49 protein-coding genes (1 of these 49 running past the window's edge) are annotated in these 57,671 nt (G+C 73.4%); 30 read left to right on the top strand and 19 right to left on the bottom strand.

Features of this window, described 5'->3' with window-relative positions; genetic code table 11:
- The 6 genes from AB0I29_RS17310 to AB0I29_RS17285 all read right to left on the bottom strand — a co-directional run.
- Positions 1-2,206 carry the 5' portion of a hypothetical protein gene (locus tag AB0I29_RS17310; protein WP_357483600.1) on the bottom strand. 2,195 nt of this gene lie to the left of the window's left edge, so 2,206 of the gene's 4,401 nt are visible here — the first part of the coding sequence; it begins with the start codon at positions 2,204-2,206; the stop codon falls past the left edge of the window.
- A 127-nt stretch (positions 2,207-2,333) separates the two neighbouring features.
- Positions 2,334-3,281, bottom strand: coding sequence for an alpha/beta hydrolase (locus AB0I29_RS17305; protein ID WP_357483597.1), 948 nt, complete (start codon positions 3,279-3,281; stop codon positions 2,334-2,336).
- Complete coding sequence (locus AB0I29_RS17300; protein WP_357483594.1) at positions 3,278-4,663, bottom strand: MFS transporter; 1,386 nt, start codon at positions 4,661-4,663, stop codon at positions 3,278-3,280. Before AB0I29_RS17300 ends, AB0I29_RS17305 begins: the two co-directional genes overlap by 4 nt.
- Positions 4,660-5,304, bottom strand: coding sequence for a helix-turn-helix domain-containing protein (locus AB0I29_RS17295; protein WP_357483591.1), 645 nt, complete (start codon positions 5,302-5,304; stop codon positions 4,660-4,662). The genes AB0I29_RS17300 and AB0I29_RS17295 overlap by 4 nt, the downstream gene beginning before the upstream one ends.
- Positions 5,305-5,376: 72 nt before the next feature.
- Positions 5,377-6,138 (bottom strand): sulfite exporter TauE/SafE family protein, encoded by a 762-nt coding sequence (locus tag AB0I29_RS17290; protein ID WP_285101834.1) that lies wholly within the window; start codon positions 6,136-6,138, stop codon positions 5,377-5,379.
- Entirely contained in the window at positions 6,135-6,848 is a 714-nt protein-coding gene (locus tag AB0I29_RS17285) for an FCD domain-containing protein (protein ID WP_285101835.1), read from the bottom strand. The genes AB0I29_RS17290 and AB0I29_RS17285 overlap by 4 nt, the downstream gene beginning before the upstream one ends.
- A gap of 108 nt (positions 6,849-6,956) precedes the next feature.
- On the opposite strand from AB0I29_RS17285, the gene AB0I29_RS17280 reads away from it, so the two are divergent.
- The 3 genes from AB0I29_RS17280 to AB0I29_RS17270 are packed head-to-tail and all read left to right on the top strand — an operon-like array spanning position 6,957 to position 10,965.
- Positions 6,957-8,279, top strand: coding sequence for an SLC13 family permease (locus AB0I29_RS17280; RefSeq protein WP_285101836.1), 1,323 nt, complete (start codon positions 6,957-6,959; stop codon positions 8,277-8,279).
- Between the two features lie 5 nt (positions 8,280-8,284).
- Entirely contained in the window at positions 8,285-9,541 is a 1,257-nt protein-coding gene (locus AB0I29_RS17275) for a CoA transferase (protein WP_357483586.1), read from the top strand.
- Positions 9,538-10,965 (top strand): carboxyl transferase domain-containing protein, encoded by a 1,428-nt coding sequence (locus tag AB0I29_RS17270; protein ID WP_357483583.1) that lies wholly within the window; start codon positions 9,538-9,540, stop codon positions 10,963-10,965. Before AB0I29_RS17275 ends, AB0I29_RS17270 begins: the two co-directional genes overlap by 4 nt.
- Here AB0I29_RS17270 and AB0I29_RS17265 read toward each other — a convergent pair.
- Positions 10,962-11,756 (bottom strand): sulfite exporter TauE/SafE family protein, encoded by a 795-nt coding sequence (locus AB0I29_RS17265; RefSeq protein WP_357483580.1) that lies wholly within the window; start codon positions 11,754-11,756, stop codon positions 10,962-10,964. The two genes, AB0I29_RS17270 and AB0I29_RS17265, sit on opposite strands and share 4 nt — an antisense overlap.
- On the bottom strand, positions 11,740-12,297 hold the full coding sequence (gene cpt / locus AB0I29_RS17260; RefSeq protein ID WP_357483577.1) for a chloramphenicol phosphotransferase CPT: 558 nt from the start codon (positions 12,295-12,297) through the stop codon (positions 11,740-11,742). The genes AB0I29_RS17265 and cpt overlap by 17 nt, the downstream gene beginning before the upstream one ends.
- 127 nt (positions 12,298-12,424) lie before the next feature.
- Between cpt and clpB the strand changes: the two genes are divergently transcribed.
- Together clpB and AB0I29_RS17250 are read left to right on the top strand one after the other, a co-directional pair.
- A complete protein-coding gene (clpB, locus tag AB0I29_RS17255; protein WP_357483574.1) occupies positions 12,425-15,052 on the top strand; it encodes an ATP-dependent chaperone ClpB in 2,628 nt (875 codons plus the stop codon).
- A 246-nt stretch (positions 15,053-15,298) separates the two neighbouring features.
- Positions 15,299-16,339 carry a winged helix-turn-helix domain-containing protein gene (locus AB0I29_RS17250; protein WP_357483571.1) on the top strand — a complete coding sequence of 347 codons (1,041 nt, stop codon included), beginning with the start codon at positions 15,299-15,301 and terminating at the stop codon, positions 16,337-16,339.
- On the opposite strand, the gene AB0I29_RS17245 is transcribed toward AB0I29_RS17250, so the two are convergent.
- Both AB0I29_RS17245 and AB0I29_RS17240 read right to left on the bottom strand, forming a co-directional pair.
- Entirely contained in the window at positions 16,317-18,194 is a 1,878-nt protein-coding gene (locus AB0I29_RS17245; RefSeq protein WP_357483568.1) for a septum formation family protein, read from the bottom strand. The two genes, AB0I29_RS17250 and AB0I29_RS17245, sit on opposite strands and share 23 nt — an antisense overlap.
- 144 nt (positions 18,195-18,338) lie before the next feature.
- Positions 18,339-19,163 carry an exodeoxyribonuclease III gene (locus tag AB0I29_RS17240; protein ID WP_357483565.1) on the bottom strand — a complete coding sequence of 275 codons (825 nt, stop codon included), beginning with the start codon at positions 19,161-19,163 and terminating at the stop codon, positions 18,339-18,341.
- A gap of 120 nt (positions 19,164-19,283) precedes the next feature.
- Here AB0I29_RS17240 and AB0I29_RS17235 point away from each other — a divergent pair, with 120 nt between their 5' ends.
- From AB0I29_RS17235 to AB0I29_RS17205, 7 genes are all read left to right on the top strand, one after another.
- On the top strand, positions 19,284-20,807 hold the full coding sequence (locus tag AB0I29_RS17235; protein ID WP_285101845.1) for an ABC transporter substrate-binding protein: 1,524 nt from the start codon (positions 19,284-19,286) through the stop codon (positions 20,805-20,807).
- A 24-nt stretch (positions 20,808-20,831) separates the two neighbouring features.
- Positions 20,832-21,779, top strand: coding sequence for an ABC transporter permease (locus AB0I29_RS17230; protein ID WP_285101846.1), 948 nt, complete (start codon positions 20,832-20,834; stop codon positions 21,777-21,779).
- Complete coding sequence (locus AB0I29_RS17225; protein WP_357483560.1) at positions 21,776-24,391, top strand: dipeptide ABC transporter ATP-binding protein; 2,616 nt, start codon at positions 21,776-21,778, stop codon at positions 24,389-24,391. Before AB0I29_RS17230 ends, AB0I29_RS17225 begins: the two co-directional genes overlap by 4 nt.
- Before the next feature lie 149 nt (positions 24,392-24,540).
- Complete coding sequence (locus tag AB0I29_RS17220; protein ID WP_357483557.1) at positions 24,541-27,957, top strand: S8 family serine peptidase; 3,417 nt, start codon at positions 24,541-24,543, stop codon at positions 27,955-27,957.
- A 127-nt stretch (positions 27,958-28,084) separates the two neighbouring features.
- The gene (locus tag AB0I29_RS17215) at positions 28,085-28,765 is read left to right on the top strand and encodes a hypothetical protein (RefSeq protein WP_357483554.1); all 681 of its coding nucleotides are present in this window, start codon (positions 28,085-28,087) and stop codon (positions 28,763-28,765) included.
- Positions 28,766-29,052: 287 nt separating this feature from the next.
- A complete protein-coding gene (locus AB0I29_RS17210; RefSeq protein WP_357483551.1) occupies positions 29,053-30,057 on the top strand; it encodes a 2-oxoglutarate and iron-dependent oxygenase domain-containing protein in 1,005 nt (334 codons plus the stop codon).
- A 171-nt stretch (positions 30,058-30,228) separates the two neighbouring features.
- Entirely contained in the window at positions 30,229-30,648 is a 420-nt protein-coding gene (locus tag AB0I29_RS17205) for a rhodanese-like domain-containing protein (RefSeq protein ID WP_357483548.1), read from the top strand.
- Between the two features lie 62 nt (positions 30,649-30,710).
- On the opposite strand, the gene AB0I29_RS17200 is transcribed toward AB0I29_RS17205, so the two are convergent.
- Positions 30,711-31,424, bottom strand: a complete 714-nt coding sequence (locus tag AB0I29_RS17200) for a response regulator (RefSeq protein ID WP_357483545.1) — start codon at positions 31,422-31,424, stop codon at positions 30,711-30,713.
- Positions 31,421-32,782 carry an ATP-binding protein gene (locus AB0I29_RS17195; RefSeq protein ID WP_357483542.1) on the bottom strand — a complete coding sequence of 454 codons (1,362 nt, stop codon included), beginning with the start codon at positions 32,780-32,782 and terminating at the stop codon, positions 31,421-31,423. The genes AB0I29_RS17200 and AB0I29_RS17195 overlap by 4 nt, the downstream gene beginning before the upstream one ends.
- A 191-nt stretch (positions 32,783-32,973) precedes the next feature.
- Here AB0I29_RS17195 and AB0I29_RS17190 point away from each other — a divergent pair, with 191 nt between their 5' ends.
- Genes AB0I29_RS17190 through AB0I29_RS17175 form a run of 4 tightly spaced genes read left to right on the top strand, consistent with a single transcriptional unit; the run spans position 32,974 to position 36,861 of the window.
- Positions 32,974-33,975, top strand: a complete 1,002-nt coding sequence (locus tag AB0I29_RS17190; RefSeq protein WP_285101857.1) for a tripartite tricarboxylate transporter substrate-binding protein — start codon at positions 32,974-32,976, stop codon at positions 33,973-33,975.
- Positions 33,972-34,577 carry a tripartite tricarboxylate transporter TctB family protein gene (locus AB0I29_RS17185; RefSeq protein ID WP_357483537.1) on the top strand — a complete coding sequence of 202 codons (606 nt, stop codon included), beginning with the start codon at positions 33,972-33,974 and terminating at the stop codon, positions 34,575-34,577. The genes AB0I29_RS17190 and AB0I29_RS17185 overlap by 4 nt, the downstream gene beginning before the upstream one ends.
- A complete protein-coding gene (locus AB0I29_RS17180; RefSeq protein WP_357483534.1) occupies positions 34,570-36,072 on the top strand; it encodes a tripartite tricarboxylate transporter permease in 1,503 nt (500 codons plus the stop codon). Before AB0I29_RS17185 ends, AB0I29_RS17180 begins: the two co-directional genes overlap by 8 nt.
- A gap of 9 nt (positions 36,073-36,081) precedes the next feature.
- The gene (locus AB0I29_RS17175) at positions 36,082-36,861 is read left to right on the top strand and encodes an SDR family oxidoreductase (protein WP_285101861.1); all 780 of its coding nucleotides are present in this window, start codon (positions 36,082-36,084) and stop codon (positions 36,859-36,861) included.
- Positions 36,862-36,894: 33 nt separating this feature from the next.
- Here AB0I29_RS17175 and AB0I29_RS17170 read toward each other — a convergent pair whose 3' ends face one another.
- Positions 36,895-37,989, bottom strand: coding sequence for a magnesium and cobalt transport protein CorA (locus AB0I29_RS17170; protein ID WP_357483530.1), 1,095 nt, complete (start codon positions 37,987-37,989; stop codon positions 36,895-36,897).
- 111 nt (positions 37,990-38,100) lie between these two features.
- Between AB0I29_RS17170 and pyrE the strand changes: the two genes are divergently transcribed.
- Positions 38,101-38,676, top strand: coding sequence for an orotate phosphoribosyltransferase (gene pyrE, locus AB0I29_RS17165; RefSeq protein WP_182620223.1), 576 nt, complete (start codon positions 38,101-38,103; stop codon positions 38,674-38,676).
- 68 nt (positions 38,677-38,744) lie between these two features.
- Positions 38,745-39,470: a hypothetical protein gene (locus tag AB0I29_RS17160; protein ID WP_285101864.1), complete on the top strand. Its 726-nt coding sequence runs from the start codon at positions 38,745-38,747 to the stop codon at positions 39,468-39,470.
- 10 nt (positions 39,471-39,480) lie between these two features.
- On the opposite strand, the gene AB0I29_RS17155 is transcribed toward AB0I29_RS17160, so the two are convergent.
- Both AB0I29_RS17155 and AB0I29_RS17150 read right to left on the bottom strand, forming a co-directional pair.
- On the bottom strand, positions 39,481-40,257 hold the full coding sequence (locus AB0I29_RS17155) for an HAD-IIA family hydrolase (protein WP_285101866.1): 777 nt from the start codon (positions 40,255-40,257) through the stop codon (positions 39,481-39,483).
- Positions 40,258-40,436: 179 nt separating this feature from the next.
- Positions 40,437-41,210, bottom strand: a complete 774-nt coding sequence (locus AB0I29_RS17150) for a VTT domain-containing protein (RefSeq protein WP_285101867.1) — start codon at positions 41,208-41,210, stop codon at positions 40,437-40,439.
- Between the two features lie 31 nt (positions 41,211-41,241).
- Between AB0I29_RS17150 and AB0I29_RS17145 the strand changes: the two genes are divergently transcribed.
- The 4 genes from AB0I29_RS17145 (at position 41,242) to fbaA (ending at position 45,140) form a co-directional block, all read left to right on the top strand.
- The gene (locus AB0I29_RS17145) at positions 41,242-41,868 is read left to right on the top strand and encodes a TrmH family RNA methyltransferase (protein WP_357483524.1); all 627 of its coding nucleotides are present in this window, start codon (positions 41,242-41,244) and stop codon (positions 41,866-41,868) included.
- 79 nt (positions 41,869-41,947) lie between these two features.
- On the top strand, positions 41,948-42,607 hold the full coding sequence (locus AB0I29_RS17140) for a hypothetical protein (protein ID WP_357483521.1): 660 nt from the start codon (positions 41,948-41,950) through the stop codon (positions 42,605-42,607).
- Between the two features lie 71 nt (positions 42,608-42,678).
- Complete coding sequence (locus AB0I29_RS17135) at positions 42,679-43,929, top strand: MFS transporter (protein ID WP_357483518.1); 1,251 nt, start codon at positions 42,679-42,681, stop codon at positions 43,927-43,929.
- Positions 43,930-44,120: 191 nt separating this feature from the next.
- Positions 44,121-45,140, top strand: coding sequence for a class II fructose-bisphosphate aldolase (gene fbaA / locus AB0I29_RS17130; RefSeq protein ID WP_020015710.1), 1,020 nt, complete (start codon positions 44,121-44,123; stop codon positions 45,138-45,140).
- A gap of 100 nt (positions 45,141-45,240) precedes the next feature.
- Here fbaA and AB0I29_RS17125 read toward each other — a convergent pair whose 3' ends face one another.
- Positions 45,241-45,720, bottom strand: a complete 480-nt coding sequence (locus AB0I29_RS17125) for an STAS domain-containing protein (RefSeq protein WP_285101871.1) — start codon at positions 45,718-45,720, stop codon at positions 45,241-45,243.
- Between the two features lie 333 nt (positions 45,721-46,053).
- Here AB0I29_RS17125 and AB0I29_RS17120 point away from each other — a divergent pair, with 333 nt between their 5' ends.
- Positions 46,054-48,429 (top strand): SpoIIE family protein phosphatase, encoded by a 2,376-nt coding sequence (locus AB0I29_RS17120; protein WP_357483513.1) that lies wholly within the window; start codon positions 46,054-46,056, stop codon positions 48,427-48,429.
- 81 nt (positions 48,430-48,510) lie between these two features.
- Here AB0I29_RS17120 and AB0I29_RS17115 read toward each other — a convergent pair whose 3' ends face one another.
- Positions 48,511-48,915: an STAS domain-containing protein gene (locus AB0I29_RS17115; protein ID WP_285101873.1), complete on the bottom strand. Its 405-nt coding sequence runs from the start codon at positions 48,913-48,915 to the stop codon at positions 48,511-48,513.
- Between the two features lie 161 nt (positions 48,916-49,076).
- Between AB0I29_RS17115 and AB0I29_RS17110 the strand changes: the two genes are divergently transcribed.
- From AB0I29_RS17110 to AB0I29_RS17095, 4 genes are all read left to right on the top strand, one after another.
- Positions 49,077-49,520 (top strand): DUF3151 domain-containing protein, encoded by a 444-nt coding sequence (locus tag AB0I29_RS17110; protein WP_357483509.1) that lies wholly within the window; start codon positions 49,077-49,079, stop codon positions 49,518-49,520.
- Positions 49,521-49,595: 75 nt separating this feature from the next.
- Entirely contained in the window at positions 49,596-50,888 is a 1,293-nt protein-coding gene (locus AB0I29_RS17105; RefSeq protein WP_357483506.1) for an adenylosuccinate synthase, read from the top strand.
- Positions 50,889-50,905: 17 nt separating this feature from the next.
- Complete coding sequence (purD, locus tag AB0I29_RS17100; protein ID WP_357483503.1) at positions 50,906-52,195, top strand: phosphoribosylamine--glycine ligase; 1,290 nt, start codon at positions 50,906-50,908, stop codon at positions 52,193-52,195.
- 222 nt (positions 52,196-52,417) lie between these two features.
- The gene (locus tag AB0I29_RS17095) at positions 52,418-53,182 is read left to right on the top strand and encodes an alpha/beta hydrolase (protein WP_285101878.1); all 765 of its coding nucleotides are present in this window, start codon (positions 52,418-52,420) and stop codon (positions 53,180-53,182) included.
- A 12-nt stretch (positions 53,183-53,194) separates the two neighbouring features.
- Here AB0I29_RS17095 and AB0I29_RS17090 read toward each other — a convergent pair whose 3' ends face one another.
- Complete coding sequence (locus AB0I29_RS17090; protein WP_357483499.1) at positions 53,195-53,896, bottom strand: hypothetical protein; 702 nt, start codon at positions 53,894-53,896, stop codon at positions 53,195-53,197.
- A 218-nt stretch (positions 53,897-54,114) separates the two neighbouring features.
- Here AB0I29_RS17090 and purS point away from each other — a divergent pair, with 218 nt between their 5' ends.
- The 3 genes from purS to AB0I29_RS17075 are packed head-to-tail and all read left to right on the top strand — an operon-like array spanning position 54,115 to position 56,339.
- Positions 54,115-54,402 (top strand): phosphoribosylformylglycinamidine synthase subunit PurS, encoded by a 288-nt coding sequence (purS, locus tag AB0I29_RS17085; RefSeq protein WP_285101882.1) that lies wholly within the window; start codon positions 54,115-54,117, stop codon positions 54,400-54,402.
- Complete coding sequence (gene purQ / locus AB0I29_RS17080; protein ID WP_357483495.1) at positions 54,402-55,151, top strand: phosphoribosylformylglycinamidine synthase subunit PurQ; 750 nt, start codon at positions 54,402-54,404, stop codon at positions 55,149-55,151. Before purS ends, purQ begins: the two co-directional genes overlap by 1 nt.
- A gap of 27 nt (positions 55,152-55,178) precedes the next feature.
- Positions 55,179-56,339, top strand: coding sequence for a GNAT family N-acetyltransferase (locus AB0I29_RS17075; protein WP_357483492.1), 1,161 nt, complete (start codon positions 55,179-55,181; stop codon positions 56,337-56,339).
- A gap of 237 nt (positions 56,340-56,576) precedes the next feature.
- Here the strand turns inward: AB0I29_RS17075 and AB0I29_RS17070 are convergent, their stop codons facing one another.
- A complete protein-coding gene (locus AB0I29_RS17070; protein ID WP_357483914.1) occupies positions 56,577-57,389 on the bottom strand; it encodes an MBL fold metallo-hydrolase in 813 nt (270 codons plus the stop codon).
- Between the last annotated feature and the right edge of the window lie 282 nt (positions 57,390-57,671).

The following is a 57,671-nucleotide window of genomic DNA, read 5'->3' as shown; positions in this document are numbered from 1 at the left end:
CCCGCACGGCGGTGACGACGGCGCGCAGCCCGCGCCAGGAGCGCGCCGGCTCGGCCGTTGCCGCCAGCAGCACGGCGGCGAGGACCGCCAGCAGCGCGAGCGACGTCACCGCGGCCAGCCGGGCGTGCAGCGCGGCGGTGACGCCGAGACCCACCGTCGCCCACGGCGCGAGGCCCCGGGCGGTCCGCACCAGGGGGGCCGCCGGGCGGTCTGGCCGACCCGCCGCGACGCCCAGCCGGGAGGCGGCCAGCACCAGAGCGGCCAGCACGAGCACGCCGAGCACGCTCAGCCCGCGGACGTCAGCCGGCAGGAACGGGCCACCGAGCGGAGCCTCGCCCGGCGTCCGCGCGGGGGCGACGCCGAGGGGACCCGTCAGCACCTCCAGCACGCGCAGCGCGGACAGCCACAGGGCCGGGACGGCCGAGAGCACCGCGACGAGCCACGCCGCGAGCAGCAGGTCGGCGCGCGTGCGGGCGGCGGGCACGAGCCCCCGCACACCCGCCGCGACCAGCGCGGTCAGCGCCACGGCGAGCACCGCCCACGCGACGCCCGCCGCCGCGGGCAGCACCCACAGGAACTCGATGCCCGCCCACTCGGTGAGGAACAGGGCGGCGACCGCGCCGAGCGCTCCGGCGGTGAAGGTCCACCAGCGGCGGTGCGTGCCGCGCCGCAGCACGGCGGCGACGACGGCGACGACCGCCAGCACGGCCGCCGTCCCGGCGTCCCCCGGGAGGCCGTCGAGGAACCCGGCAGGCGGCACCAGGAACGCGGTGCAGACGGCCAGCCCCACCCCCAGCGCCTGGGCCACCTCCAGCAGCCGGAGCTCGACCCGCAGCTCCGAGCCGACGCGCGGGCCCGAGACCCGGGCGACCGGCGGCCCCGCCAGCGCGGCCAGGGCGACCAGCAGCGCGCCCGCGCAGACGGCCCACGGCAGCGTGCCGTCGTCGTCCGAGAGGGCGAGCGCCGCCGGGAACGCCGCGAAGGGCGCCGCGACCAGGCCGGTCGTGACCCAGGCCCGCACCCGCAGGGCGTGCCCGGCGGCGACGGCGCCGACCGCGACGACCGCCCACCAGGCGGCGAAGGGCAGCGGGGCGACGTCGGGCAGCGTGAACGTCGTGACCAGGGCCGCGGGCACTGCGCCGGTGCGGACCACGCCCAGCACCCGCGACTCCCACCGGAGGGTGGCGTCGAGCCGTTCGCCGGCCCGGAGCAGGGCGCCGCTCGCGCCGTGCGCCACGAGACCCGTCGCGACCAGGGCGAGGATCCAGACCCAGCGAGGCAGGCCGACGTCGGACAGGCCCGCCGCGAGCAGCAGCGGGACCAGCGGTGCGGCGACGGCTCCGGCGGCGACCCAGGACCGCACCCGCAGCCGGCTGCCGAGCAGCACGAGCGCCGGGGCGAGCAGCGTGAGCAGGGCCGCGCGCGCGAGGAACGGCGCGACGCCGCCGAGCAGCCCGGCCTCCAGACCGAGCTCCGCGCACACCCAGCCCAGCGCGACGGCCAGGGTCGCGACGGCCTCCGCCGACGACCGCAGCCCGGCCCGGCGCATCAGCGCCGCCGCCACCACGGAGGCGACCGTGACCGCGAGCGTCGCGACGGTGCGCAGCACGAGCTGGTCGGCGAGCGTGAAGAACACGAAGACCACCGCGGCGACGGCGACCAGCGCGGCGCCGACCCCGGCGAGGATCGGCTGGAGGGCCACGGTGCTGGGCTGCCGGGCGGGGCTGGCGACCGGGTGGGCGACGGGGCCGGCCGGCGAGGCCGCGGCACCCGATCCGGCCGCCCCGCCCGCGCCGGCGGAGGTCCTGGGCTTCGCGCCGGACGCGCCGGACGCGCCGGACGCGCCGGCCGACGTCGGGGCGGCCGTAACCGCCGTCGTCGGGCGCGTGGCCGCCGAGGCGGCCTTGCCGACCCCAGCACCCACGAGCCCGGCCGCCGCACCGGCTGAGCCGCCCGCGACGGCCACCCGTCGGGCGTACGCGGCCGCGGCGGGCTGCTCGGCGCGCATCTCGTCGAGGATCCGCTGTCGCTCACGGATGGCCCGCTCGACGGCGAGCGAGGCCTCGTGCACGTCGATCCCGCGCCGGCCGCCGAGGTCGAGCGCGCAGGTGCCGCAGACGGTGTCGTGGAGGGCCGCGCCGCAGGCAGGGCAGGACACGGTGTCGGGCAGACGCCGCAGCGCATGACGTACCCACGTCTCTTCCATGGGCGGAAGCCTGGCGGAGGCAGGTGGTATCCGGGTCCGCGGCACGCCAGGGATCGGTCACAGTTTCATGCCGAATGTGCGTTTCGCCCGTCAGGGTGTGGCACCCGGCCGTCGGACCCGCCCAGCCTTAGACCTTGGCGTCCAGCCAGTCCAGCACCGTGGTCAGGTACTTCTCCCGGGCCGGCTTCGGGGACAGCGCCAGGTCGTGGGCGCCGCCCTCGATCACCGCGATCTCCACGGTCGTCCCCAGCCTCGGCGCCCGCGCGTGCATGTGCGCGACGTCGAGCACCACGTCCGTGCCGAGCTGCTCGGCGACCTCCCCGGCGTCGGACCCGGTCCGGCCGCTGGTGCACACGAGCACCGGGCACTGCACGGACAGCCCGCGTCCGACGGCGCGGTGCCCGCGGCGGATCGCCGCCAGCCACCCGGCCCGCACCGGGAACCCCGCGTACGGCTTCCACCGCAGGTCGTACTCCCACTCGCCGCCGGAGGTGACGTGCAGGGCCCGGCCGTAGCCCTCGCCGAGCCGGGACACGACCAGCCGGGGCGAGACCCGGCCGAGCACGTAGACGGCCTGGGTGACCAGGGTGCGGTCGGACCAGCTGCCCTTGAGGTCGAACCAGGGGCTGTTCAGCACCAGGGCCGACACCCGGTCGGGGCGCGCGTTCGCGTACATCGAGGTGATGAGGCCGCCCGTCGAGTGCCCCAGGAGCACCAGCCCGGTGTGGCCGTCCGCGGCGATCACGGCGGCGGCGGCGTCGAGGTCCTGCGCGTAGAGCTCCAGGCGGTTGATCATGTTGGCGTCGCGGCCCAGCGCCGTCCACGCGTCCATGGAGCGACCGTGACCGCGCAGGTCGACGGCGTAGAACGGGTAGCCCCGCCCGGCGACGGCCTCGGCCAGGTGCCGCTGGAAGAAGTAGTCGGTGAACCCGTGGACGTACAGCACCGGCGTGCGTCCGACCACCGGCCCGCCCTCGGGCGTGTAGCGGATCAGGGTGGCCTCGGCGCCGCCCGGGAGGTGGAGCGTCCGCGCGTCGAAGCCCGCGCCCAGCACGTCCTCGGTCCAGTCGTTCACCCGGCCAGTGTGCCCGACGTGCGCCGCGTGCGGCCAGACAACATGCGCTCCTGGCGCAACGCGGGAAGGAAGCACAGGGCGCCCAGCGTGCTGAACACCCCGCCGACGACCATGGCCGCCTGGGTGGACAGCAGGCCCGCCGCCCAGCCGAGAGCGGGGGCGGCCAGCGAATAGGCGGCGAACCCGAGCATCGACGCCATCGACAGCACCGTGGTGCGGTTGCGGGACTCGGCCTCGCGGTGCAGCAGCGCCTGGTAGGCGGGCCCGCCCGCGCCGTGCAGCCCGTAGGTCACGAGGTACGCGGCGATCAGGCCGACCGGACCGAGCGCGAGTCCCATCCACACCGTCCCGAGCCCGTTGAGCACACGCGCGATGATCGCCGTCCGGGCCACGCCGAGCCGGGGCGTGGCCAGGCCCGTCAGGGCTGCCCCGCCCGCGAAGACCGCCCAGCCGGCGGCGGCCGCCGGCCCGGAGACCGCGGCCCCGGCCTGGGTGCCGCCCAGGAGCTCGGACAGCCGGATCGGCTGGAACGTCTCGAACACCACCATCCCCACGCTCCAGAACACCTCGACGATCAGCAGCCAGCGCAGCACCCGGTTGTCCCGCGCGAGGCGCAGGCCGTCGCGGACCACCCCGGGCGCCTGCCGCGCGGAGTCCAGCACCCGCGCGGTCACCTTCCGCTCGTCCGACGACGGCGACGGCGGCAGGGCCGGTGTCGCCCCGGGGCCGGCCACCCCGGCGTCGGCCGCGGCGTCCGCCGTGCCCGCTCCGGCGAGGTGCGCCGTCGTGCGCGGCGCCTCGCGGACCAGCACGACCACGGCGACCAGGTGCACGATCGAGAGCACCCCGTAGATCGCGTAGGGCAGCACGAGCGCGGACCACGCGCCCAGCGGGTGCCACCAGACCAGCCCGCCGGAGACGAGGGCGCCGGCGGCGATCGAGACGCCGAGCACGGTGCTTTGCGCGGCGAGCGGGCGGTCGACGTCGGCCCCCGGTTCGGTGGCGTGCACCGTGTCGACGAACCAGGCCTCCAGCGGGCCGGAGTCGAGCGCCCGGAAGATGCCGGTGACCGCGGCGGCGAGGGCGAAGGCCCAGAAGGACTGCGCGGTGAGGAACAGGGCGGCGGCCGCCACCTGCAGCACGGCGGCGGCGACCAGCATCGGGCGCCGTCCGAGGGAGTCGGCGAGGCCGCTGGTGGGCAGCTCCAGCGCGAACACGACGAAGCCGGCGACGGACAGCGCCGTGAGCGCCTGCGGCACCGACAGCCCGCGCTCGATCGGCAGCAGCGTGGTGACCGTGACGACCAGCCCGACGGGGAACCAGCGGGTCAGGGTCAGCAGCAGGAAGACCTGCCGGGCGCGGCGCGGGGTCAGGGGGGTCATGGCCGGTCTGTCCGGTCATCCGTCCCGTCATCCGTGCCGGCGGAGGTGCCGGCGGAGGCGCCGTCCGCGCCCGGGATGTCGTCCGCCTCCAGCGGGAAGGCGGCCTGCCAGATCGTGACGCGGCGGGCGCCGGGGCCGCCCCCGGCCTCCCGGTACCGCTCGAGCAGCAGGTCCACGTCCGCGCGGAGCGCCGTGAGCTGCTCGGCGTTCAGGTCGAGCCAGGCGTCGCCCTGGCCCGCGGCGTCCTGCCACTCGCTGGGCCAGGCCTCGGCGACGTCGAGCCAGTGGCCGAACTCGGTGCTGAAGAGCCGCAGGTAGTCGCGCTGCAGCCAGCTCAGCGCGGTGGCGGCGTCCTCGTCGACGGAGAGCTCCGAGGGCGCCCAGCTGTGGGAGCTCGTGGAGGCGCGCCACAGGCGCTGCTTGCCGGTGCCGTCGCCGGTGTCCGCGACCAGGCCCACGGACTCCAGCTTGCGCAGGTGGTAGCTGGTGGCGCCGGTGTTGGTGCTGAGCGCCGTGGCGAGCGTGGTGGCCGTCGCGGGCCCGCCGCGCCGCAGGGCGCCGAGCAGGCGCGAGCGCAGCGGGTGGGCGAGCACCTTGACGGCCTCGGGGTTGAGGCGGAAGTCGTCCTGGGGAGCGGTCATACGTGCACAGTACGCATGCACAATCCCTGTGCACAAGAGTCATGCACAATAATTGTGCATGCGTGGGTCCGGTCAGAAGAGCATGACGACGGCGGTCACCACGCCCGCGACCACCACGAGCACCCGGAACACGCCGGGCGGCATCCTGCGGCCGATGCGCGCGCCCACGTACCCGCCCACCACGGAACCCGCGGCCAGCAGCCCGATCGCGAGCCAGTCGACGTCGGCGACGACCACGAAGATGACCGTGGCGACGAGGTTCGCGGCGAGCAGCGCCACCGTGCGCAGCGCGTTGATGTTCCGCACCGCCAGGTCGGTCCCGAGCCCCAGCACGGCGGCCATCATGACGCCGGCGCCCGCGCCGAAGTAGCCGCCGTACACGCCGGTCAGCACCGAGAACACGACCGTGGCGGGGGACATGCCGTGCCGCAGGCGGGTCGGCTCGTCGCGGGTGCGCCGCAGCCACCGGCTGATCCACGGCTGCACGCCCACCAGCAGGCAGGAGGTCAGGATCAGCCAGGGCACGATCGCCTCGAACACGCCCGGCGGCAGCGCGAGCAGCAGCACCGCGCCGCCCACGGACCCGACGGCGCAGGTCACGAGCACGATCATGGCCACGCGCGGGTGCTCGCGCAGCTCCTGGCGGTAGCCGAACGACCCGCTCAGCCCGGCGGGCACGAGCCCCACGGTGTTCGACGCGTTCGCGACGACGGGCGGCAGGCCCACGGCCAGCAGCACGGGGAAGCTCAGCAGCGAGGCGACCCCGACGGTCGTGGACAGCACACCCGCTCCGAAGCCGGCGCCGAGCACGGCGAGGTGCTCCCAGCCGGTCACCGCTCGTCGTCCCGCAGCAGGGCCACGTCGCTGACCATCTCGACGTGCGCGTGCATGGCCGCGGCGGCGGCCGCCGGGTCGCGCTCGCGGATGGCGTCCGCGATGGCGCGGTGCCCGGTCAGGGAGTTGCGGGGCCGGCCGGGCTGCGAGAGCGACTCGATCCGGCTCTCCCGGATCAGGCTGGCGATCTCGCGCATGGTCCGGGCCAGCAGGTCGGAGTGCGCGGCGGCGGTCACCGCCGCGTGGAACTGCTCGTCGGCGTCCACGCCGCGGTCCCCGTGCTCGATGGACGCCGCCATCGCGTCGAGGGACGCGTCGATGGCGACGAGGTCGTCCTCGGTGCGGCGCTGCGCGGCCAGGGCGGCGATCTTGGTCTCCAGCGCGTCCCGGATGTCGATGATCTCGGGCATGCGGTCGGCGTGCGCGCGGATGGCCTCGACGATGCGGCTCTCGCTGTGCCTGCCGGTCAGCACGGTGCCGTCGCCGTGCCGCACCACCACGACGCCCACCACCTCGAGCGCGACGAGCGCCTGGCTGAGGGTCGCGCGGCTGACGCCGAGCCGGGCTGCGAGCTCCCGCTCCGGGGGCAGCCGGTCGCCGGCTTTCAGCCCGTTCTGGTTGATCCACGTGGTGATCTGCTCCGCCACCTGCTCGTAGAGGCGGGTGCGGGCCAGCGGGGTCGGCAGTTCGGCGGAAGCCTTCGGGGTCACTCCCTGAGGATACTTGACAGAACGGACACTGGCCTATTGGCTAGGCCACTGATCCATCGTGCCTCGTCGGTCAACGGTGACCGCCGCGATGGAGACAGAGGAGTTCTCATGGGTCCTGAGTGGATCGCGATCATCGCGCTCGTCGCGTTGTTCGTCGCCGGGACAGTCCTGCCGATCAACATGGGCGCGCTCGCCTATGTCGCGGCGTGGTTTGTCGGCGTCTTCGCCCTGAACATGGACGAGAAGGAGGTGCTGGGCGGGATCAGCGCCGATCTCGTCCTGACGCTCGTCGGCGTCACGTACCTGTTCTCGATCGCCAAGAACAACGGCACCGTCGATCTCATCGTCTCCAAGGCCGTCCAGGCGGTCGGCGGCCGGGTGGCGCTCATCCCCTGGGTCATGTTCGCCGTGACCGCGCTGCTCACCGCGATCGGCGCGGCCAGCCCCGCGGCCTGCGCCATCATCGGCCCGGTCGCGCTCGGGTTCGCCCGCCGCTACAAGATCAACCCGCTCATGATGGGCATGTTCGTGGTGCACGGGGCCCAGGGCGGCGGGTTCTCCCCGATCAGCATCTACGGCACCATCACCAACTCGGTCATGGCCGACGTCGGCTACGAGGGCACCGAGATGGGCGTCTTCATCGCGTCGCTCGCGATCAACACCGCGATGGCCGTGGTCCTGTTCCTCGCGCTCGGCGGCCGCCAGCTCATGAACGAGCGGGTCGACCCCGCCGACGCGTCCGGGCACCTCGTCGACGACCTGCACGCGGGCGGCGCCTCCGTCACCGTCAGCGGCCAGGGCGCGGGCGTCTCGACCACCACGCGCGGTCTCGGCGTGCGCCGCGACCACGTGCTGACCCTCGTCGCCTTCGCCGCCGTGGCCACGACCGCGCTCGCGTTCGACCAGAACATCGGCTTCGTCTCGATCACCGCGGCCGTCGCGCTGGCCATGCTGTCCCCGCACCAGCACAAGGACGCCGTCAAGCAGATCGCCTGGCCCACCGTGCTGCTCGTCGCGGGCGTGAGCACCTACGCCGCGATCCTCACCGAGGCGGGCGCTCCCGAGTACATCGGCACCTGGGCCGCCGGCCTCGGCATCGCGGCCGTCGGCGCGCTCGTCCTGTGCTACGTGGGCGGGATCGCCTCGGCCTTCGCGTCGTCGACGGCGCTGCTGCCGGTCATCATCCCCATCGCCGTGCCGCTCATCGCCGGGGGCGGCGTGAGCCCGTGGGCCATGGCCGCCGCCCTGGCCGTCTCCTCGACCATCGTCGACGTGAGCCCCTTCTCCACGAACGGAGCCCTGATGCTCGCCAACCGCCCGGACACGATCTCCGAGCAGGCCTACTACAAGCAGATCCTCAACTACGCCATCATCGTCACCCTCGCGGGTCCGCTGCTGGTCTGGGCCATCCTCGTCCTGCCGGGCTGGTGAGCACCATGACCGGACCCCTGGACGACGTCGTCGTCGTGGACCTCTCCCGGGCCCTCGCCGGGCCGCACGCGACCATGATGCTCGGCGACCTGGGCGCGCGGGTGGTCAAGGTGGAGGTGCCCGGCCGGGGCGACGACACGCGTGGCTGGGGCCCGCCGTTCGTCGGCGAGGAGGGCGCCCGCGAGTCGACGTACTTCCTGTCCGCGAACCGCAACAAGGAGTCGATAGCGCTCGACCTCAAGGCCGACGCCGACCGGGCGACCCTGCTCGGCCTCGTCGACCGTGCCGACGTGCTCGTGGAGAACTTCCGGCCCGGCGTCCTGGACCGGCTCGGGCTGGGCGTCGAGACGCTGCTGGAGCGCAACCCGCGCCTGGTGGTGCTCTCGATCACCGGGTTCGGGCACGACGGTCCTGAGGGCGGCCGCGCCGGGTACGACCAGATCGCCCAGGGCGAGGCCGGCCTGATGTCCCTGACCGGCTCCGGACCGGACGACCCGCAGCGGGTGGGCGTACCGATCGGCGACCTGCTCGCCGGGATCTACGGCGCGTACGGCGTGCTGGCGGCGCTGCACGAGCGGCACCGGACCGGCGCCGGCCAGGTGGTGCGCACGTCGCTGCTGGCCGCCGTCACCGGGGTGCACGCCTTCCAGGGCACGCGGTGGACGGTCGCCGGGGAGGTGGGGCGCGCGCAGGGCAACCACCACCCTTCGATCGCGCCGTACGGCCTGTTCCGCTGCCGTGACGGCGCCGTCCAGATAGCCGTCGGGTCCGAGGCGCTGTGGCAGCGGTTCTGCCTCGCCTTCGGGCTCGACGCCGACGCGGAGGGCATGCGGAGCAACCCCGAGCGGGTGGCCCGCCGCGACCAGGTGATCAAGGTGGTCGAGGACGCGTTCGAGCGCTACGACGCCGACGCGCTGCTGACGCGGCTCGCCGACGCCGGGATCCCGGCGGGCCGGGTGCGTACGCTCGACGAGGTGTACGCATGGGAGCAGACCGCGAGCCAGGGGCTGCTCGTGGACGTGGAGCACACGAGCCTCGGCACCCTGACCCTGCCGGGCCCGCCGCTGCGGTTCTTCGACGCCGACGGCGCCGAGGTCACGCGGCGCGAGCACCGCGCACCGCCGGTGCTGGACGAGCACGCGGCCCGGATCCGGGCCTGGCTCGACGCGGCGGCGCGGCCGGGCGCGCCGGGGCTCGACGCCGCCGGGCCGTCGGCGTCCGCGCCGACGGCGTCCGCCCCGGGACCGGAGGCCGGCGCGTGACCCGCCGCTGGACGGCGCGCGAGCTGCTCGACCTGGTGCTCGACGCCGACAGCTTCGAGTCCTGGGACGAGCCGGTCGACACCTCCGGGCACACCGCCGGGTACCGCGCGGTGCTGGCGGCCGCCGCCGAGAAGGCCGGCACCGACGAGTCCGTGCTCACCGGGCGCGGGCACGTCCGTGGGCGGCCCGTGGTGGTCGTCGTCAACGAGTTCCGGTTCCTCGGGGGCTCCATCGGCCGGGCCGCCGCGCGGCGGATCACCACCGCCGTCCGGCGTGCGACGGCGGAGCGACTGCCCCTGCTGGCCACGACGGCGTCGGGCGGCACGCGCATGCAGGAGGGCACCCCCGCGTTCCTCCGGATGGTCGAGATCTCGCGTGCCGTCATGGCGCACCGCGACGCCGGTCTGCCCTACCTGGCCTACCTGCGGCACCCCACGACCGGCGGGGTCTACGCGTCCTGGGGCTCGCTCGCCCACCTCACCGTCGCCGAGCCGGGCGCCCTCATCGGGTTCCTGGGCCCGCGGGTGGTCGAGGCCCTGACGGGCGAGGCCCTGCCCGACGGCGTGCAGTCCGCCGAGAACCTCGCCGCCAAGGGCGTGCTCGACGGCGTCGTCACGCCCGAGAGCCTGCCCGCGCTGGTCGAACGGGCGCTCGCGGTGCTGGTCGACCCGCCGTCGTCGTCCACGCTGCCACGCCGGACGGGCGAGCCGTCCGGGACGACGTCCGCGTGGGACTCCGTGCTGCGCACCCGCGCCGAGGGCCGGGTGGGCGTGCGGGACCTGCTGCGCCACGGCGCGTCGGGGACCGTGCGGCTGTCCGGCACGGAGGAGGGCGAGCGGGACGAGTCGATGCTGGTCGCGCTCACACGCCTGGACGGCCGGCCGTGCCTGGTCGTCGGGCAGGACCGGACCCGGCAGACCGAGAGCACCCCGATGGGCCCGGCCGCGCTGCGCGTGGCCCGGCGCGCGATGGGGCTGGCCGAGGAGCTGCGGCTGCCGCTGGTCGCCGTGATCGACACCCCTGGGGCCGAGCTCTCGCAGGCCGCCGAGGAGGGCGCGCTCGCCGGCGAGATCGCGCGCTGCATGGCCGCGCTCACCCGGATGACCGTGCCCACGCTGTCGGTGATCCTGGGCCAGGGCTGCGGCGGCGGGGCGCTCGCGCTGCTGCCCGCGCAGGCGGTGATCGCGGCCGAGCACGCCTGGCTGTCGCCGCTGCCGCCCGAGGGGGCGAGCGTCATCGTGCACGGGGACACCGCGCACGCGGCCGAGATGGCCGAGGCCCAGCACGTGCGGGCGGTCGACCTGCTCGCCGAGGGCGCGGTGCAGCGGGTGGTCCCGGAGCACGACGGCGACACGGTGCGAGACGTCGCCGTCGCCGTGGCGGCGGAGTGCGCGGCCGTGCTGGCCGACCTGGCCCGGGCCTAGCGCTTCTGCAGGGCCTTGCGGACCTGCTGGACCAGGGCGAACACGAGCAGCGCCGCGAACGCGATCGAGGCCACGTTGTCGGGCAGCACCACCGACAGGCTCGCGCCACCGAACGAGAACGCGGACGCCACCAGGCCGATGATCGCCGCCGTCTTCAGGTGCACCAGGCCGTTGCGGGCGTTGACCCAGGTGCCGGACACGGCCGTGGGGATCATCGCGACCAGCGAGGTGCCCTTGGCGAGCGCGGGGGCGAAGTCGAACAGGGCGGACAGCCCCGGCACGGCGATCTGGCCGCCGCCGATCCCGAGCAGGCCCGACGCGATGCCCATGACGAGGCCGAGCCCGACCATGCCGGCGCCGTCGAGCAGGCTGGGGATGCCCTGCGCGGTGTCGACCAGCGGCGGGTCGGCGAACGCGTCGAGCAGGGACCGCACGATGCCCGCCACGAGCACGCCGACGAACAGCCAGCGCAGGAGGGTCTCCGGCACGCGCGCGAGCAGCCGGGCGCCGTACGCGGCGCCGACCACGGAACCCACCACGAGCAGCGCGGCCGAGATCAGGTCGACCGCCTGGTGGGTCAGGTACGGGATGGAGCCGACGATCGCCGCCGGCAGGATCGCCGCGAGCGAGTAGGCGCTGGCCCGGCGCTGCGTGAGGCCGCCGAGCGAGGTGAGGAGCGGGACCATCACGATGCCGCCGCCCAGACCGAACAGCCCGGAGAACGACCCGCCGACGATCCCCACGAGGACGGCGCGGGGTGGGGTCAGGGAGTCGTCAGTCTGCTCGGTCACCCCGTGATGATCTCAGGTGTGCGGCGATGGTCCGCGCACCGTCCAGGGGCCCGGTGCTCGTGGCGTCGATCTCCAGGTCGTACCGGACACCCCGGTGGACGACGTCGGCCTGCTGCGCGGCCATGCCCGCGACGCGGTCGCCCCGGGCGGCCTCGCGCCGTGCGGCGACCGCCGGGTCGCACCGCACACCCACCCAGAGCGTCGGCACGTCGCCCAGCGCGTCGAGCCAGCGGCGCTGGGACCCGGCGCCGCCGAGGAACACGTCGTCGACCACGAGGCGCGCGCCGGAACGGGCCATGGCGACGAGCCCGGCGATCCAGGCGTCCTGCAGCGCCATGAAGTCCCGCCCGACGGCGACGCCGCCGTCGTCGGCGAACCCGATGCCGTCGCCGCCGGTCGTCAGCCGGGCCGGCATCGCGTCGACAAGGGTGTCGATGCTGAGCGAGAGCCAGGGCTCGGGCAGCACGGCCTGGAGCTCGCGGGCGATCGCCGACTTGCCCGAGCTGGATCCGCCGTTGAGGACGATGACCTGGGTGCTCATGCGGTCACCGTACGAGCGTCGGTGAGGCGCGTTACAGTGATTATCAAGTTGAGCGGAATAGACTCAACTTTGAGACGGTTTGATCTGGGCGGAACTGAGCCCACTTTCACCAGCCCCGGGAGGCTTCATGGACACCAAGTTCACGACCATGTCGCAGCAGGCGATCGGCGACGCCATCCAGTCGGCGTCGGCCGCCGGCAACCCGCAGCTCGAGCCGGTCCACCTGCTCGCCTCGCTGCTCCAGCAGGAGCGCGGCGTGGCCGTGGGCCTGCTCGACGCGGTCGGGGCGAACGCGCAGGCCATCGGCCAGCAGGTGCGCGCGGCCCTCGTCGCGCTGCCCCAGGCCAGCGGGTCCAGCACGGCTCAGCCGAGTGCGAGCCGCGCCCTGGCGACGGTGCTCGACCTCGCGGGCAAGGAGGCCCAGGGGCTGGGCGACGAGTACGTCTCCACCGAGCACCTGCTCATCGCGCTCGCGGCCGGGCAGTCGTCCGCGGCGCAGATCCTGTCCGACGCCGGGGCGACCGCCGACGCGCTGCGCGCGGCCCTGCCCGCCGTCCGCGGTTCCGGCCGGGTCACGAGCCCCAACCCGGAGGGCACCTACAAGGCGCTGGAGCAGTACGGCACGGACCTCACGCAGCAGGCCCGCGACGGCAAGCTGGACCCGGTGATCGGCCGCGACTCGGAGATCCGCCGCGTGATCCAGGTGCTGAGCCGCCGCACCAAGAACAACCCCGTGCTCATCGGCGAGCCCGGCGTCGGCAAGACCGCCGTCGTCGAGGGGCTGGCCCAGCGCGTCGTGGCCGGCGACGTGCCCGAGTCCCTCAAGGGCAAGCGGCTGATCGCCCTCGACCTGGCCTCGATGGTGGCCGGCGCCAAGTACCGCGGCGAGTTCGAGGAGCGCCTCAAGGCGGTCCTGGAGGAGATCACGGCGTCGGACGGCGAGGTGGTCACCTTCATCGACGAGCTGCACACCGTGGTCGGCGCGGGCGCCGGCGGCGACGGCGCGATGGACGCCGGCAACATGCTCAAGCCCATGCTGGCCCGCGGCGAGCTCCGCATGGTCGGCGCCACCACGCTCGACGAGTACCGCGAGCACATCGAGAAGGACCCCGCGCTGGAGCGCCGGTTCCAGCAGGTCTTCGTGGGCGAGCCGTCGGTCGAGGACACCGTGGCGATCCTGCGCGGGCTCAAGGAGCGCTACGAGGCGCACCACAAGGTGACGATCGCCGACTCGGCGCTCGTGGCCGCCGCGTCGCTCTCCGACCGGTACATCTCCGGCCGGCAGCTCCCCGACAAGGCGATCGACCTGGTCGACGAGGCCGCGTCCCGCCTGCGCATGGAGCTCGACTCCTCGCCGATCGAGATCGACGAGCTGCAGCGCGCCGTCACGCGCCTGGAGATGGAGGAGGTCGTGCTCTCGGAGTCGGCCGACGCCGCGTCCAAGGACCGGCTCGAACGGCTCCGGGCCGACCTCGCCGACCGCCGCGAGGCCCTCGCCGCGCTCACCGCGCGCTGGGAGTCCGAGAAGGCCGGGCACAACCGCGTGGGTGACCTGCGCGCCCACCTGGACGAGCTGCGCACCGACGCCGAGCGCAAGCTCCGCGAGGGCGACCTGGAGGGTGCCGCGCGCATCCAGTACGGCGAGATCCCCGTGGTCGAGAAGGAGCTCGTCGCGGCCGAGGAGGAAGAGGCCGGTTCGGAGGACGAGCCGGACGGCCTCGGCCCCGAGAACGCCGAGCCGCCGATGATCGCCGACAAGGTCGGCGCCGACGAGATCGCCGAGGTGGTCGCCGCCTGGACCGGCATCCCCGCCGGGCGGCTGCTCCAGGGCGAGTCGGAGAAGCTCCTGCACATGGAGGACGTGCTCGGGGAGCGCCTGATCGGCCAGCGGACCGCGGTCGCCGCGGTGTCCGACGCCGTGCGGCGCACCCGGGCCGGCGTCTCCGACCCGGACCGGCCCACCGGCTCGTTCCTGTTCCTCGGCCCCACGGGCGTGGGCAAGACCGAGCTCGCCAAGTCGCTGGCGGACTTCCTGTTCGACGACGAGCGCGCCATGGTGCGCATCGACATGTCCGAGTACGGGGAGAAGCACTCCGTGGCCCGGCTCGTCGGCGCCCCTCCGGGCTACGTCGGGTACGAGGAGGGCGGCCAGCTCACCGAGGCCGTGCGGCGCAGGCCGTACTCGGTGGTGCTGCTGGACGAGGTGGAGAAGGCGCACCCCGAGGTCTTCGACATCCTGCTCCAGGTGCTCGACGACGGCCGTCTCACCGACGGCCAGGGCCGCACCGTGGACTTCCGCAACACCATCCTGGTGCTGACCTCGAACCTCGGCTCGCAGTTCCTCGTGGAACCGATGCTGTCGGACGAGGAGCGGCGGGAGTCCGTCATGACCGCCGTCCGCGCGGCGTTCAAGCCGGAGTTCCTCAACCGGCTCGACGACGTGGTCATCTTCGACGCGCTGTCGCTGGACGAGCTCGGGCGCATCGTCGACCTGCAGGTCGGGGCCTTCGCGAAGCGGCTCGGCGACCGGCGCATCACGCTCGAGGTGACCGTGGCGGCCCGCGAGTGGCTCGCCCTGGAGGGCTTCGACCCGGCCTACGGCGCCCGGCCGCTGCGCCGCCTCGTGCAGCGCGAGATCGGCGACCGCCTGGCGCGGCTGCTGCTCGCGGGCGAGGTGTCCGACGGCGACACGGTGGTCGTGGACCGTGCCGACGGGGAGGGGCTCGCCCTCGAACGGCGGGTGCTCACCGCGTAGCCGGAGCGGCGGGTGCTCACCGCATAGCCGGAACGGCGGGTGCGCACCGCGGAGCGGGCGCACCCGGATGTGACGGTGTTGTGAAGGTGGCCCCCCGATCGCCCAGAACCGGAAATCCCGCACGTCCCTCTGTATGTGCGGGGTGAATCCGTGCGCGGCCGGCCGCGCACGGCTCCGCACGGTCAGGGCGCGCGGGGGGCGAGCCGACGGGAGCCATCACGAGAGGCAGACGGTCGAGGAGGCCCGGTGCTGCGGTTCCACTTCACCTCGGATGACCTGGCCCGGGTCCGGATCGCACCGGGCCCGGACCCCATGTGGGAGACGCTGCTCAGCGCCCACGTGGTGAACCAGCGCGGAGGGACGACGCTGTTCGACCCCTGGCGGGAGCGCGTGCTGTCCGGAATGCCGCCCGCGGCGCGGATGCTGCTGCGTCTCGCGCCGCCGCGCGGGTACTCGCCGGACTTCCTCACGCCCGCCACCGGGGCGGACCCTCTCCCGCCCGGCGCCGACGCGTTCGAGACCGGCCTCGACGCGGTGCTGTCCACGCCGCGCGACCAGCTCCGGCGCGACATCTCCCGGCTGGCGCGCGGGCGCAGGCCGCACCTCTGGATGCGGGACCTCGCCGACGGGTCGGCACCCGCCGTGCGCGGGCTCGGCGTGGCGATGCGCTCGTACCACGAGCAGGCGGTCGGGCCGTACTGGAGCGGCATCCTCGCCGCCGTCGACGTCGACCGCGCGGCGCGCACCCGCGCCTGGGTGGAGGGCGGCACCGAGCACGCGCTTCGCACCCTGCACCCCGCGATCCGGTGGGAGCACCCCGTGCTCTCCGTGACGACCGCGGCCGAGCGGGACGTGCACCTGGCGGGCCGCGGGCTGCTCATCGTGCCGTCGTACTTCTGCCACCGGGCCCCGATCTCGCTGGCCGACCCCGAGCTCCCGCCGCTGTTGATCTACCCCATCACCCACGAGCAGGTCTGGACCGGCACCCGGCCCGCGGCGCGGGCCGACGGCGGCCGGCAGCTCACCGCGCTGCTCGGGCGCACCCGGGCCGCGGTGCTCCGCGCGCTCGGCACGGGGGCGACGACCAGCGAGCTCGCGCAGCGCCTGGCGATCTCCCCGGCGTCGGCCTCGGAGCACACCACCGTGCTGCGCAACGCCGGGCTCGTCTCCAGCGGACGCGAGCGCAACACGGTGCTCCACGCGCTGACCCCGCTGGGCCGCACGCTGCTGGACGGCGGCGGCCGGGTGCCGCCGGCGTCGACCGCTACTGCAGCAGATCCTGCGTGATCGGCTCCGCGGTGGTCGCCAGGCACAGGCCGACCCGGTCGCCGTCGGCCCACGAGTCCTCGCTGGGGCCCCAGACCACGTAGCTCACCGAGTCCGCGACCGGGCTCGTGCGGGCGTTCGGGCCGAGCTGCTTGGTGCCGCAGACCTGCGCGATGCGCGTGTCGACGGCGTCGCGGCCCGGCCAGACGGCGGCGTCGGCGAAGTCGGTGCGGCCCACCACCTGGGCCGCGTGGAAGGCGTCGCACGGGACCGCGAGCACCTCCGAGATCTCGCCGTCCGGCGGCACGCTCTCGACGCAGGAGCCGAGCACGAGCTGCAGCGGGTGCACCTCCTGGGGCTCCGCGATCATCGCCTCGATGGGCTCCCACTGCTGCCTGCCGACCATGTTCACGATCAGGGCGATCACCGCGACGACCGCCACCACGGCCAGCGTCGCCCCGGCGATCAGGGCGTACCGCCGCCGCTTCGCGGACTCGTCGGCCTCGGTGGGCGGGCGCCACCCCGCGTAGGACGCCTCGGGCGCGTAGTCGTGGACGGCCGGGAACGAGTGCGGCGAGCCCCCGGGCGTCACCGGGAACGGCGACGGCGGCTGCTGCGGTGCCGACGGGGCCTGCGGCGACCCGCCCTGCGGCTGCTGCTGCGGCGCCGCGGGCGTCGGGAACGGGCTCGGCGGCGTGGTGGCCGGCGGGGTGCGGGTCGCGGGGGAGGCGAAGAGCTCCGACGCGGCGGCGAAGTCGTCCTCCGTCGCCGGGGTGCTCGCCCCGGTCTCCTCCGCGTCCGGGTCGTCCTCCGCCGAAGAGGGCTCGGCCGGGGCGGGACCGGCCGCCTGCGTGGTCGCCCGGGCCACGGGTGCGCTCGCGGCCGGGGCGTCCGCGGGCGAGCCGGCAGACGCCTGCGCGTCCGGGCTCTGGGTGTCCGGGCTCTGCGTGCCGGCGTCGTCCCCGGACGTCTCGTCCTCGGCCGTGACGGTGCGGGGTCCGAGCGCCTTCTTGTGTGCCGCGGCGATCGCCGCGAAGGAGAGGGCCTTGAAGTCGAACGTCTCGTCGACGACCGGGGCGTCGCCCGACGGCTTCGTGGCGTCCGCGGTCTGGGCGTCGGCCTCGTCCTCGGTCGACGTGGCGGTGGCCTCTGCCGCGGTGGCCTCGGCGTGGGGGGCCGCCTCGGGCTCCGCTTCCTCGGGCTCCGGTGCCGCCTCCGATCCCACCGCGTCGTCGGGCTCCGGTGCCGCCTCGGGCGTCGACGCCGACGCCGAGGTCGTGGGTTGTGCTGCCGGGCGTGCGGCGGCCGGGACGACCCGGATCTCCTCGGTGGGTGCCTCGTACCGCCGTGCGCGGTCCGCCGCCGCGGGGGTCGGCTCGGGTGCGGGCTCCGCGGGCGGCACGTCCTCGGGCTCCGGCACCGTGGCGGGTGCGGGCGCGGCGGTGGCCTCTGGCTCAGCCGGGCTCTCGGCCGAGCTCGCCGCGGCCGGGCCGTCGTCGGCGACCGTGTCGTTCCCCGGCTCGGCGTCCGGGGCCGAGTCCGTCGACCTGTCCGCGGTGGTGTCCGCGGCGGCGTCGTCCGCGCCCGGTGCCGCCGCGGCGTCCTCGCCCACGCGCTCGTCGCCCGCGGCGTCCGCGGACTCCTCGTCCTTGCCCTCCGCGGGCGTGGCTTCCGCGGGCCCGGGTTCCGCGGCCTCCGGAGCGTCGCCGGACGGTTCCGCGGCCTCCGCGTCACCCTCGCCGTCGTCCTTGCCGCCGAGGCCGTCGGGCGCGCGGTCCGGCTCCGACTCGACCGAGGACGCCTTCGCGGCAGGATCCGAAACGGGGATCTCGGCGACTTCAGTGGCGGCCGGGGTCTGGTCGGGCGTCGACGTCATGCAGGTTAACTTACCGACATTCTGTAACGACCCCGCTACCGGAACGGCAACCGTTTCGAGCGCACTCGATTTAGGGACAATCTCACCCGATGATTTCCCCATCGGGAGTGGAACCTGCGCACATCACAGCCGTCGCAGGACGGATCAATCGGTCAGGTCGACAATCACCGGGACGTGGTCCGACGCGCCCTTCCCCTTGCGCTCGTCGCGGTCGATCGCGGCGCCGGCCGCGCGTCCCGCGAGCGCGGGCGAGGCCCAGCAGAAGTCGATCCGCAGCCCCTTGTTCCGCGGGAACGCGAGCTGCTGGTAGTCCCAGTAGGTGTAGGTGTGCTCCTCCGGGAGGAACTTGCGGGTCAGCTCGGTGTACCCGGCGTCGCCGAAGGCCTCGAACGCGGCCCGCTCCGGCGGGGACACGTGGGTCTTGCCGGCGAAGTCGGCGGCGTCGTAGACGTCGGTGTCGAGCGGGATCACGTTCCAGTCCCCCGTGAGCGCGACGGCGTCGCCGGCGTCCGCCCAGGTCTTCGCCGTGGTCCGCAGGGACTCCAGCCAGGCCAGCTTGTAGGCGTAGTGCGGGTCGTCGAGCGCGCGGCCGTGCGGCACGTACAGGCTCCACACGCGGACGCCGCCGCAGGTCGCGCCGATCGCCCGCGCCTCGACCGGCGGGGCGACGTCGAGCAGGGCGTCGGGGCCGTCGTCGGCGATCGCCTTCGCGAAGCCGGGCTGCCCCGGGAACTGGGTGGCGACGTCGTCCAGGCCGACGCGCGACGCGATGGCCACGCCGTTCCACTGCGACAGCCCGAAGTGCGCCACCTCGTACCCGGCGGCCTCGAACGCCGCGGTGGGGAACTGGTCGTCCCGGCACTTGGTCTCCTGGATCGCCAGGACGTCGGCCTGCGACCGGTCGAGAAAGGCGAGCACACGGTCGAGCCGCGTGCGGATGGAGTTGACGTTCCAGGTGACGACGCGCACGCCGACAGCCTACGTGCGGCGGTGTCCGTGTGAGGTCCGGTAGCCGGGCGTCGCTGTGATTCCGGCCGCACTTCTCGGACCCTGATTTTCGAGCCGTTTCACCCCGACTACGCTGGCCGTGTGCAGATCCTCACCGGGCGTCGTGCCCTGGGCGCCGTCGTCGTCCTCACGTCAGCGGCCCTGCTCACGGCGTGCTCCGCCGGGAGCTCGTCCGGCGAGGCCCCGGGAGAGGGGCGTACCGACGCCGTCGTCGGGCTGACCGGGGAGCCGACCAACCTCGACTTCACGACGACGTCCGGCTCGGCGATCCCCCAGCTCCTGATGAACAACGTGTACGAGGGCCTGGTGACCATCGACCAGGAGGGCGAGGTGCAGCCGCAGCTCGCCGAGTCCTGGGAGATCAACGGCGACCGCACGGTCTACACCTTCACGCTGCACGACGGCGTGACGTTCTCCGACGGCTCCGCCTTCACCGCGGACGACGTGGTGTCGTCGATCGGGCGGGTCCAGGACGACTGGACGCTGAGCCTCAAGGCCAAGATGGACGTGGTCGAGAGCGTCGAGGCGGTCAGCGACACCGAGGTCGCCGTGACGCTGGCGCACCCGAGCAACGCCTGGCTGTTCGACATGGGCACCTCCGTGGGCGCCATGTTCCCGGACGACCTGTCCGTCGACCTGGCCACCGAGGCGGTCGGCACCGGGCCCTACACGGTCGAGGAGGTCGCGACCGGCGAGCACGTCACGCTCGCCGCCCGCGACGACTACTGGGGCGAGGCGCCCGCGCTCACCGAGGTCACCGTGCGGTACTTCGCCGACGCGAACGCGCAGGCCAACGCCGTCCGGGCCGGCGACGTCGACATGGCCTACAACATGCAGGCCCCGGACCTGATCTCCGGTCTGGAGCAGGACGAGGACCTCCAGGTGATCGACGGCACCTCGACGGGCGAGGTGCTGCTCTCGCTGAACAACGCCCGGCCGCCCTTCGACGACCTGAACGTGCGCCGCGCGGTCATGTACGCGATCGACCGCCAGGCCGTCCTCGACACGGCGTGGGCCGGGCACGGGCAGCTCATCGGCTCGATGGTGCCGCCCACCGACCCCTACTACCAGGACCTCACGGACTCCTACCCGTACGACCCGGACCGGGCGCGGGAGCTGCTGGCCGAGGCCGGCGCCGAGAACCTGAGCATCACGTTCGACGTCCCGACCCGCCCCTACGCGGAGGCCGTCGCCCAGGTGGTCGTCTCGCAGCTCAAGGACGTCGGCATCGACGCGAAGATCGTCCCGGCCGAGTTCCCCGCCGTCTGGCTCGACAAGGTGTTCACCGAGCACGACTACGAGATGTCCGTGATCCTCCACACCGAGGCCCGGGACATGCTCACGATCTTCGGCGACCCCGACTACTACATCGGCTACGACAACCCGCGGCTCGCCCAGGTGGCCGAGCAGGCCGACGAGGGCAGCCCCGACCAGTACGTCGCGGGCATGCAGGAGGTCGCCCGGATGATCGTGGACGACGCCGCGAGCGACCCCCTGTTCCTCTTCCCCAACACGGTCGTGGCCGACGCCGCCCTCGCGGGCATCGCCGCGAACGCCACCACGGAGTCGATGGACCTGACCGGCCTGCGCTGGTCGGACAGCTGATCCGGCCCGCCGCCGGACAACGCCGTGGCCAGACACCTCGCCTCGCACGTCGCCCAGCTCGCCGCCACGCTGCTCGTGGCGACGGCGGCGATCTTCCTGCTGCTGCGGGTGCTGCCCGGCGACCCCGCCGTCGTCGCGCTCGGGATCGAGGCGTCCCCGGAGGCGCTCGCGGCCTGGCGCGCCGAGCACGGCACGGACGGTCCGCTGGTCGCCCAGTACCTGCACTGGGTGGGCGGGCTGCTCACCGGTGACCTCGGCACGAGCTACGTCACGTCGCAGGAGCTGACACCGCTGGTCGCGGACCGGGTGCAGGTCACGGGCATCCTGGTGCTGCTCGGCATGCTGATCGCCCTCGTGGTGGCGGTGCCGCTGGGCACGCTGGCCGCCGTCTGGCACCGGAACGCGGGCGGCGTGACGCTGTCCGCGGTGAGCCAGGTCGGAGTGGCCGTACCGAACTTCCTGGTGGGCGTGCTGCTGGTGTCCCTGTTCGCGGTCCGGCTGGGCTGGCTGCCCTCGGGCGGCTGGACGGCGCCCGTCGACGGGCTCGGGGAGTTCTGGCGGCACGTGCTGCTGCCCGCGGTCGCGCTGGGCTCCGTGCAGGCCGCGATCATCACGCGGTACGTGCGCAGCGCCGTGCTGGAGATCATGCGCGAGGACTTCCTGCGCACCGCCCGCGCCAAGGGGCTCACCTTCACGGGTGCGCTGGTGCGGCACGGGCTGCGGAACGCGGGTGTGCCGATCGTGACGGTCGTCGGGGTGCAGATCGCGTCCATGCTCATCGGTGCGGTGGTGATCGAGCGGGTCTTCGCCGTGCCCGGTCTCGGCAGCCTCCTGCTGGACTCGGTGGGCAACCGCGACCTGCTCGCCGTGCAGTCCGTCGTGGCGGTGCTCGTGGTGCTGGTGGTGCTGCTGAACTTCCTGGTCGACCTGGCCTACACCCTGCTGGACCCGCGGCTGCGGAGGGCGGCATGAGCGGCGGGCGCCGTCGGGGTCCGGCCCGACGTCGCGGCCGGGTGCACCCCCAGCTCGTCCTCGGCGCCGTGCTGGTCGGGCTCGTGCTGGTCACGGCGCTCGTGTCGCTGGTCTGGACCCCCTACGACCCGGAGCACGCCGGTGCGGAGCGGCTGCTGCCGCCGGGCGCCGAGCACTGGTTCGGCACGGACCGGTTCGGTCGCGACGTGTTCTCGCAGGTCATGGCCGGTGCGCAGATCACGCTGCTGGTGGGGCTCGTCGCGGTCGGGATCGCAGCGGTGGTCGGTGTGCCGCTCGGCGTGCTCGCGGGGATGCTCCAGGGGTCGGGCCGTGGGCGGCCCGCCGCGGTGCTCATGCGGGGCAGCGACATCCTGCTCGCGTTCCCGGGCCTGCTGCTCGCGATCGTGCTGGGCGCCGTCTACGGCGCGGGCACGGTGACGGCGATGGTCGCGCTCGGCATCGGCTCGATCCCGGCCTTCGCGCGCGTGGCCCGCAGCGGCACCCTGCAGGTGATGCGCGCCGACTACGTGCTCGCCGCCCGGGCGGCGAACCGGGGGAACCTCGCGATCGCGGCGCGGCACGTGCTGCCCAACATCGCCGGCACGGTGCTGGTGCAGTGCTCCGTGAACTTCGCGATCGCCGTGCTCGCCGAGGCAGGGCTGTCCTTCCTGGGCCTGGGCACGCCCCCGCCCACGCCGTCGTGGGGCCGCATGCTGCAGGAGTCGCAGCAGTTCCTGGGCGTGGCCGACCACCTGGCGATCGTGCCGGGGGTGGCGATCGCCGTGGCGGTGCTCGGCTTCAACCTCCTGGGCGACGGCCTCCGCGACGTCCTGGACCCGAGGCTGGCGAGCACCGGTCCCGCGGCCGAGCACGTCGCCGTGGACGCCGGAACCGGCGTCCGCCACGAGCCCGACGGCACGGCTGCGGAACCCGCCCTCGACCTGCGCGGGCTGACCGTCCGCACCCAGAGCGGGCGGGCGCTCCTGTCCGACCTCTCGCTGCGGGTCGCCGCGGGCGAGCGCGTCGGGCTGATCGGCGAGTCCGGGTCGGGCAAGACCATGACGGCGCTCGCGGCGCTGGGCCTGCTGCCCGACGGCGTCTCGGCGACCGGGCACGTCGGCCTCGCCGGGGTGGACGGGAACCTCCTGGACCGGGGCGAGCGCGCGCTGGCGCGGCTCCGCGGCCGGGAGATCTCGATGGTCTTCCAGGAGCCGATGACGGCCCTCAACCCGCTGATGCGCGTGGGCCGCCAGGTCGCGGAGGCGATGACGGTGCACGGGGTCCCGCACGGGACGGCGTCCAGGAGGGCGGCGGACCTGCTGGCCGAGGTGGGCCTGCCCGACGGCGCCGCCCGGCGGTACCCGCACGAGCTGTCCGGCGGGCAGCGCCAGCGAGTGGTGCTGGCGATGGCGCTGGCGAACGCCCCGGCGGTGCTCGTGGCGGACGAGCCGACCACGGCCCTCGACGTCACCGTGCAGCGGCAGGTGCTGGACCTCGTGGTGCGCCTGGTCCGTGACCGCGGCGCGGGGCTGCTGTTCATCACGCACGACCTCGCCGTGGTGTCCCAGGTGTGCGAGCGGGTGGTGGTGCTGCTCGACGGCGTCGTGGTCGAGGAGGGCCCGGTCGCCGAGGTGTTCGCGCACCCCCGGCACGAGTACACGAGGCGGCTGCTCGCGGCGTCCGCCCTCGAACCGCTGGCGGTGGAGGCGGCCGGGCCGGGGGCGGACGGGCGGTCGGCCGCGACGGCCGGGCAGTCGCCGTCGGCCCCGGAGCCGCTGATCCGGGTCGAGGACGTGACCCGGACCTACGCGAGTCGCGGCCAGACCGTGCACGCCCTCCGGGGCGTCTCCCTGGAGGTCCGCGAAGGGCAGCGGTTCGGCATCGTGGGCGAGTCCGGGTCGGGCAAGTCGACGCTGCTGCGGATCGTCTCCGGACTGGATCAGGCGACGTCGGGCCGCGTCGCCAGCGCGGGCGTCGACCTGAGCCCGGCGGGCACCGGCCGGGCGGGGACCGCGCCGTCGGGCGGCGCGCGCGGCGTGGGCGGGCCGACGGCGTCGCCCGACCTGGGCGACCTGCGCGCCGCCCTGCAGCTCGTGTTCCAGGACCCGTACGGCTCGCTGGACCCCCGCATGACCGTGGGCGACATCGTGGCGGAGCCGCTGCTGAACCCGGCGAACGTCCGGGACGGCGGCCCCCGGACCGCGGCCGCCCGGCGGGACGCGGTGCGCGAGATGCTGGACGCCGTCGGCCTGCCGCTCGATGCGACCGAGCGGTACCCGCACCAGTTCTCGGGCGGGCAGCGGCAGCGCATCGCGATCGCGCGGGCCCTGGTGTGCCGGCCGCGCATCCTCGTGGCGGACGAGCCGGTCAGCGCGCTCGACGTCTCCGTCCGGCGGCAGGTGCTGGACCTGCTCGCGCGGCTCGCCGACGAGTACGCGCTGACGCTGCTGCTGGTGTCGCACGACCTCGGCGTCGTGCGGCACGTCTGCGACCACGTCGCGGTGATGCACGACGGCCTGATCGTGGAGCAGGGGCCCACCGCCCAGGTCTACGACGACCCGCGGCACGAGTACACGCGGCGCCTGCGCGCGGCGACGCCGCTGCTGCGCTGACCAGCGCTGACCAGCGCTGACCAGCGCTGACCAGCGCTGACACAGGTCGCGCCCGGTTCTCGTCCACCCCAACGATCCCGGCGCACGCGGCGTCTGCCCTCGTGAAGGCGGTGTTCGACCGCCGGCATCCTCACGAAGGAGACAGGCAGATGCGCGCCAGAACGGGTGCAGCGGCAGCGGCGATCGCGGTGGCGGTCGCGCTGGGTACAGGGGTACCGGCGTGGTCGTCCGGAGCGTCCGGGTCCCGCGGGGAGCAATCCGGTGCGACCGGGACGGCGGGGGCGGGCGCGTCGTCCGCGACCGTCACCCTGATCACGGGGGACCAGGTCGACGTCGGGCGGTACCCCGACGGCAGCAGGTCCGTCACGGTCCGCCCCGCGGCGGGTCGCGAGGGGATCGCCTTCCAGAAGCTGGTCCAGGGTGACAGCGTGCAGGTGATCCCCGGTGACGTCGCGCGCCTCGTGCCCGACCGTCTGGACCCTGCGCTCTTCGACGTCACGGGCCTCGTCGCCGCGGGGTACGACGACGAGCACCGGGACACGGTCCCCGTCATCGTGCAGGACGCCGCGGTGGCCGACGCGGCCGCCGCCGCGGACGCGGTCACTACCGCGGGCGGGCCCGGCGCGGCGGCCGTGGCCGGCGCCGCGCGGCACGACGAGCTCGACTGGGCAGCACTCGGCCTCGAACCCGAGCGGAGCCTGCCGTCGGTCGGTGCGGTCTCGGCCGACCTGGACAGGGCCGCGGCCGCCGACCTGCTCGCGACGCTGGACCCGGCCCCGGCGGCCCGCTCGGCCACGCCCGACGTGAAGGTCTGGCTGGACGGGCGCGTCGAGGCGTTCGACACGGACTCGATGCCGCAGATCGGCGCGCCGGCCGCCTGGGACGCCGGGTTCACCGGCGACGGGGTGACCGTCGGGGTGCTCGACTCCGGCATCGACACGACCCACCCCGACCTCGACGACGTGCTGGTCGGCGCACGCGACTTCACCGGTGCCGGCGACACCGAGGACCGGTACGGCCACGGCACGCACGTGGCCTCGATCGCCCTGGGTTCGGGCGACGCGTCGGACGGCGACAACCGCGGCGTGGCCCACGGCGCCGACCTCCTGGTCGGCAAGGTGCTCGACGACTTCGGTGGCGGTGAGGCGTCGTCGATCATCGACGGCATGGAGTGGATCGCCCAGGCCGGTGCCGACGTGGTGAACATGAGCCTCGGCGAGTCCGAGCGCTACACCGACGGCACCGACCCGTTCTCGATGGCCGTCGACACGCTGAGCGCCCGGCACGGGACGCTCTTCGTCGTGGCGGTGGGCAACGAGGGCCGGTACGGCGCCGTGGTCCCGCCCGGGGCCGCGAACTCCGCCCTGACGGTGGGCGCCGTCGACGACGACGACCAGGTCGCGTACTTCTCCAGCCGCGGACCGCGGGCGCGGGACTACGCCGTCAAGCCGGACATCACGGCGCCCGGCGTCGAGATCGTCGCGGCACGGGCCGACGGCACCAACGAGTGGGAGAGCGACGGCCCGTACACGGCCTGGAGCGGCACCTCCATGGCCGCGCCGCACGTGGCCGGCGCGGCCGCCGTGCTCAAGCAGGCCCGTCCCGAGCTGACGGGGCCGCAGCTCAAGGCCGTTCTCATGGGCTCGGCCCGGCACACCAGCGGCGGTGCGTTCGACGAGGGCGCCGGCCGGGTCTTCGTCCCCTCCGCCCTCGACCTGCCCGTCACGCCGACGCCCGCGTCGCTGTCGTTCGGCGCCTTCGAGTACCCGCAGGAGGGCACCTCGACGCAGACCCTCACGTACGAGAACCCCGGCGACGTCGCGGTCACGCTGGACCTCACGGTCGAGGCGTCGGACCAGGACGGCGAGCCGCTGCCCGCCGGCGCCGTCACGCTCGACGCCGCATCCGTGACAGTGCCCGCCGGGGGTACGGCGACCGTCGAGGTCGGCGTCGACCGCACGGTGGGCGCCGTCGAGCGCCGCTACTCGGGCGCGGTCACGGCCACGGACGCCGAGGGCCGGGAGATCCGGACGCCGCTCGGCTACTACAAGGAGCCCGACCTCGCGGACCTTGACGTCCGGACTCTCGGGCGCGACGGCGAGCCGCACACCGGGTCGTCGAGCGTGCGCATCGTGAACGTGGACGACCCGACGCTGTTCGACGAGCACCGGGAGATCGGCCCGGAGGGCCTGGACCTGCGGGTCCCGCCGGGCCGGTACTCGGTCACGGGCTTTCTGTGGACCACGGACGAGGAGTACGTCGTCTCCGAGGTCTCCGCGGTGCTCCGGCCCGAGGTGACCGTCGCCGACGACACCACGGTCGTGCTCGACGCCCGCGAGGCGCGCGAGCTCACCGTCTCCACCCACCGGCCCGCCGCGGTCCGGTGGATCGCGCTGGACGACACCCGGACCACGGCCGCGGGCGACGACCCGTACGGGTTCGGCACCGTGGTCGGGGGCGACGCGAAGGCGTACGCGACGCCGACGGACGCGCCCGTCACGGTCGGCACGTACGACCTGCAGACCCACTTCGTCCTGGAGCAGCCGGTGGCGCAGGGCCGGGCGCCGTCGTACACCTACGACCTGCTGTACACGCAGGACGTGGTGGACACGTTCCGGTTCCGGGCGACGGCCCGCGACACGGCCGCGGTCACGACCACCTACGCGGCGCTCGGCGCCGACCACCACGCCGAGAGCGCCCGGGTCGGTACCGCGCCGGGTCACCTGTGGGGCTCGGCGGTGGGCAGCCCGGTCACGGTTCCGGGCCGGCGCACCGAGTACCTGAGCACGAACGGCATCGCCTGGGGCCACCAGGTCTACTCAGGCTCGGCGGACGACCCGCAGCAGGGATACTTCGACTCCGTGGCACGCACCTACGCGCCCCGGGAGAAGGCCCGGACCACGGTGGGCGGCGCCGTCCTGAGCACGCGCGCGGGAGCCGGCGCGTTCACGGTCGCGGACGACACGCTCGGCGTCCGCCTCGTGCCGTGGAGCGATGCGGAGGGGCACCCGTTCGCAGGCTTCGGCGGGCAGAGCACGCGCCTGCGGGTCTGGCAGGACGGCGAGGCCGTGCTCGACCAGACGCGGCCCACGGCCGAGGTGGCGCTCCCCGCCGACGGCGCAGCCCACCGCGTGGTCCTCGACGCGAGCCAGGAGGCGTCCTGGTGGGAGCGGTCCACGCGGACGAGCACCGAGTGGAGGTTCCACGCGGCGCCGGGCGCCGCCACCGGCCCAGCCGTGCTCGACGTCGGCTACGCCGTCAAGGGTCTCGACGTGCGCAACGCGGCACCCCGCGGCACGCGGGTCACGCTCACGGTCGGGCACCAGGCCGGTGCCCCGGAGGGTCGGTCCGCGAAGAACCGGGTCACGTCCGCCCGCCTGTGGTCGTCCGCGGACGACGGCGCCACCTGGCACGCCGTGTCCCTCACCGGCCAGCGGCGGGGGACGTTCACCGGGACGGTACGGGTACCGCGCGGCACCGAGCACGTGTCTCTCCGGGTCGAGGCGCGGGACGCGTCGGGCGGCACGGTGAAGCAGACGGTGACCCGCGCGTACGCCGTCCGCTGACCCAGCACTCCGAGGCACGTGTCAGACGTACAGGTCCCTCGGGTGACCTGTACGTCTGACACGTCGCGGTGGATCTGACACGTCCGCGCGTCCCCGGCCCGTGCGCCGGTGTAGCCTCCTGCGCGAGATGAGCGAGCACGTGACCAGCGGCGACGGCGGCCTGCCCGCGCCCGACGACGGCCTCCCCGGCGCCCGGGCGACGCACCACGGCAAGCCGCCGATCCGCCTGATCTACGTGCCCGGGCTCGGCGACCGGATGCCGCCCCTGGTGCACCTCCAGCGCGAGGCGCTGCGCACCTGGCGCGCCTTCGGGGTGCGCACCACGATGTTCCGCGTGCGCTGGTCGTCCGACGCGTCGTTCGAGGAGCGGCTGGACCGGCTCGACGCCCTGGTCGACCAGTTCGAACAGCGCGGCGAGCGGGTGGCGCTCATGGGCGCGTCCGCGGGCGCGGGCGCCGTGCTCGCGGAGTACGCCCGACGCCGCTCGATCGTCGCCGTCGTGATCATCGCCGGGAAGTTCCTCGAACCCGAGGACATCATCAAGCCCGTGCTCGAACGCAACGCGCCGTTCGCGCAGTCGCTGTCGACCGTGCCGAAGCTCCTGGAGGAGCTGGGCCCGGACGACCGGGCCAGGATCCTGAGCCTGCGCTCGGCGCGGGACGGCGTGGTCGACGACGAGGACACCCTGCTCGAGGGCGCCGTCAACGAGACGATGCGCGTGGTGGGCCACGTGATCGCGATCGGGTACGCGCTGATGTTCCGGGCGCGGCGGGTGGTGCGGTTCCTGCGCGAGGTCGTGACGGACTGAGCCGGACCCGTGCCGTTCCGCGGCCCGGGGTGCTACCGTGTCTCACATCGTGAGCACCTTCCTCTGTACCTGCTGTCGCCGCTGAGCGGTCGCCCACCGGGCGACCCCCTGGCGCGTTTCCTCGCGCCGCCGACAGCAGCTCCTGCTCACATCGCATCCCCGTGCACACGCACCGGGCTCCCGCACTCCTCCGTCCGGAGGCGTCGGAGCACCCGGGCGAGGTCTCGGCGATGCCGGGGCGGCCGCCGTCGGCGCACCCACCCGGCACCCTCGAAAGGACCCTCACCATGCCCGGCATCCCCGTACTGGACCTCTCGCTGCTCGACGGCGGCCCCGACGACCAGACCCGTTTCCGCGACGAGCTGCGGCGCGCCACCCACGAGGTCGGCTTCTTCTCCCTGGTCGGCCACGGCGTCCCGCAGGACCTGATCGACCGTGCGTACGCCACCGCCCGCGAGTTCTTCGCGCTCCCCGAGGAGCAGAAGCGCGCGATCGAGAACGTCCACAGCCCCCACTTCCGCGGCTGGACGCGGATGGGCGGCGAACGCACGCTCGGCCGTGTGGACCAGCGCGAGCAGATCGACATCGGCGCCGAGCGGCCGGCCGTGCCCGCGGGCCCCGGCGTCCCCGACTACTGGGCGCTGGAGGGCCCGAACCTGTGGCCCGAGGCTCTCCCGGCCCTGCGTGAGGTCGCCGAGGAGTGGCTGAGCCGGCTCGACGGCGTCGCGACCCGCCTGCTGCGGGCCTGGGCCGAGTCGCTCGGCGCGCCGTCGGACACGTTCGACGCCGTGTTCGAGCGGCCCTCGCCCCACCTGAAGATCGCCCGCTACCCGGGGGTGGAGGCGGCCGCGCCCGCACAGGGCGTCGGCGCGCACAAGGACCTCGGGGTGCTCACGCTCCTCTCCGTCGAGGACGGCAAGGCCGGCCTCCAGGTCGAGAAGGACGGCGAGTGGCTCGACGTCGTCCCGCCCGCCGGGGCGTTCGTCGTGAACATCGGTGAGCTGCTGGAGATCGCGACCGACGGCTACCTCAAGGCGACGCTGCACCGCGTCGTGTCCCCGCCGGCGGGCACCGAGCGCATCTCGATCCCCTACTTCCACGGGCCCGCGCTCGACGCGACGATCCCCGACGTCGAGCTGCCGGAGGCGCTCCGTGCCGCCGCGCCGGGCGTGACGCTGGACCCGGCGAACCCGCTGCACGCGGTGTTCGGCGACAACTGGCTCAAGAGCCGGGTGCGGGCGCACCCGAACGTGGTGGAGGCGCAGCACCCGCACCTGCTCCAGACCGCGTGACGGTCCCGTCCCCCGCACGTGTCAGATCCACAGGTTCCCCGGGTGACCTGTGGATCTGACACGTGGGGGGCAGCGGGGACGGGCTCGGAGTAGCCGGCCTTACGGATGCTTCAGAAACAGTGCGCATCCGGACCCTTGTCCCCGGTATCCCGGCGTCCGCAGACTCTGGCCATGACGATCTCCCAGGACACCTCCGCCGCCGTCGCCCACTTCGCGGGGCGCCTCGCCTTCGAGACCGACGTCAGCGACGTCCATGCGGCACTCGCCGCCAACAGCGCGTTCACGCTGGTCGACGTGCGCTCCCCGACCTCCTGGGACCAGGGCCACATCCCCGGCGCCGTGCACCTGCCCGGCGGCAAGGTACGCCTGCGGGCCGAGCAGACCGTCGACCGGGAGAAGCCCGTGGTCGTGTACTGCTGGGGTCCGGCCTGCAACGGCGCGACCCGGGCCGCCCTGGAGTTCGCGAAGCTCGGCTACGAGGTCAAGGAGATGATCGGCGGGTTCGAGTACTGGGTCCGGGAGGGTTTCGCCTACGAGACGGCGGCCGGCCCGGCGCAGCCGGAGGTGGACCCGCTGACGGCCCCGGTCTGACGGCCCCTGCCTGACGGGCTGCTGCGCGGCTGCCGACCTCACGAGGCTCCGCAGCGCCAGCTTCACGCCGGGCGGTAACGGTTCTCCGGGCGGCCCGTCGCGCCGTATCGCGGCGTGACCTGGGCGTATCCCTCCGTGACCAGGTGCTCCAGGTAGCGGCGGGCGCTCACGCGCGACATCCCGACCACCTCGGCGACCTCGGCCGCCGAGGCGTCGCGGGACGCCGTCGTGCCACCGGCCGCGCCGTCCCCGCCGCACAGCCGGGCCAGCGCCTCCCGGACCAGGTCGCGGCTGCGGCCGGACAGCCCCTTGGGCACCCGGTCGGCGGAGCGCGGCCCGGCCAGGAGCTGGTCCACCTCGTCCTGGTCGAGGGTGTCCTGGGCCCGGCGCACGTCCTCGCGCCGCTGCCACACCTCGTCCAGCCGCTCCCGCAGCGCGGCGGACGTGAAGGGTTTGACCAGGTACGCCAGCACCCCGCCGGCCATCGCCTGGCGCACGCTGTCCAGCTCCCGGACGGCCGTCGTGGCGACGACGTCGACCGGCGGTCCCGGCAGCATCCGCAGCCGCTGCAGCACGTCGAGCCCGCCGATGTCCGGCAGGTGCAGGTCGAGCAGCACCAGGTCGGGGCGCAGCGCGGACACGAGGCGCAGCGCGTCCGCGCCGGTGCGTGCCTCGCCCACGACGACGAACCGGGGGTGGCTCTCCACGAAGCCCCGGTGCACGGTCGCGACCGCGGGATCGTCCTCGACGACGAGCGTCCGCGCCTGCCCGGTCACGACGCTGCCTCCGGAACCTCGGCACCCGCGCGAGCCCCAGCACCCGCACCGGCTCCCGCCCGAACCCGCCCCACGCCTGCTGCCACCGGCACCGGCAGCTCGACCCGCACGCACGCCCCGCCCAGGTCGCCGGTCCCGAGCACCACCTCGCCGTCGCGCCGGTCCACCACCCGCCGCACGAGGGCAAGGCCGATGCCCCGGCTGTGCTCCCGGTCGCCCGGCACCTTCGTGGAGAACCCCGCCTTGAACACCTGGTGGTGCAGCGACGTGGGGATGCCGGGGCCGTCGTCGTCCACCTGGAGGCACAGCCGCGCCCCCTCGGTCCCGAGCAGCACGCGGACCCGGCCGTCCGGCCCCGCCGCGTCGACCGCGTTGTCGATCAGGTTGCCCAGCACGATGAGGGCGTCGGTGTGCAGCGCGGAGGCGTCCGGCGTCGTCGGCGCGTCGAGCACGGACTCGTCCGCGACGTCGAGCGTCACGCCCCGCTCCCGCGCGGTGATCGCCTTGACCAGCAGCAGCGCGGCGATCTCGGGGGACCGGACGCCCGGCGCCACGGCGGACGCGGTGAGCAGCCCGCCGTGGCCGGACCGCTCGATGAAGGCGACCGCCTCCTCCGTGCGACCCAGCTCCAGCAACCCCGAGATGACGTGCACCGTGTTGGCGAACTCGTGCGACTGGGAGCGCAGGGCGTCCGTGAGCCCGCGGGTCTCCAGCAGGGTCGCGATGTCCTCGGGTTCGAGCAGGTAGATCCTGCGGCGCACCAGTCGCGTCACCCAGGCCGCGCAGAGCACCCCGACGACGGCGGCCACGGCGAGCGCGGCGAGCAGCCAGCCCCGGTCGTCGGTCAGGTCGGCGCGCAGCTCGGACTCCAGGATCCCGACGCTGGCGGTGCCGATCACGGGGGCGGGCGAGGAGTCGTCGGCCGCGTCGCCGAAGACGGGCACCTTGACGCGCCACGACGTGCCCAGGGTGCCGGTCTGCGTGCCCGTCCACACCTTCCCGGACAGCGGCACCGACGGGTCCGTCGAGACCCGCTGCCCGATCTGCTCCGGGTCGGGGTGGGAGTAGCGCACGCCGTGCTCGTCGGTGACGACCACGTACGTGACCTCGGAGGCCTCGCGGATCACCTCGGCGATCGGCTGGATCGTCGCGGCCGGGTCCTCGTCGTCGAACGCGTCGTGGATCGCGGGCAGGCGCGCGACCGACTGGGCCACGCCGGACATGCGGTCGACGTAGGCCTCGCGGAGCTGTCGTTCCTGCAGGGTGGAGGCCACGAGCCCGGTCGTGCACACGAGCACGAGCACGATGACGACCTGCAGCGCCAGGAGCTGCACCCGGAGCGTCATCGCTCTTCTCACGGGGGCCAGTGTGCACCGGTTCGTCGTCGGCGCGGTAGCCGCGCGGCGTGACCGAAACGACCACAACCTTCGTTGCGACCAGAACCGGGGCGGCACGGCCGCCGCTCCCTACGCTCACGCCCGGACGGACAGAGGACCGGCGGCGTAGCCGGCCCCGACCGTCCGCACACGCATCCGCTCGAGGAGGAGACATGCGCATCATCCGGTCCGGGGCTGCCCCCGTCGGAATCGTCCTGGCCCTGGCGCTCGCCGGCTGTTCGGTCCTGGAGTCGAACGGCGGTGGCGGCGACACCGCGATCGACGAGCTCAGCATCGTGGTGCCCGCCGGGCCCGGTGGCGGCTGGGACCAGACCGGCCGCGCCATGCAGGCCGACCTGCAGGAGGAGGGCCTGGTCGGCTCGGCCACGGTCACCAACGTGGACGGCGCGGGCGGCACGGTGGGCCTGGCGAACATCGCCAACGCCACCGACCCGAACACCCTGCTCGTGATGGGCCTGGTCATGGTGGGGGCCGTCGAGACCAACCAGTCGCAGGCCCGGATCGAGCACACCACCCCGATCGCGCGCCTCACCGAGGAGCAGGAGGTCATCGTGGTGCCGAAGGAGTCGCCGTACCAGAACGTCGACGACCTCGTCGCCGACATCAAGGAGAACGGCAAGAAGGTCTCGATCACCGGCGGGTCCGCGGGCGGTACCGACCACATCCTCGCCGGGATGCTGATGCAGGCCGGCGGCATCCCGTCGGAGAACATCGGCACCAAGCTCAACTACATCGCCTACTCCGGGGGTGGCGAGTCGCTGGCGGCGCTGCTCGGCAACAACGTGAGCGCGGGCATCTCGGGGGTCAGCGAGTACGCGGAGCAGGTCGCCGCGGGCGAGCTGCGGGCGCTCGCCGTCTCCGGCGAGGAGCGCGTCGAGGCTCTGCCCGACACGCCGACCCTCACCGAGGCCGGGTACGACGTGGTCCTCACCAACTGGCGCGGCGTGGTCGCCCCGGGCACGATCGACGACGCCGAGCGGGAGGCGCTGACCACCACGGTCACCGAGCTCGCCCGGTCCGAGTCGTGGCAGGCCACGCTCGAGGAGAAGGGCTGGGACGACGCCTTCCTCGCCGGCGACGAGTTCGACACGTACCTCGAGGGCAACATCGCGGAGTCCCTGGCGGTGCTCAAGGACATCGGGCTCGTCCGGTGACGTCGGACGGCACGGCGCCCGAGGCGCCCGCCCGCACGGGTGAGCCGACGGCGGAGGCCGGCCCTCCGCCGTCGGGCACCCCGGGCCCCGGGGTGGACGAACGGCCGCGCCGCAGGTGGGGCGAGCTCGTGCTGGCCCTGGCCACGACCGCCCTCGGGGCCTACGTGCTGGTGGCCGCCGGGAGCATCACCGTCCCGGGCTCGACCAACACGCTCGGCCCCCGGGCCTTCCCGTACCTGGTGGGCGGCATGCTCGTCGCCGCGGGCGTCGTGCTGACCGTCCTGATCCTGAGCGGCCGGGCCGGCGAGGAGGAGGGCGGCGAGGACGTCGACCCCACCGTCCGGACCGACTGGCTCACGGTCGTGCTGCTCGTGGTCACCCTGGTGGTGCACGTGTTCGCGATCAACGTCGTGGGCTGGCCGTTCGCCGCCGCGCTCCTGTTCGCGGGCGCCGCGGTGATCCTGGGCGCCCGCCCGTGGTGGCGCGCCGCACTGGTCGGGCTCGTGCTGGGCCTGGTCGTCCAAGTGATCTTCGGCGGGCTGCTGGGGCTGTCGCTCCCGGCCGGGCCGCTGCTGGAAGGGGTGCCGTTCCTCCGTGGATAACTTCTCGGCCCTGATCGACGGGTTCGCCACCGTGCTGCACCCGATGTACCTGCTGTACGCGCTGTTCGGCGTGTTCATCGGTACCGCGGTGGGCGTGCTGCCGGGCATCGGCCCGGCCATGGCCATCGCCCTGCTCCTGCCCCTGACGTACACGCTGGAGCCGACGGCGGCGATCATCCTCTTCGCCGGCATCTACTACGGCGGCATGTACGGCGGGTCGACCACGTCGATCCTGCTCAACACGCCCGGCGAGTCCGCCTCGATCGTCACGGCGATCGAGGGCAACAAGATGGCGCGCGCCGGGCGCGGTGCCGCCGCGCTCGCCACGGCCGCCATCGGCTCGTTCGTCGCAGGCTCGCTCGCCACGGTGGCGCTGACCTTCCTGGCGCCCGTGATCGCCCGCTGGGCGGTGCAGCTCGGCGAGCCCGACTACTTCGCCCTCATGGTGGTCGCCTTCGTGACCGTGGGCGCGCTGCTCGGCTCCTCGGTGCCCCGCGGCATCGCCGCGCTCGCCCTCGGCCTGTTCCTCGGGCTGGTCGGCACGGACACGCTGACCGGCCAGCAGCGCTTCACGTTCGGCGTGCTCAACCTGGCCGACGGGATCGACGTCGTGATCGTCGCCGTCGGGCTGTTCGCCGTGGGGGAGGCCCTGTACGTGGGCTCGCGGATGCGGCACGGCCCGGTCCGGATCATCCCGGTCGAGAAGGGCTGGCGCACCTGGATGAAGCGAGACGACTGGCGCCGGTCCTGGAAGCCGTGGCTGCGCGGCGCCGCGATCGGCTTCCCGGTGGGCACCATCCCGGCGGGCGGGGCCGACGTCGCGACCTTCCTGTCCTACGCCGCCGAACGCCGGCTCGCCGGTCCGCGGCGCAAGCAGTTCGGCAGGGGCGCGATCGAGGGCGTCGCCGGTCCGGAGGCCGCCAACAACGCGGCGGCGTCGGGCGTGCTCGTCCCGCTGCTCACCCTGGGCCTGCCCACGACGGCGACGGCGGCGATCATCATCGTCGCCTTCCAGTCCTACGGCATCCAGCCCGGCCCGCTGCTGCTGCAGAGCGAGTCCGCCCTGGTGTGGGCGCTGATCGCCAGCCTCTACATCGGCAACCTCATGCTGGTGGTGCTGAACCTGCCGCTGGTGGGCATGTGGGTCAAGGTGCTGCGCATCCCGCGGCACTACCTGTACGCGGGCATCCTCCTGTTCGGCGCGCTGGGCTCCTACGCGCTGAACTTCTCGCCCGTGGACGTGCTGCTCCTGGTGCTCATCGGCCTGGCCGGGTTCTTCATGCGCCGGTACGGGTACCCCGTGGCCCCCCTCGTGGTCGGCATGATCCTCGGCCCGATGGCGGAGGACCGGCTGCGCCGGTCCCTCGCGATCAGCCAGGGCGACCTGACCTACCTCGTGTCCAGCCCGTTCGCCGCGACCGCGTACGTCGCGATCGTGGTGCTCCTGGTCGTGGGCCTCTGGCTCAAGCGTCGCGAGCGGGCCGAGGAGGCCTAGGGTGCCCTCATGGGTACAGCACTGATCACCGGCGGGTCCGCCGGCCTGGGCCTGGAGTTCGCACGACAGCTCGGGGCGGCCGGGCACGACCTGGTGCTGGTGGCGCGCGACGACCGGCGGCTGGCCGACGTCGCCGCCCAGCTCCACGCCGCCACGGGCGTGGCCGTCGAGGTCCTGCCGGCGGACCTCTCCGTGCCCGACGACGTCGCGCGGGTCGCGCGGCGGCTCGCCGTCGTCGGCGGCCGGCCCGAGGACGGCGACCTGCGCCCCGTCGGGCTGCTCGTCAACAACGCGGGGTTCGCGACGAGCTCGCCGTTCTCGACCGGCCGGATCACCACCGAGCGCCGGGGCATCGACGTCATGGTCAAGGCCGTCGTCGAGCTCAGCCACGCCGCCGTCGGGCAGATGCTCGAACGGCGGCGCGGCGCGATCCTGAACGTCGGCTCCGTCGCCGCCCTCACCGCGGGCGGCTCCTACGCCGCCGCCAAGGCGTACGTGCGCACGTTCAGCGAGTCGCTGGCGGCCGAGCTCAAGGGCACCGGCGTCACGGTCACCGTGGTGGCCCCCGGGTTCACGCACACCGAGTTCCACGCGCGGGCGGGCATCGCCGAGTCCGCCATCGTCCCGGAGTGGGGCTGGCTGGAGGCCGAGGACGTGGTCCGGACGGCGCTCGCGGACGTGCGCCGCGGCGTCGTGCTCTCGACACCCTCGGTGCGCTACAAGGTCGCCTCGGCGGCCCTGCGGATCATGCCCCGGTGGGCCGTCCGGGCGGTCGGCAGCTACCGCTGACGAGGCCCGGCCTGTCGGCGCGCGGCGCCCCCGTCAGAGCCAGCCGACCCGCTTGAAGATCCAGTAGAAGATCCCGCCCAGGCCGACCATCCCGCCGATCGCGAGCGGGTACCCGAAGGTCCAGTGCAGCTCGGGCATGTGGTCGAAGTTCATGCCGTAGATCGTGCCGATCAGCGTGGGCGCGAAGAGGATGGCCGCCCACGCGGAGATCTTCTTCATCTGCTCGTCCTGCTTGAGGCTGATCTCCGTCATCCGACGGGTCTCCTCGTTCTGCTCCTGCGTCACCAGCGTCGAGTGCACGTTGAGGGCGTTGGTGAGCAGCGACCGGAACGTGTCCGAGGTCTCCGCGTGCTTGATCGCGTGGTCGAGCACGTTGCGCAGGTTCCGCAGCAGCTCGACCCAGCGGTGGTCCTGCACGTCGCCGTCGGGGTGCGAGGCGTCCGCGTGCGCGGCGGTGGACTGCTCGTCGGCGTACTCCCGCTTGGCGTCGTAGAGGTCCTGGAGCATCTCCACCAGCGGGCTGGTGGCACGCTGCAGGCCGATCACCTCGCGGGTCGCCTCGTAGATCCGGAACGACACCTCGGGGTCGCGGGAGAAGAGCTGGTCCTCGATCTGGTCGATGTCGCCGCGCAGCCGCGTGACCACGGGTCGGTACGTGTCCACGACCTCGTCCAGCAGCGCCGCCAGGATCGCGACGGGTCCGAGGCGCAGCAGGTCCGGGTCCTTCTCCAGCCGGTCGCGCATCGCGCCGAGGTCGGGTGTGACGGACCGCCGGACCGTGACGACGAAGTCCGGGCCCACCCACGCGTGCACCTCGCCGAACTCGACGCGGTCGACGTGCCCGTCGCCGTCGTCGTCGACGCTCCGAGCGGGGTGCAGCACCACGAACAGCACGTCGTCGTAGTGCTCCACCTTGGGGCGCTGGTGCGCGTGGATCGCGTCCTCGACCGCCAGCGGGTGCAGGGCGAACTCCGCGGCGACGGCCTCGATCTCGGCCGGTGCCGGCCACGACAGGTCGACCCAGGCGATCCCGCCGCGCTCGCGGGTCGTCTCGCAGGTCTCCTCGATACTGGCGGGGTTGGCCGTGCGCCTGCCGTCCACGTACACCGCGTTGTCCATGATGCTCACAGCAGAACCTTCCCAGAGTCGGACGGCAACCCGGACCGTGGTCCGCATCCGGCGTCCGGGGGCCCGCCGGACGCGCGGGGCCGCGCCGGACGCGCGACGTACCCTTGCACCGTGAACGCTGACTTCTCCCCGACCCCGCGCGAGCAGCTCGCCGAGCTCATCAAGGAGCTTGCCGTGGTGCACGGCAAGGTGACCCTGTCCTCCGGCAAGGAGGCCGACTATTACGTCGACCTGCGCCGCATCACGCTGCACCACCGGGCCGCCCCGCTCGTGGGGCACGTGCTCCTGGACCACCTCGAGGAGGTCGGCCTCGGCACGGCCGAGATCGACGCCGTCGGCGGCCTCACGCTCGGTGCCGACCCGATCGCGGACGCGCTGCTGCACGCCGCGGCTTCGCGCGGCCAGGACCTCGACGCGTTCGTGGTGCGCAAGGCGGCGAAGGCGCACGGCATGCAGCGCCAGATCGAGGGGCCCGACATCGCGGGTCGCAAGGTGGTCGTCGTCGAGGACACGACCACGACGGGTGGTTCGCCGATCGCGGCGATCGAGGCCGCCCGGGCCGCCGGCGCCGAGGTGCTGGGCGTGGCCACGATCGTGGACCGGGCCACCGGCGCGGGCGAGAAGATCGAGGCGCTCGGGGTGCCGTACCACTACCTCTACGGCCTCGAGGACCTGGGTCTCGCCTGAGCCGCTGGCCGTCCCCATATCACTCCCTCGTGGAGACTTTTGCCTAGCCCTACTGTATCTTTAAGTTCATGGGGCCATTTGTCGCATTAGTCCTGCTCGTGGTCGGCGTCGTCGTCTTCACCATCGCCGCGGTGCGTGTCATGGGACGTGGGCGCGCGCAGGACGTCGAGCGCTGGGCCGAGGCGAACGGCTGGGAGTACGTCGGCACCGACCCCGTGCTCGCGCAGCGGTGGAGCGGCCGGCCGTTCGGCATCGGCCTGGACCGGACGGCGCGCGACGTGGTCCGCGGGAACGTCGACGGCTTCGACATCGTCTCGTTCACCTACACCTGGCGGTCCGGCACGGAGGGCGACACGCGCCGCATCGGGCTGCGCCGCACGGCGCACGTGGTGGCGCTCGACGCGCTCCCGGGTGAGCCCGTGGTCGACCTGTCGCCCGAGGGGCTGCGGGAGAAGTGGCAGAAGCTCTTCGGGGCGCAGGACGTCCAGATCGACAACCCCGCCTTCGACGGCCAGTGGCTCGTGCGCACCTCCGACGAGTTCTTCGCGCGCCGAGCCCTGGACGCCCGCCTCGCGAACATCGTGATGCTGCCCGACTTCCACGGCTCCCGGCTGCGCATCGAGGGGCCGTCGGTGCTGCTCTGGCGTCCGGGCCGCACGGACGTGACGTCGCTGACCGAGCGCGCCAAGCGGGTCGCCGACGTCGCGCGCATCGTGCTGCCCATGGAGAAGGGCGGCCCGCGCTTCGAGTCGGGCGGGACGATCGACGGGTTCGGGATCCCCGGCCTGACCTGATCGGGCCGGCTCAGACCAGGTCGACGATGTCCGCGATCGAGTTCACCACGTGGCTCGGCCGGAACGGGTACTTCTCGACCTCCTCGATCGACGTCGACCCCGTGAGCACCAGGAACGTCTGCAGGCCGGCCTCCATGCCACCCAGGATGTCGGTGTCCATGCGGTCGCCCACCATCGTGGTCGACTCCGAGTGCGCGCCGATCAGGTTCAGCGCGGACCGGAACAGCACCGGGTTGGGCTTGCCCACGTAGTAGGGCTGCCGGCCCGTCGCCGCCGTGATCATGGCGGCGACCGAGCCCGCGGCGGGCAGCAGCCCCTCCTGCGACGGCCCGGTGACGTCCGGGTTGGTGCAGATGAACCGGGCGCCGTCGACGATCAGCCGGATCGCCTTGGTGATCGCCTCGAACGAGTAGGTGCGGGTCTCACCGAGCACCACGTAGTCGGGGTCGGACTCGGTGAGCGTGTAGCCCGCCTGGTGCAGCGCCGTCGTCAGGCCCGCCTCGCCGATGGCGTACGCGCTGCCGTTCGGGATCTGGTCCGCGACGAACTGTGCCGTGGCCAGCGCCGACGTCCAGATGTTCTCCTCCGGCACGTCGATCCCGCTGTACGAGAGCCGGGCACGCAGGTCGCGCGGCGTGAAGATCGAGTTGTTGGTCAGGACGAGGAACGGCAGCTCCTTGTCCCGCAGCGCCTTGATGAACTCGGGGCCGCCGGGGAGGGCCGTGCCCTCGTGCACCAGCACGCCGTCCATGTCCGTGAGCCAGGCTTCCGTGGTCCGCTCGATCATGGGCGCCAGCCTAGTGTCTCGGACCCGGAGGCCTTGTCCGTGGCAGATCCCGCCGACGAGGCAACGGTTGCTGCCCGGGGAGGGTTACGGAGAGTGAGCACTGCTACGTCTCTGTAACCCTCCCCGAGCAGTGATGCTTGCCTGGCACGGTCCCTCGGCTGCGCCCGCGGGCCCCTCGGCTACGCCCGCGGGTCCCGCGGCGCGCCCGTCAGTGCGGCGTCGTCCGACGGCGCGGACCCCTCGGGGGCAACCGCCGCGGCCGCCTTCTCCGCGCGCCTCGCCCGCCAGATCTCGACGATCATCGGGATCACGGAGACGAGCACGATGAGGACGAGCAGCGCCTCGATGTTCTCCTTGACGAACGTGAAGTTGCCGAGCACGTAGCCCAGCAGGGTCACGCCGACCGCCCACAGCAGCGCGCCGATCGCGTTGAACGTGACGAAGTGCCGGTACGACATCTTGCCGACGCCGGCGGCGACCGGGGCGTAGGTGCGCACGATCGGCACGAACCGCGCGACGATGATGGTGCGACCGCCGTACTTGTCGAAGTAGGCGTTGGTCTGGTCGATGTAGGACCGCTTGAAGAGCCTCGAGTCCGGCTTGTCGAAGATCTTGGGGCCGGCCTTGCGGCCGATCAGGTAGCCGGTCTGGTCGCCGAGGAACGCGGCGGCGAACAGCATGAGGCAGAGCACCGCGACGTTGATCTGCAGCGTGCCCTGCGCCACGAGCGCGCCCGCCGTGAACAGCAGCGAGTCGCCGGGCAGGATCGGGAACAGCAGTCCGGTCTCGACGAAGATGACGAGCGCGATGCCCACCAGCGCGGCGTCCCCGAACCGCTCGATGAGGTAGTTCGGGTCCATCCAGTCGATGCCCAGGAGCTGCGGCACGGGCGCTGCGTGGACAGGGGTGGCGGCCAGTCCGGACACGACTTCCGGGAGTGCGGTCGTCAGCATGCATCGAGCGTAGCGGGGCACAATGACCGGTATGACCAGCGAGCCCGTCGAGACCCCGTCCGGGGCCGAGCCCCAGGTCGGCGTCGGACCCTGGCCCGGCGTCCTGCCCGACGACCCTCGCTACGACCCCGAGCTGCTCGCCGCCGGCGACCGGCGGAACGTGGCCGACCAGTACAGGTACTGGTCCGTGGAGGCGATCGTCGCGGACCTGGACACGCGCCGGCACCCGTTCCACGTGGCGATCGAGAACTGGGCGCACGACCTCAACATCGGCTCGGTGGTCCGCACCGCCAACGCCTTCAACGCGGCGGGCGTGCACATCGTGGGCCGACGCCGGTGGAACCGCCGGGGCGCGATGGTCACCGACCGGTACCTCCACGTGACGCACCACCCCGACGCCGCCGCGCTGGCGGAGTGGGCCGGCGGCCTGCCGATCGTCGGCATCGACAACGTGCCCGGCTCGGTGCCCATCGAGGGGCACGCGCTGCCGCGCGGGTGCGTGCTGCTGTTCGGCCAGGAGTCGACCGGCCTGACGGCGGAGGCGCAGGCGGCGTGCGACGTCGTGCTGCACATCACCCAGTACGGCTCGACCCGCTCGATCAACGCGGGCGCGGCCGCCGCTATCGCCATGCACACCTGGATGGAGCAGCACGCCTGAGGCGAGCGCCCGCAGGCCTCACCGAGCCGTTACTGTCCTGCCTGCACGGCCACGCGGCCGCTGAGCAGGAGGAGCGCGCATGGTCACGGAGTACCCGGTCGGCCGTATCCCGGTGCGGGGTGACGGCCGCGGCACGGCCCGCCGCATGCCCGACGGCGGGGTGCGTCTGCCGTACGTCTGGCCCTCCCGCATCTCCGTCTGGGCGTTACGGGTCGTGCTGCTGCCGATCCTCGTGGGGATCCCGTACGTGTTCGCCCACTACCCCGTGGACAAGGCGTTCGTGCACACGGAGGGCCGGGTGGTCGACGGATGGGTGGCCGCGGCACTCACCATCGGTCTCTGCTTCGTCATGCTCGTCAGTGACGGGAACGCGGTCCGGGCGGACGGCGTCAGGCTCTCGATCCGCTCGGGGGCGAGGCAGCACGACTACTCCTGGGGTGACGTGGCGGAGGTTCGGCACGACGACACCGGGCTGGTGGTGACGGACCGGGAGGGCGGGTCCGCGACGGTCGGGCTCATCGAGCGTCCTTGGCAGGTCAGGCTGCTGAAGCGGACGAGCCCGATGGTCGGGCTCGCGGAGGACCTCGAACGGATCCGCCAGCAGGTCCGTGCGCCCAAGAACCTGACCCGCCGGGTCGAGGTGGGCAGGGTCCGGCTGACCTCGGCCGAATGGACGTTCGCGATCCTGGTCACGCTGGGTTCGGTCACCGTGGCGACGCTGCGAACGCTCGGTCTCTGAGGCGGCCGCGGTCGACGGACACCGGTGAAAACTCCGTTGCCCGGGGCTCGTGGCTCGGACAGGATCGTCGGGTGAACCGGCGATCCCTCGCACGTGACCGGAACTTCCTCGTCTTCTGGGGCACCCAGACGTTCTCGGTGCTGGGGGACTCCTTCTCGGTGGTCGCGTTCCCGCTGCTGATGCTGGAGGCGACCGGCTCGCTGGTGCAGATGGGCCTGCTGACCAGCGTCATGGCGGCCGGGTCGCTCCTGATGGGCCTGGTCGGCGGGGCGATCGTCGACCGGTTCGACCGCCGTCGGCTCCTCGTCGCGTGCGACGTGGCGCGCCTGCTCCTGTTCGCTGCCGTGCCCGTGTGCTGGGCGATCGACCCACAGGTGTGGCTGCTCTTCGTCGTCGCGGCCGTGGCGTCGGTGTTCGGCCAGCTCTTCCAGATCACGTACATCACGGCCGTGCCGAACATCGTGGGCCGGGACCGGGTCGCCGAGGCCAACAGCAAGCTCCAGGCCACGGCCTCCCTGGCCAGCATCGGCGGGCCGGCGCTCGCCGGGCTGGTCGCGGCCGCGCTCGGGGTCACGGCGGCCATCGCCGTCGACGCGGCGACCTTCGGCGTCTCGGCGCTCGGGCTCCTCGCCGTCCGGCTCTCGCGGGTGGCGCCCACCGCGAACCCGGCGGACCGGCCCGGCCTGGGCCGCGACCTGCGGACCGGGTTCGTGACCGGCGCCCGGTTCCTGTGGGGGCACCCGGTGCTCCGGGCGCTGACGGTCTTCCTGACGATCACCACATTCGTCACCCTCGGCCTGACCGACGTGATCATCTACCAGGTGCGGCACGGCCTGGGGCAGGGCGAGAACGTGGTCGGGTACGTGATGGCCGCGGCGGGCGTCGGCACGTGCGTGGCGGCGGCCCTGTCCGCCTGGCTGCGCCGCAGACTCGGGTTCGGCACCCTCTGGCTCGGCGCCATGACCCTCTGCGGCGTGGCCGCGGCCGTCCTCGCGCTGAGCCAGGACGTGCTGGTCATCGGCACCGCTGTGCTCGGGTTCTGGTTCGGGCTGATGCTCGCGGCCGTCTCGTCGATGTCTCTGCGGCAGATGATCACGCCGGACGCGCTGCTCGGGCGCGTCACCGCCGCGTTCTGGACCATCCACCACAGCCTCGCGCCGCTGGGCGCCGCCGCGCTCACCGCCGCGGCGGCCCGGTTCGGCGCCTCGGGTCCGCTGCTCGCCGTCGCGGCCATCTACCTCGGTGTGGTCGGCGTCGCCTTCTTCACCCCGATCCGCGGCCGCAACCCCGAGGACCGGCCGGTCGGCCACCCGCCGAGCTGACCTCGTCCGGAGCTCGCCCGCAGCCCGTCCGCGGCCCTCTGAAAGTCGAAAACCACAGTGTTTCGGCCGTTCGACTGTCGAACGACCGCACACGACTGCCGGTGGATCATGGCAAGATCGATGGTGCATCCCCGGGCGGCCTTGGACACGCTTGCGACCGCCCACCTCACCATTCGTTTGGAGTTTCGCAGATGCCCATCGCAACCCCTGAGGTCTACGCCGAGATGATCGACCGGGCGAAGGCCGGCAAGTTCGCCTACCCCGCGGTCAACATCACCTCGTCGCAGACCGTTACTGCCGCACTTCAGGGCTTTGCCGAGGCGGAGTCGGACGGCATCATCCAGGTTTCCGTGGGCGGCGCCGAGTACGCGTCGGGCTCGACGGTGAAGGACCGGGTCTCGGGTTCCCTCGCGCTGGCGGCCTACGCCACCGAGGTCGCCAAGGGCTACGGCGTCAACATCGCCATCCACACGGACCACTGCACGGCCGACAAGCTCGACTCCTGGGTCAAGCCCCTGCTGGCCATCGAGGCGGAGCAGGTCAAGAACGGCGGCCTGCCGACGTTCCAGTCGCACATGTTCGACGGCTCCACCGTGCCGATCGAGGAGAACCTCGTGATCGCCGCCGAGCTGCTCGAGCTGTCGCAGGCCGCGCGCACGATCCTCGAGATCGAGATCGGCGTCGTGGGTGGCGAGGAGGACGGCCACACCGCCGAGATCAACGACAAGCTGTACACGACGCCCGAGGACGGCCTGGCCACGATCAAGGCCCTCGGCGCCGGCGAGCGCGGCCGCTACCTGACGGCCCTGACCTTCGGCAACGTGCACGGCGTGTACAAGCCGGGCGCCGTCAAGCTCCGCCCGGAGATCCTCCTCGACATCCAGAAGGCCGTGGGCGCCGAGATCGGCAAGGAGATGCCGTTCGACCTCGTCTTCCACGGTGGTTCGGGCTCGACGGCGGAGGAGATCTCCGCGGCCGTCGACAACGGCGTCATCAAGATGAACATCGACACCGACACCCAGTACGCGTTCTCGCGTCCGGTGGCCGACCACTTCTTCAAGAACTACGACGGCGTGCTCAAGGTGGACGGCGAGGTCGGCAACAAGAAGGCCTACGACCCGCGCGCCTGGGGCAAGACGGCGGAGGCCGGCATGGCCGCCCGCATCGTCGAGGCCTGCCAGCAGCTCCGCTCGGCCGGCCACAAGATGTGAGCACTCCGCTCGCGTGATCGGTAAAAGGTCAGGTGATCGGTAGCCCGGGCTACCGATCACCTGACCTTTTACCGATCATCTGCGTTCAGAGCAGCTGCGTTCAGGAAGAGGGCGGGCCGCCCACGTTCGCCGGTGCCGGGGCGGTGCCCGACGGCGGGCCCGACGGGCCGTCGTCGTCGAGCTCGAAGCCCGGGTCCTCGTCCACGATGTCGAGGAGGTCGCCGATCCGGGTGACCTCCAGCAGGAACCGCACCGTCGGAGGCGCCCGCAGCACGCGCACGCGGTGCGGGCTGCGGCTGGCGAGGCGGGCGAGGAACGCGACGCCGGACGAGTCCATGAAGGTCACGTGGTGCGCGTCGATCTCGACGGGAAGACGAGACTCCTCGGCCGCGGCCGTCGCCTCGTGCAGGTCACCGCCGATGTCGGCGTCGATCTCTCCGGAGAGGACGATCCGTGCGCGCGAGCGGCCCACGATGACGTGGATGCTCGCAGGATCGCCGATCTCGGGGGTCTGATGGCCGGGGTCCTGGGGGCTCCCGCCCTGCGGACCGCGCGGCGGGTCGTAGGTTCCGTCCTGCACGGTTCTCCTTCCGGGAGCAGTGGTCGTGACGCTGTATCGGTCCGATGATAGAGGTTGAGGTTCAGATCTCGGACTGTCCCAATCTACGGTTGAATGTCCTGCTGGAACAGCACCTCGAGCATTAGATACCGTAGGGAGGGCATTTTGACCGATTCATCCGGTCTGACACCGTCCTCTCCGCCGCCGCGGCACCCCGGCCTTTCCACTTTCGGCCTCGGTCCGACCCAGGACGGAATTTCGCACGGCATCATCGGCGGAACATCCGGCGACGCGCCGAACGCAACCCCGAACGCATCATCGAACGCATCATCGAACGCACGATCCGACGCACCCGTGAACGTGTCGTCGGACGACGACTCGGCGAACCGGAACGGGAGCGGGCACGCCAACGGCCGCGCCGTACCGCCGCCGGCCGCCAGCGTGCCGCCGAGCATCCCGTCCGGCACGCCCTCGGGCGGCACCCACCGGGTGCCGGGCACGGACCCGCGCTCGCGGCTCTCGGGGTCGGGCATCCCGCGCACCCTTCCGCCGTCGGTCGGCGACGTGGTGCTGCGCGCCGCGGTGTCCGTCGGCCTCCCCGTGTTCCTGACCGGTCCCACCGAGGACGGCATGCCCATGCTCTGGGCCAACCAGGCGTTCGAGCGCTACGCGGGCGTGCGTTTCAGCGACTTCGCCGGGTACACCGTGCGCCGGCTCGGCGAGATGCTCGTCGAGCCGCAGGACCTGGAGCGGATGACCGAGCTGGTGAACGCGGGCCAGGAGGTGCACGCGACGGTGCGGTCGCACCTGCGGGGCGGCACGCACGGCTGGGCGCAGCTCACGCTCACCCCGGCCCGGGCCGGCCACGACAACCGCATCACCCACTGGGTCGGGTTCAGTGTGGACGTCTCCGAGCACATGGAGCGGCACGCCGCCCAGCTCGCGAGCCTGGAGATCGAGCGGCAGCAGCGCGAGGACCTCGACCTCATCGCGCAGACCACCGAGATCCTGACGGACCTCGAGTACCCGTACGCCCTGCGCGACATCGCGGAGCTGCTCCAGTCGATGGTGCGCTGGGCGGGCTTCTACGTGAACGACGACGGCCTCAAGCACGCCGCCGGCGTCGACGTCGCCGCACCGCCGAGCGGCCGCGGTCGCCGGCACGCGCGGTACATCGAGGGCGACAACATCGCGGACAAGACGCAGCGCCGCCGTCCGCAGACCGACGCGCTCGGCGACTCCGTGACCACGGGCCCCATGCCGATCCTCGAGGTCGTGGACTCGGTCCAGGACGTGCTCGACGGCGTGCTCGACGGCCCCGTCACGCTGCACCTCGACATCCCGCACGCCCCGCACTCGGCGTCGGGCTGGCTCCAGCGCGACCTCACGCTGCGGCTCGCGGACGAGCTCGGCAAGGCGCCGGACTCCGTCGTGGTGCACCCCGTCGCCGGCCGGCGGGACGTGCTCGGCCTCGTCGTGATCGTGCCGGACGAGGACGAGCCGGGCGACTACGTCGAGGCCGACGAGCCCGACACGCTGCGCACCGTGATCGAGGTCGTGGCACGCCGTGCGGGCAGCGCCATCGACAACGCGCGGATGTACGCGCGCGAGCACCGCCTCGCCGAGACCCTGCAGCGCGCCATGCTCCCCGAGCAGGCCGACGTCGCGGGACTCGACGTGTGGACCTACTACGCCCCCAACGCCGAGCATGCGCAGGTCGGCGGCGACTGGTACGACGTGCTGCAGATCTCGCCGGAGCTGGTCGGGCTGGTGATCGGCGACGTCGTCGGGCACGACGTCGAGGCCGCCGCGACCATGGGCCAGCTGCGCTCGGTGGTGCGCTCCTACGCGTTCGAGCTGTCCACGCCGAGCCGGGTGCTCGAACGCGTCGACCAGCTCGTGGCCGGCATGGGCATCCCGCGCTCGGCGAGCATGGTGTACGCCTCCCTGCAGCGCGAGGAGGAGCCGGACACCTGGACGGTCGGCTACTCGCGCGCGGGCCACCTGCCGCCGCTCCTGCTGCGCGCCGGCGAGGTGATCAAGCTGGACGACGGCGGCGGTGCGCTCGTCGGCTTCGGCTCCCGGGAACGGACCACGGGCGAGGCCAAGCTGCATCCCGGTGACACGCTCCTCTTCTACACCGACGGCCTCATCGAACGCCGCGACCGGTCCCTGCGGCTGGGCCTGGAGGCCCTGCTGGAGACGGCGTCGGCGATCACGGCCCGCGACGCGGCGGGCGTGGGCGAGGAGCTGCTGTCGCGCCTGGCGGACGCGCCCGAGGACGACGTGGCGATCGTCGTCGTCCGGATCCCCGACCCGGCGGGCGACGCCGCGGAGACGGCCCTGTCACCGCGCTGGCGGCGCTGGATGCTGCCGAGCGAGCCGTCCTCGATCGGCCGGGCCCGGCACGCGGTGCTGCGCACCTGCCAGGCCTGGGGCATCGAGGAGTCCGCGCAGGCCGAGCTGGTGGTCTCCGAGCTGGTGGCGAACGGCGTGCTGCACGGCTGGGGGCACATCGCGCTGCGCCTGTACGACACGGGCGACGGGCTGCGCATCGAGGTCGAGGACAACAACCCGGCGCCGCCGGTCGCCACCGACGGGCACCCGAACCGCCTGGGCGGGTTCGGCATGCAGATCGTGGACCGGCTGGCCGAGTGGGGCTGGCGTCCGTCGGGCTCGGGCAAGCTGGTCTGGGCCAAGCTGCGCCGTCAGCCGACACCGCCCAAGTAGGAGACCTTCGGTCATCGCGGGCGGATCTCCCGAGACCTTCGGGCTCCGTGTGCCGCGTCGGCGAGACCCTTGGGAAACGTTTTACGCGGTGGACGCGTCGCGGTGGGATAACGGCGACGTGTCGTCGTCGCGCGACGTCATGACGGCGAACCCCGAGTCGGGGGCGGCCGGCTCGCACGAGTGCTCGTCGTCCACGCGGAAGAGCTCCATGGCCCCGCACACCTCGAGCACGAACAGGTCCCGCTCGTCGGCGCCGCGGATGACGGTGGCGCCCCCGCGCTTGCGGCCGGCGTCGGCCAGCGAGATGAGGAACGCGGCCCCGGTGGAGTCCATGAAGGTCACCCGGCACATGTCGATGACGAGCAGCTGCCGGCGCAGGCCGACCACGCGCGCTGCGATCTCCGGGAACTGGTCTCGTTCGGCGAGGTCGAGGTCGCCGGCGATCACGAGCGTCGTCGTCGTGGGAGACGTCGCGATCTCGATCATGTGTCGAGCGTAACGACTGTTGCTCGATCGCACCGGATGAAAGGCAAAATTCACCGTTGTGGTTGGCACCAAGGGCAATCCTGTGCGACCTCTTTGTCCGGTGTTGTCCCGGCTGCGCGCCACGTCGACCCGAGGTGTGGTCGAGGTGTGAGAATTCGAGCATGAGCTCCCACGAGAACCTGCTCCAGGGCCCGGCCCCGACGCTGCTGTCCGACGACCACCCGACCGCCCGCGAGCGGCTGGCGGACGGCGGCGACCCGGTCGAGGTCGCGGCCCAGGCCCCGGCGTCGTCCCTCGTGTGGGCGGTCCTGGCCGAGCGCGCGCTGACGGCGGGCACCGCCGCGGGCGACGTGGAGGCGTACGCCTACGCGCGCACCGGCTACCACCGCGGGCTGGACGCGCTGCGCCGTTGGGGCTGGCGCGGGCAGGGCCCGATCCCGGCCGGCCACGTGCCCAACCAGGGTTTCCTCCGCGCGCTCCTCGCCCTCTCGGAGGCGGCGCACCGCATCGGCGAGGAGGCCGAGGCCGAGCGCTGCGCCACGTTCCTCGTGGACTCCGGCACGTCGGTGGACGAGGTTCGCGCCCTGGTGCCCACCACGAAGTAGACTCGGGCGCGGCCCGCCGGCGCCAACGGAGCGCTCTCGGCGGAGCAACCAAGCAATCCGAGAAGGTGGAGATCCATGCCAGGCGTCGTGCTCGTCGGGGCCCAGTGGGGCGATGAGGGCAAGGGAAAGGCAACGGACCTCCTGGGCTCCCGCGTCGACTACGTGGTCAAGTTCAACGGTGGTAACAACGCGGGGCACACCGTCGTCATCGACGACGAGAAGTACGCCCTGCACCTGCTGCCGTCGGGCATCCTGTCGCCCGGCGTGGTGCCGGTCATCGCCAACGGCGTGGTGGTGGACATCGAGGTCCTGTTCGAGGAGCTCGACGCGCTGATCGAGCGCGGTGTGGACGTGTCCCGCCTGCTGGTCTCGGGCAGCGCCCACATCATCGCGCCGTACCACCGCACCATCGACAAGGTGACGGAGCGGTTCCTCGGCAAGCGCCGCATCGGCACCACGGGCCGGGGGATCGGGCCGGCGTACGCCGACAAGACCAACCGCGTGGGCATCCGCATGTGGGACCTGTTCGACGAGAAGATCCTGCGGGCCAAGATCGAGGGCTCGCTGGACCAGAAGAACCACCTGCTGGTGAAGGTCTACAACCGGCGCGCCATCACGGTCGACGAGACGCTCGACGAGCTGCTCCAGTACGCCGACCGCCTGCGGCCCATGGTCACGGACACCGCGGTCGAGCTGAACAGGGCGCTCGACGCGGGCAAGAACGTGCTGTTCGAGGCCGGCCAGGCGACGATGCTCGACATCGACCACGGCACCTACCCGTTCGTCACGTCCTCCAGCGCGACGGCGGGCGGCGCGGTGACCGGGTCCGGCGTCGGGCCCACCCGGATCGACTCCGTGATCGGCGTCATCAAGGCGTACACGACGCGCGTCGGCGAGGGGCCGTTCCCCACGGAGCTGTTCGACGACAAGGGCGAGTTCCTCCGCAAGACCGGCGGCGAGTACGGCGTGACCACCGGTCGCGCCCGGCGCACCGGCTGGTACGACGCCGTGATCGCGCGCTACGCGACCCGGATCAACGGGCTCACCGACATCGTGCTCACCAAGCTCGACGTGCTCACCGGCATGGAGAAGGTCCCGGTCTGCGTGGCCTACGACGTCGACGGCGTCCGCCGCGACGAGATGCCCACCGACCAGACGGCGTTCCACCACGCGAAGCCGATCTACGAGGAGCTCGACGGGTGGTGGGAGGACATCTCCCGGGCGCGGTCCTTCGACGACCTGCCGAAGAACGCCCAGGCCTACGTGAAGGCGCTCGAGGAGATGTCGGGCACCCGGATCTCCGCGATCGGCGTGGGGCCCAAGCGCGACGAGATCATCCCCGTCCACGACCTCATCCACCAGCGCTGAGAAGGACCTCTGCCACCGTGAAGATCCTCGTCATCGGGACAGGTGCCCGCGAGCACGCCATCGTCCACTCCCTCGACCGGGAGAACGTCTCCGGCACCGCCTCCCACGAGCTGCACGCCGCGCCGGGCAACCCGGGTATCGCCGGGGTCGCCACGCTGCACGAGGTCGACCCGCTCGACGGTGTCGCCGTGGCGGCCCTCGCCGAGCGGCTCGGTGCGGAGCTGGTCGTCGTCGGCCCGGAGGCGCCGCTGGTCGCGGGCGTCGCGGACGCCGTCCGCGCTGCCGGCATCCCGGTCTTCGGCCCGTCCGGCGAGGCGGCCCGGCTCGAGGGCTCCAAGTCGTTCGCCAAGGAGGTCATGGCCGCCGCCGGCGTGCCGACCGCGATGGCGCACGTGTGCACCGACGTCTCCGAGCTCGAGGCGGCGCTCGACGCCTTCGGCGCCCCGTACGTGGTGAAGGACGACGGCCTCGCGGCCGGCAAGGGCGTGGTCGTCACCGACGACCGCGCGGCGGCCCTCGCCCACGGCGCGGCCTGCCTGTCCCACGAGAACGGCCGGGTGGTGGTCGAGGAGTACCTCGACGGCCCCGAGGTCTCGCTGTTCTGCGTGTGCGACGGCACCACGGTGGTCCCGCTGGTCCCCGCGCAGGACTTCAAGCGTGTCGGGAACGACGACGAGGGCCCCAACACGGGCGGCATGGGTGCGTACACCCCGCTCGGCTGGGCGCCGTCCGGCCTCGTGGACGAGGTGCTGAGCCGCGTGGCCCAGCCCACGGTCGACGAGATGGCCCGCCGCGGGACGCCCTTCTCCGGGGTGCTCTACGTGGGGCTCGCGCTCACCAGCCGCGGCACCCGCGTGGTCGAGTTCAACGCGCGCTTCGGCGACCCGGAGACCCAGTCCGTGCTGGCCCGGCTGGCGACGCCGCTGTCCGAGGTGCTGCTCGCGGCGGCCCGCGGCGTGCTCGCCGACCTGGAGCCCCTGCGCTGGCGCCCCGAGGCGTCCGTCACCGTGGTCGTCGCGTCCGAGGGCTATCCGGCGTCGGCCCGGTCGGGCGACCCGATCACGGGTATCGAGGACGCCGAGTCGCTCCCCGGGGTGCACGTGCTGCACGCCGGCACCGGGCTCTCCGAGACCGGCGAGCTGGTCAGCGCGGGCGGCCGCGTGCTGTCCGTCGTGGCGCTGGGCACCGACCTGGCGGACGCCCGCCGTCGGGCCTACGAGGGTGTGGCGCGGATCGAGCTCAAGGGTTCGCACCACCGCACGGACATCGCGCTGAAGGCCGAGCGCGGCGAGGTCACCGTCCCCTAGCACGGCATCCGTGCCGGACGCCGTCGCGCGCCTCACCGCGCCACGCCCGACTGACTCACCCGCTCCGGATGCCGCGAGTCAGCCGGGCGGTCCGACCATGCCCCTGACTCGACGCAAGCCGTGCGCCGAGTCAGGGGCCTGGTCCGCCCCGTCTCGCTGCGCGTCGGTGTCATCTCCGCGAAACTCGGGTGGCGTTAACATCGCGGCTTCGTCGAGAGGGGAGTGGTCGTGGCTGAGCGCGTCACGTTCGAGAGCACCACGGGGCCGCGCCTCGCGGGCATCATCGACCGGCCGGACGGCGAGGTGCGGGGCTGGGGAGTGTTCTCCCACGGGTTCACGCTGGGCAAGGACTCGCCGGCCGCGGCGCGGATCTGCAAGCAGCTCGCGATCGAGGGCATCGGGATGCTGCGCTTCGACAACCTGGGCCTGGGCGACTCCGAGGGCGACTGGGGTGACGGCTCGTTCACGCACAAGGTGGCCGACACGGTGCGGGCCGCCGAGTTCATGGCCGACCACGACATGCCGGTGCACCTCCTCGTGGGGCACTCCTTCGGCGGCGCGGCGGTGATCGCCGCCGGCGCCGACGTCCCGGGCGTGCAGGCGGTCGCGACCATCGGCGCCCCGGTCCAGCCGCGGCACGCGGAGCACAACTACGACGCCGTCCTGGGCCGGGTGTTCGACGACGGCCACGCCCAGTGGATGGTGGGCGGCCGCGCGCTCACGCTCAAGCGGCACTTCGTCGAGGACGTCCGGCGGGCCGAGCTGCGCTCGAAGATCCGCGAGCTGGGCTCCCCGCTGCTCGTGATGCACTCGCCGACGGACAGCACCGTGGACATCTCGAACGCCGGGGAGATCTTCCGGGAGGCCCGGCACCCCCGCTCGTTCGTGTCCCTGGAGGGCGCCGACCACCTGCTCACCGCGCCGGGCCAGGCGAAGCGCGCCGCCCGGATCATCAGCGCCTGGGCGGACCAGTACCTGACGGCGTGAGGCCCCTGCGGCTCACGGCCGCAGCGCCGCCCGGCCCCGCGTCAGCGTGTCCGGCGTCGAGCGGTGGCCGCAGAAGGCGAGCGCGTAGAGGAACGTGACCACGACGGCGAGCAGGAGCACCTCGCCGCCGTCCTCCAGCGAGCTGAGCAGCACGTGCCGGACGCCGCGGTTCGTCGTGAACCCGTGCACGGCGTCGATCCCCACCCCGCACACCACCAGCAGCGCGAGGAGCGCCGTGAGCACGCGGGACGACGCGCGCCACTCGGGTGCCGCCCAGCGGTAGGAGACGGTGACGGCGGTCAGCAGCACGCCCCCGACGAACGCGAGCCAGACGATCTCGCCGACCGGCTGCCCGTACGGGTACGGCACCGTGACGTTCGCCGAGACCACCTTGGCCATCCGCTCGTGCAGCATGAGGTAGTCGTCGGCGAGCAGCACGGCGAACACCGCCCCCCACGCGGCGAGCACCGCCTGGCGGTGCGCGACGGCGAGATACAGGGCGAGCCCGGCCGCCCACGCGGTGAAGACGTACCCGACCACCTCGGGCACGCTGCGCTCCATCGCGAACCGGAAGCCGGGCCACTCGGGGATCCCCAGGAACGAGTGCGACAGGAAGATCACGTTGAGGCCGAGGGCCACCGTGACCAGCATGCCGAACAGGCCGGCGACAGGTCGGTGCTCCAGCCCGAGGGCGACGGCGGCTCGCGTGTGCACGTGTGGTTCTCCTCGACTTGGTCTCGCGGACGCGCACACGCTCTCCTGGCCGGATGAGGCGGTGAGGAGATCGCGATGAGAGTTCTCTCATCAGGCGTTCTCCGGTCCGGACGACGCGCGCGGGGGCAGCGCGGCGCAGGTCACTGTCCACGGACGGCGAGGCACCCCGCCGCGCAAGTAGACTCTTCCCGGAATTCCCTCACCTTCAAGGAGCCTTCGTGGGACGCGTCGTCGTCGAGGTCATGCCCAAGCCCGAGATCCTGGACCCCCAGGGCAAGGCTGTCGTCGGAGCGCTGCCGCGCCTCGGCTTCACCCAGTTCTCCGGTGTGCGTCAGGGCAAGCGGTTCGAGCTCGAGGTGGACGGTGAGGTGACGCCGGAGATCCTCGCCGCCGCTCGGGAGGCTGCGGCCACCCTGCTGTCCAACCCGGTGATCGAGGACGTTGTCTCGGTCTCCGATGCCGCCGCGGTCCCGGGTGAGGCGACCGGCACCCCGGTGAGCGCCTGATGTCGGCCACCGAGCCGGTGTCGGCCGCCGCGGCCGCCCCCGGGATCGCCGGCGCCCGGATCGGCGTCATCACGTTCCCCGGGACGCTCGACGACCGCGACGCGGTGCGCGCCGTGCGTCTGGCCGGCGCCGAGGCGGTCTCGCTCTGGCACGCCGACGAGTCGCTCCAGGACGTCGACGCCGTGGTGCTGCCCGGCGGGTTCTCCTACGGTGACTACCTGCGCGCGGGCGCGATCAGCCGGTTCGCGCCGGCGATGTCCGCCGTGGTCGACGCCGCCAAGGGCGGCATGCCGGTGCTCGGCATCTGCAACGGCTTCCAGGTCCTCACCGAGGCGCACCTGCTGCCGGGCTCGATGGTCAAGAACGACCACCTGCACTTCGTGTGCCGGGAGCAGTCGCTGATCGTCGAGAACGCGCGCACCGCCTGGACCAACGAGTTCCGCCGCGGACAGCAGATCACGATCCCGCTGAAGAACCAGGACGGCCAGTTCGTCGCCGACGAGCACACCCTCGACGAGCTCGAGGGCGAGGGCCGCGTCGTCTTCCGGTACGACGGCTGGAACCCGAACGGGTCGCGCCGCGACATCGCGGGCATCAGCAACGAGCGCGGCAACGTGGTGGGGCTCATGCCGCACCCGGAGCACGCGGTCGAGGCCGGCTTCGGCCCGGCGTCCGCCGAGGGGCCGCGCGCGGGTGTGGACGGCCTGACGTTCTTCACGTCGGTGCTGTCCTCCCTGGTCCACGCGTGACCACCGGTCAGGTCCGGGCGGGCGGGCATGGCCGCTGAGGTTCTCGCGGGTCTCACGATCGAGACGGTCGGCTGGGACCACGCGGACGCCGTCCGCCTGCGCGCGGAGCAGCAGCACGAGATCGACCTGCGGTACGCGCAGCCGGGCAGGCCGTCGACGACGGGCCCCGACGGTGCCCCCGTGCCCGACCCGCGCGACCAGGTGGACCCGTCGAACGTGTTCGCGACCCTGCTCCTGCGGGTCGACGGCGAGCCGGCCGGGCATGCCGCGCTGCGCGACCTGTCGGGTCGCGACGACTACCAGGGCGGCCTGCACCCGGACGGGACGTCCGAGGTCAAGCGCGTGTACGTGGCGCCGGGCTTCCGCGGGCGCGGGCTCTCCCGCACGCTGATGAACGCCGCGGAGGACGTCGCCCGCGACGCCGGCGTGCGGCACCTGATCCTGGAGAGCGGGTTGATGCAGCCCGAGTCGCTCGGGCTGTACCTGCGGCTGGGGTACGACCCGGTCGAGTCGTTCGGCGTGTTCTCGGACGAGCCGGGTTCGCGGTGCTTCGGCAAGTGGCTGGTCTCGGCCGACGGTTCTCCGCAGAGCGCCCCGGCCGCGGGCCCCGGATCCGCGGCGGGCGCGGCGCCGGCCCTCGAGCTGCACGAGGTGCCCTGGGACGATCCCGGAGCCGCCGCCCTGCGGCGCGCCATGTGGGCGTTCCACCAGGAGCGTTACCCCTCCATGGTGCCCGACGTCGAGGCGCGCGGCGGCTACGACGTCGTCGACGCCGAGCGTGGACGCGCGGCCCTGGCCACGTTCGTCGCGACCCTCGACGGGCGGCCGGTCGGCTGCGCCTCGGTCGCCGCGGCGCCCATCGGGCCGGAGCATCTCACGAGCGACCCGTTGCGCGGTGTCGCGGGGCTCACCGCCGCCTCGGCCGAGGCGGCGGACTCCCGTGGGTTCGAGATGCGGAACGTGTTCGTCGACCCGGCCGCCCGGCGCGCGGGCGTCGCCACGGCCCTGGTGCGCCAGATCGAGGTCGAGGCCCGACGCCGGGGCGGGCTCGCGCTCTACCTCGGCACGGGCATCCGGCAGCCCGAGGCGCTGCGGCTCTACGTGAAGCTCGGCTACCGGCCGGTGCTGCCGTACCCGCCGCACGACCCGGACAACCCCGTGCTCCTCTTCCTGGGCAAGCCGCTCTGACCCTCGCGCTGGCCGGGCGCCCGGGAGAGGTCGGACAACGGAGGAGGTAACGCTGAGATAGCACTGTTAGCTCAGCGTTACCTCGTTGGCGGTATCACGTGCTCCTGGAGGTCGCGGGAGAGACGTGACCCGTGGGCGCGCGTAACGCACAGGTAGCACTGCTAGCTGAGCGTTACCTTCTCGGCGGCGTAGCGGTCTCCCCTGAGGCTGCCCGGGGTCCAGGGTCGGCGCCGGCGGTCAGTTCTCGGGCCGGCCGCGCAGGTACTCCAGCTGCGCCCGCACCGACGACCGGGCCGCCGGCAGCACCGACGCGTCGACGTCGGCGTACACCGCGCCGGTGACGGCGTCCAGGATCGGCTCCGGGAGTGGGGCACCGGCGTCCGGCAGCGTCAGGCCGAGGGCGGTGAGCGCGGAGCGCACCTGGCCCAGCCGCTCCGTTCGGTGCTCGCGGTACGCGTGCACCACGGCGCGCAGGTCCGGGAGCACGGGTCCGTGCCCGGGCAGCCCCGGCACGGGGTCGGGCAGATCGAGCGCGCTCAGCCGGTCCAGCGACACCAGGTAGTCCCGCAGCGAACCGTCCGGCTCGGCGAGCACGGTGGTGCCGCGGCCCAGCACCGTGTCCCCGGTGAGCACCACGGAGGACGTGCCGTCCGACACCACGAGGCAGACCGAGTCCGCCGTGTGGCCCGGCGTGGCCAGCACCTCGACGCGCAGGCCCGCCGCCTCCAGGACCTCGCCGTCGGCCAGCGGACCCGCGCCTACCCCGCCGGCACCCGCGTCCCCGTCGCGCTCCGCGCAGAACTCCGGAAGCACCCCGCGCGACGGGGCGCCGGTGAGCTCCCGGAACCTCGCCAGTCCGCCGGTGTGGTCGGCGTGCCGGTGGGTCACGAGCACCAGGTCGACGGGGCCGGCGTCGGCCAGCGCGGCGAGGTGCGGCGTCAGGTCCGGGCCGGGATCCACCACCACGCAGCCCGGCGACCCGGGGGCGCGCAGCACGTACGACCGGGTGCCGTCGAGCGTCATCGGGCCCGGGTTGTCGGCCCGGAGCATCCTCGCAAAGGGGGTAATGAGGTCCACCGAATCACCCTATCCAGCGGTCAGCAGCGCTTGTGCCCTGCGGGGCTGCGGTGTGTGATCGGTAAATCACCTCCCAATGAAGAGAGGAATATCTCAGATGTCCGCCATCTCAGGCGCGGCGCAGCACTACCGCGTCCGCAGAACACCGGCACTCATCTCCGTGGGGGGGGGGGGCGCCCCCCCCCGGTTGGTACCCCCCCAGGGCCCCCCCCCCCCCCCCCCCCCCCCCGCCCGCGGGGGGGGGGGAGGGCAACC

The sequence above is a fragment of the Promicromonospora sp. NPDC050262 genome (assembly GCF_040655935.1).
Taxonomy (GTDB): domain Bacteria; phylum Actinomycetota; class Actinomycetes; order Actinomycetales; family Cellulomonadaceae; genus Promicromonospora.
The sequence above is the reverse complement of the archived record's forward strand: the minus strand, read 5'-3'. Positions and strand labels throughout refer to the sequence as shown.

Bases quoted from the DNA above. Each gene is read 5' to 3' on its own strand.
- AB0I29_RS17215 (WP_357483554.1), top strand. From the start codon at position 28,085: ATGAGCGAGCACGTGACCAGCGGCGACGGCGGCCTGCCCGCGCCCGAC.
- AB0I29_RS17140 (WP_357483521.1), top strand. From the start codon at position 41,948: ATGGTCACGGAGTACCCGGTCGGCCGTATCCCGGTGCGGGGTGACGGC.
- AB0I29_RS17070 (WP_357483914.1), bottom strand. From the start codon at position 57,389: ATGCTCCGGGCCGACAACCCGGGCCCGATGACGCTCGACGGCACCCGG.
- clpB (WP_357483574.1), top strand. From the start codon at position 12,425: ATGGACACCAAGTTCACGACCATGTCGCAGCAGGCGATCGGCGACGCC.
- cpt (WP_357483577.1), bottom strand. From the start codon at position 12,297: ATGAGCACCCAGGTCATCGTCCTCAACGGCGGATCCAGCTCGGGCAAG.
- AB0I29_RS17300 (WP_357483594.1), bottom strand. From the start codon at position 4,663: ATGACCCCCCTGACCCCGCGCCGCGCCCGGCAGGTCTTCCTGCTGCTG.
- AB0I29_RS17225 (WP_357483560.1), top strand. From the start codon at position 21,776: ATGAGCGGCGGGCGCCGTCGGGGTCCGGCCCGACGTCGCGGCCGGGTG.
- AB0I29_RS17110 (WP_357483509.1), top strand. From the start codon at position 49,077: ATGAGCTCCCACGAGAACCTGCTCCAGGGCCCGGCCCCGACGCTGCTG.
- AB0I29_RS17220 (WP_357483557.1), top strand. From the start codon at position 24,541: ATGCGCGCCAGAACGGGTGCAGCGGCAGCGGCGATCGCGGTGGCGGTC.
- AB0I29_RS17175 (WP_285101861.1), top strand. From the start codon at position 36,082: ATGGGTACAGCACTGATCACCGGCGGGTCCGCCGGCCTGGGCCTGGAG.
- AB0I29_RS17155 (WP_285101866.1), bottom strand. From the start codon at position 40,257: ATGATCGAGCGGACCACGGAAGCCTGGCTCACGGACATGGACGGCGTG.
- AB0I29_RS17105 (WP_357483506.1), top strand. From the start codon at position 49,596: ATGCCAGGCGTCGTGCTCGTCGGGGCCCAGTGGGGCGATGAGGGCAAG.
- AB0I29_RS17210 (WP_357483551.1), top strand. From the start codon at position 29,053: ATGCCCGGCATCCCCGTACTGGACCTCTCGCTGCTCGACGGCGGCCCC.
- AB0I29_RS17280 (WP_285101836.1), top strand. From the start codon at position 6,957: ATGGGTCCTGAGTGGATCGCGATCATCGCGCTCGTCGCGTTGTTCGTC.
- fbaA (WP_020015710.1), top strand. From the start codon at position 44,121: ATGCCCATCGCAACCCCTGAGGTCTACGCCGAGATGATCGACCGGGCG.
- purQ (WP_357483495.1), top strand. From the start codon at position 54,402: ATGTCGGCCACCGAGCCGGTGTCGGCCGCCGCGGCCGCCCCCGGGATC.
- AB0I29_RS17190 (WP_285101857.1), top strand. From the start codon at position 32,974: ATGCGCATCATCCGGTCCGGGGCTGCCCCCGTCGGAATCGTCCTGGCC.
- AB0I29_RS17115 (WP_285101873.1), bottom strand. From the start codon at position 48,915: ATGATCGAGATCGCGACGTCTCCCACGACGACGACGCTCGTGATCGCC.
- AB0I29_RS17150 (WP_285101867.1), bottom strand. From the start codon at position 41,210: ATGCTGACGACCGCACTCCCGGAAGTCGTGTCCGGACTGGCCGCCACC.
- AB0I29_RS17245 (WP_357483568.1), bottom strand. From the start codon at position 18,194: ATGACGTCGACGCCCGACCAGACCCCGGCCGCCACTGAAGTCGCCGAG.
- AB0I29_RS17275 (WP_357483586.1), top strand. From the start codon at position 8,285: ATGACCGGACCCCTGGACGACGTCGTCGTCGTGGACCTCTCCCGGGCC.
- AB0I29_RS17145 (WP_357483524.1), top strand. From the start codon at position 41,242: ATGACCAGCGAGCCCGTCGAGACCCCGTCCGGGGCCGAGCCCCAGGTC.
- AB0I29_RS17075 (WP_357483492.1), top strand. From the start codon at position 55,179: ATGGCCGCTGAGGTTCTCGCGGGTCTCACGATCGAGACGGTCGGCTGG.
- AB0I29_RS17160 (WP_285101864.1), top strand. From the start codon at position 38,745: ATGGGGCCATTTGTCGCATTAGTCCTGCTCGTGGTCGGCGTCGTCGTC.
- AB0I29_RS17295 (WP_357483591.1), bottom strand. From the start codon at position 5,304: ATGACCGCTCCCCAGGACGACTTCCGCCTCAACCCCGAGGCCGTCAAG.
- AB0I29_RS17205 (WP_357483548.1), top strand. From the start codon at position 30,229: ATGACGATCTCCCAGGACACCTCCGCCGCCGTCGCCCACTTCGCGGGG.